Source organism: Vagococcus sp. WN80Y (genome assembly GCF_059621045.1).
Genome location: NZ_JCAQHY010000166.1, coordinates 1 through 57,671 on the forward strand (window position 1 = coordinate 1; position 57,671 = coordinate 57,671).

Consider the following 57,671-nt stretch of genomic DNA (forward strand, 5'->3'; position numbering starts at 1 on the left):
AATAAATCCTCAAGATTCTGTCGCTTAACTTTTTATTTTCCTTTGTTCGATTCGAGTCAGTTCGGGTTAATCTTTCATAATAACTTGAACGGGGAAGTTCAAGTAGCTGGCAGGCTCTAGAAATAGTCATATTTCTTGATAAATGATGAACCGTATCAAGCAATGTTTTATCATCTATTTTTTTGCGAATATGGTTAAGACCTTTTTTAGGATGTCATTGTCCTCCTTAAGTTGAGCTATTTCTTTTTTCAATTTAAGAAACTCGGCTTCCGTAACGCCAGAGGCGTCATTTGGTGTATAAAACTTAATCCATTTGTAAATGGTTTGTGACGCCATTCCATATTCACTTGCCAATTGTTCTACCGAGCTGCCTGCGTGATAGAGGTCAACAATCGTTTGTTTGAACTCTTCAGTAAATCGTTGTTTTGCCATTTGAGACACGTCCTTTTCTTCTTAGGTATAATTCTACCAAAACGTGTCCATGATTTCATCCTAGCATCAGTAAACTTAGCATGAAAATAGTGATTAAATGATAATATGGCAACTAAGTTAGTGACAAGTTCGAATGAGAATAAGTAAAATACCAGTGTTGTGGTAGATAAGAGTATTATCTAGAGTAAACAGATATGACCTAAGTGTGTTTGTTAGCTAAGGAATACCTGGCACAAGACATAGTCTAATTTAGAGTGCTTCTTTGGTAGGGGGAATCATAACCATTATGTTTGAAATATGTGCTTAATTAGGCAGGAAATGAAATAAGCTAATTGAATTCATGCCAGAAGTAATTAATATATGATATGAAACGATTGACTTTTAAATTCAATAAAAAAGTTTAAAGTCGTGATGAACAAAAAAAGTTTCATTTGTATTTAAAATTGCAAGAAAAAACTATTCACTGAGATAGTTTGTTCGATAATGATTTAAATTGAAAAAATTAATATAGTAATACCCTATTGACCTATAGATAAAAAGGAGCGTATAATGACAACTGTTACTATTTAGCAGCTAATGTGTTAAGTTGTTTGTTTGTTATTTATATTTTGAACTAAAAGAAGTAATACCCTATTTTTTTTTGAAGTAATGATGTCTTTAGGGCTATAAAGGCTAGTAAATAAACGTTTACATACATTGTAGCTAAAATGATCATTATACTCAGTAGTTGCTTTAATAGAAAAAAGATGTTATTATAGGTTCGAAAAACAAATATTAATGAAAAAGCTAGTTCAAATGTAGGGAATAGAAGTTGTAGAAGATAATTTCAAGTATTGTTCAAAATTGATCTGTTATTGAATTTATTTTCGTTAAATAACATATTTTGTTCATTAAGTTATTTATAACGAACGGGTCTTTTGAATTTGAAAGAAAAAATTATCACTATAATCTACTTTGAAAATAGAAAGGAGAAGAACTAACATAAAATGAAAATGAAACGTCTAATTCTTAGTGGAACATTAATTGGTTGTTTGGCAGTGGGAACAAGTATACTTTATATTAAACCAACTAGTAAACTAAAAGCAGATGACTCACTTATCAACCAGTTATCATCGCCTTTAGATCCAAATTTACGTTTGGGGCAAGAGAGTCGTGTAATAAGTGAAGAAAAATATATTCCAGCTACAGTAGAAGAAATAGCAGTTAGAAACGCTGCGGCAAATCAGCGCTCAAGTTTTAATCCGGAAGAAAAAGTTGTAGAAGTTATAGATTGGTCTGGTTTTCTTACAGCGTACAATGATTCTACCGTAACTAAAATTAAATTGAAGAACGATATAACTGCTGGAGCGGATGTTGCTGCAAGAAAAACAAGCATCGAAATTGATGGGAGTAAGTTCTCAAATTCAGCAGATATTCCAGCTGATGCAACTGATGCTGAAAAGTACTATAAACTTGATTTAGTAAATAGAAATTTAGGATTTGCAAAAATAACTGATGGAACGACGCCTCTTTTTCATGTACATGATATTATCATGAGAAATAATGGGACAGTTGCGGGTGAAAATCAACCTTCTTCCTTGATTGATGCAAGAACCTTCTCAGAAACAGGAAGTTCCAGAAATTCTGCATCTTGGTACTTTCGCTTTGGAAATGTAATTATCCCTTATGAATCTGTTACATCTGGGACTAAGAGGTTGGCAAGGGCGTCACTTGCTCAAATTACTTTTTATGGTGTTAACAACTTGAACACTAGAGGTGAGAATTTGTATGCAGGTGATGTTGTTATGGAAGATGGAACCAAGTATGAAGGATATATTTCAGAAGAAAACTATTCTTTATTCTGGTATAAAACGCCAAAAGAAGCAGGAGAGACTGGTGAAGCTGCACGCTTTGAAGTTGGCAATCATTCGTTGGTGAACTTGCGTCAAAATCCGGACAGACCAGGAAGTACTTATCCAGCGGTCTTTAGGTCTTATAAAGCCATCACGATCGGTGAAAATACAGTGTTCAATGCTTCGATGAATGGTACAACTGTCTCTTTTCTTGGAGATGGTCAAAGCTTTACAGCTAAAATTGGTTCCCGAGTAAACATAACTAGTAGTAAAGATTATGCCGCAGTTGCTACTACTGGTGGTCCTACTGATGGAAATACTCCCACACCAAATAACAACGCGACCAATGCCAAGTTTACTGTGGAAGAAGGCGCTGAGCTATATATGATTGGAAAAGCTACAAATCAGCTTATTAACTTTGGTGGCACAAGCAGTGGTAATACCTTCTTGTTGGACAAGCCAAAATATTATGATATTCGTAATATTCAAGTTGATACAGCCAATACCCGTTATAATCGTGCTATCTTTGGTAATTCAAACAACGAATTCATCATTAGAGGGACAGATATTGATTTATGGAAAAAAGCATCTGAACCATTAGGTCCATCTGACTTTACTTATAATCAGGTGTTGGATTTCAAGACAAATGCCAATTCGACATACAATAATAACAACAATTTAGTAGTGACGTCTTCAGAACAAACGTTAGCAGATGCTTATAAAGCCAACTTTGCTGGGTTTAGACGAATTAGTGGGATGAACCAAAAACCAACACCAATTTGGCAAAAGGAAATCACAGATGCTGATAAAACATTAAATAAAGCTATACAAGTAAAAATTGGGGATGTACCTGATAATAATGGATTACAACCAGATGGCTCTATCAATTATTTACCTGTCTACGCTTCTGCGGGTCAGGTACAGTTGAAAATCACTAACGATCATGATTCGAAAGTGATTGATGCAACAACAGATGCACAGGGCTATGTTAGTTTTGTCTTACCAGATTTCTATCCAGCGGGAACCAAATTTTATGTAGAGGCCCAGCGAGGGGCTTATATAAGTGAGCCAATAGAGCCCCTAGTAGTTATCGATGTTACACCTCCTGAACCAGCAGTTGTGACAGCGCCAGTTAGCCCCGTCTCGACAAAAATGACAGGGACAGGATTGGCAGGTGCTCATGTCACGGTTACGGTAAACGGTACAGAAAGAGCTGATATGGCAACGACTGTTGATGCCCAAGGAAATTGGGAAGTTCCGATTCCAGCAGGATTATTAAAACAGGATGATGTTTTACAAATCTTCCTTCGAGATAATGCTGGATTAGCAACAGGAGTAGTTAACCCACCTGTGACTAATAATGCGGTTGGTAATATTAATCCTGCCGCTGATATGACCTACCGTGAAGCCACCTTTAAAGCTGCAACAAAAGTAATTGTTAAAGGGATTTTGGAACTTAAAACCGCGCCAGATGAAGTTAACTTTGGAACTGCTAATGTGTTAAAGGCTAAAGACATGATCGGTGTGGATAAAACGAAAATGGCAACAGGGCTAGTGGTAAGTGATACTCGAGGTGATCGTACTGCTTGGACGATTACGGCTCAGATAGAAGAAGAGATGACGAGTCAAACACAATTGGATGTTCTTGATGGCGCATTAAAATATGTTTATTCAGGTACAACTTATGATTTGACTGCGACACCAAAAGTTATTTATAACCATGCAGCGAATGATCCGTCTTTGGCTTATACGATAACTGATTCTTGGGGAGCATCAACGACTCAGGATGGATTGAAGTTCCAATATACAGGAAATAAAATCCCTGTAGCAAATGAAGAATACCGAGGGAAAGTAAAATGGACCCTTCGAGATACCATTGAGTAGTTAGGAGGCAACTATGAAAAAAATAAAACACGCTATCGTAACTATTCTGCTTATGGTCTCGTTAATAACACTGACGCCAACAGCTGTTTTGGCTGCTGATGCTAATGGCGGTGCGATTAGTAATGACGCAGGGATTGGGTTCTACGATGATACGACGACATCATCATCAACCCCAGCTCCGAAACCGAAGCCAACTCCGAAGCCTGGTATTCTTCCACAAACGGGGGAAAAGGCGACTAATTCGGTTGGATTTGGAGGCATGCTTTTGTTAGTTAGTTGGGCCTGTCTTCTGATAGCGAGTAAGAGAAGAGAGGGAGCTGGAGAGTGATGAAGAAATTAACAACATTAGGCCTTAGCACCTGTCTATCTCTACTAGTATTGAGTTTCCCGAGTTCATTAACGAGTGCAAATGAACAGTTAACAAATGAAGGGTCAGTGGATTTTGAAGCAGTGGATACTACAACACCGCCGATTGACCCGGAGAATCCAGATGAAAACATCGATATTGAGGGGCCGATATTAGCAACAAAAGGTCCTTTAAGGTTCGACTACATCCCTGTGCTCTCCTTTGGTAATCAGAAAATATCTGATAAGGATCAAGAGTATCACGCTGATCCGATTGGGTTAGTTGGCAGTGACGAAGTACGAGCAAACTATCTACAAGTAACAGACAACAGAGGTAATAATGCTGGTTGGCGTGTGACGGTTAAGCAAGAAACGAATTTTCAATCAACTAAGGATAAGAGTCATGTTCTAAAAGGTGCTTATTTATCTTTTGATAATCAATGGGTGAATTCAACTAACCTTGAGTTAGGTGCCCCAACAATCTCAAAAGAAACCATTAAAATTAGCGAAATTGGCTCGAGTGTTCCAGTTGCTAACGCAGAAAAAGGTAAAGGGGCTGGCACTTGGACGATCAGTTTTGGTTCAGCGCATGAAAGTCCCTTAATGAAACGAACGTTAGTTGACCGAGCTGCAACAGAAAAGGACTTAGGTGATTTTTCAGTCAATAAGTCTAAATTAAAGAATTCTAGTATCCGCCTGTTTGTTCCAGGGAATGCTGAAAAGCGACAAGAGAACTATCAATCGATTTTAACTTGGACGATCTCTGAGTTATAATATAATATTTACATAAAATAGGAGGAATTTGTTTATGAAAGCAAATAAAGTATTGTCAGCATTATTAGTATCAGGAATTGTATTATCAGCAGGGGCTTCTACAAGTTTAGCGGCGGATACACTAACAGGTAAAGGTAGTGTGACATTTGAAAAGAGTCAGACTGTAACACCAACTGACCCAGAAACAGACAAAGAAGTTGAAGTGGATCCAGATGAAATTACTACTGGAAAAGCAGATGCAGATCTAAACATTGATTTAATTTCTAACTTCCGTTTTGGAACTATTTCAAATTATAAAGTGTCACCAACTAACCAAGTTTTGTACGCTGATCCGGTGAATCTTAAACAAGTAGACCCAGCTACTCCTGGTGTGACTACTCCAGTTACTCGTGGTAACTATGTTCAAGTAACTGACCAACGCCCTGGAGGTGCCTTAGGTTGGACATTGACTGCTCAACAAGAAACTGAATTCAAAACCGCTGGTGGCGCAACTTTACCGGGTGCTTATATTTCATTGGCGACTCAAAACATCGAATCTACTTTCTCTGGCACAGAGGCAACTGCGGCTAAACCTGTTGTAGATTTAATAGTTGGTCAAGCTGTACCCGTTACTAGTGCAGCTGCTGGAAAAGGTTTAGGAACTTCGAAAATCGAGTTTGGTAGATCTGATAAAGATGTAGTTGGAGCTCCATCAGGAACAAAGGAAATGGATCGTGGAGTGTCATTAACAATTTTACCAGGTACAGGGGTTGAAGCAGCAGAATATACAGCAAATGTTATTTGGACAATTGCTAAACTATAATAATTTATGTATGTAAACGAAAGAGGCTAGGATAGTTCTAGCCTCTTTCGTTTAGTAAGTAGTAAGCGATAGGAGTAGATAGCAACTCTTGTTGTAGAATAAGTTTGTAACACGGAGGAAATACCATGAAAGTCAAGCATCAATCAGTATTAATCGCTAGTTTACTAGTGATAATAATCAGTTTATTTTTTTGTGCATCAGTGATTCAAGCAGATGAAAAAGAAGAGATGGAAAAAAGTGCCGGCTATAATTATGAAATCAAATTTCCAGAAAATCAAATTCGAGCAAGCGGTGCCCTTTACCTACTAATGAAACCGGGGCAGGTTCAAGATATTCCTGTCGAATTTACGAACACGGGAACAGCAGATGTGACAGTAGATTTATCACTGAACACTGCTCGGACAAATCCAAGTGGCGTGATTGAATATGGGCCAAACAATTTCTTGCCAGATGATTCTTTAGCCTATGAACTAACGGATCTTATAACGGTACCGGAAACAGTCACGATTGCACCTGGAAAAAAGGAAATTGTTAATCTGAATATCCAAATGCCAGAGGTTGGCTTTAAGGGGGTCGTCTTAGGTGGGCTTCAGATGAGAAAACATGAGGACTCAAAGAAAAAAGAAAAAACAGCGGCCAATCAAATGGTGGTTAATAAAATTGCTTATTTATTTGGTATTACCTTGACGATGGAAGATGAGGAAGTCAAACCAAATCTAGAGTTGAAAAAAGTATACCCAGGGATACAAAACTACACGAGTGTCTTCTTTCTAGATGTGGCAAATGTGACACCAACAAAAATCTCGAAACTAACAAGTGAAGTTGAAATCGTCCATAAGAAAAATAAAACGTACACCTATAGTTCACGCAAGAATAATCTAGAGATGGCACCAAATAGTGTCATGAGCTATAATGTCCCTCTAAATGGTGAGCCGATGATTGCAGGTGATTACACTGCGACGGTCAAGATTTACAATGATAAGGATAAGTGGGAATGGACCGAAGAGTTTACAGTAAGTGATAAAGAGGCTGATAAATTTAATAAAGAGGATGTCAGCTTGATTCAGAAGAAACGTTTAGATTGGAAGTTAGTAGCGCTTGCTATTGGTGGTGGTGTCTTGGTGATTGTTTTGATTTATGTTGGGATCAGAGCTATTACTAAAAATAAAGCGGCTAAAAAGAAGAACAGAAAGAAGAGTTCTAAAAAGTAAAGGGTTTGATAAAAAATGGAGCTATTAGATTGGCTGATACTTGGTGGGATGATTGCAGCAGGAATCGCAGTAAGCTTGATTCTTTTGCAATTGATTCGTTCGATTCTATTAACGAACAGAATAAAAAAAATGACTGTTAAAATTGCTCGAATGAAGAGCAGGCGATCGAAGAAAAAGGAACAGCGAGCGATAAAAGAAGTTAAATTGCAGCGGACTAGTGCTATTAGAATCACTTTTTTATTATTAGTGGTGGGAATGATCGCAGGTGGCGTGTCAGGTTACTCTTATTATTATCAACAAACTAATCTGAGTTCAACGGATATGGATAATTTAACTGAAGGAACGCTATATGTGTCTAACACCAAAAGTATCTTAACATCGATCAATGGTGAGGGCGAAAGTAGTAAGAAAGAAGCGAATATAAGAGAATTAGCGGGTCATATGTCTAGTATGTCCTTACAACATGCCGATGCCAGAGCGCCTCAAGACGTCCAATTTTTACTTAACCGCTACTACAAACAAGTGGGGCAACTAGGAGTTAATATGGCAAATGAAACGGTTGAACACTTGCAAAATGATGAGGAGCTAGTCACGAGTTACTTGGCTAGTATCAAAAAATTAGAAGATTTGGCAGATCAAATCTATAAGTTTTATGGCATAACGAAAAAGTAAGGTTAGTTAAGGGATTTAAGGAGTCGAAATAGCTGATGGAGATGAAATCTCACAGAAAAAAACGCAGGAAAAAGAATAGATACTCTTCTTCGACCTCTGTAAAAAGTGGAAAGAGAAAAAAGAGACGCTTAAAAGAACGTTCGCGAAAAAGAATCAGGATGAGCGCTTTGAGCTATTTAAAGCTGTTGTTGGTCTCATTTATTGTGGCATCGATTGTTTTAATAAGTTCTTTTTTTATGATGTATCGTGTGATTAAGATCAGCGATCAATCGATGACTCCGACGATTACCCAAAACAGTCGGTTACTGGTGAATAAACTAGAAGGAAAGCGTCGAAATGAGCTAGTGGTTATTAATAATTCAGGTAAAAAGCGTGACTATATTGTGACACGTATTGTTGGACTTCCTGGTGATACAATCTCGTACAAAGATGGCGCGTTAATTGTTAATGGTGTGGAACGACTTCAGACAGCAGTTTCGAGTGATAATCAAATAGGTACCGAAGATTTTGTAGTAGCAGAGACGATTCCAGTAGGTAGTTATTATGTATTGGGAGATAATCGCAAGTTTGCTACAGATAGCCGTTATCTTGGGCTAATATCTGAGTCTGATATTATTGGGAGAGTAACATTGGCACTTTCTCCTTGGAAGGTTTATTATACGATTTAATTAAGGTGAGTAGATACATGAAGAAAAAATATTGGATGATAGTGTTAATATTAAGCTGTTTTATTGGGATAATACCAAGCGTCAAGGCAGAGAAAGTGAACAAGGGCTTAGGTTTTACCTATCGCAATCAACTACCTGACAATCAATTGAACGAGGGCGGCTTTTTCGATTTATTAGTTAAGCCTGGTGAGAAACAAACATTACATACGACCTTGACAAATGAAACGGCGAAAAAGATGACCATAGCTGTTAAGTTAGGAAATGCAGGGTCAGCGCCATCTGGTGTGATAGATTACAGTCCAGATGTTAAATTGGCGAAAGATGGAATTGCTTTTCGAGATATCGCTAAGGCACCAAGTAAAGTGGTGCTAGAGCCTAATGAAAGCAAAGATCTCTTAATTGAATTAACGTTGCCTAAAAAAGAATTCTCAGGAATTGTTTTAGGTGGAGTTGAGTTATCTAGCACGAACAAAACAGATGATAAGAAAAAAACGTCGGGTGTTGATAATGAATATAGTTACTTATATTCTGTGTCAGTGAGAATGTCAAAGGAGATGCCAGCCGCGAAGCTAGTAGCGAAAAAAAGTAGTTTTTTAGTTGATACCCATGAACTGGTGACGCCAATTGTTAATGAAAGTCAAGCTATTGTAAAAGAGTTAAAGCTTGAAAGTACCTTAACGATGAAGGGCAGTGAAAAGGTTTTGGCAACAGAATCACTGACTAACTATAAAATGGCGCCCGTTAGTGAATTGGCGTTGAGTCAAGATTTCGGCAAGTTACAAGATGGAGACTATGTCTTAAACTTGAAAGCGACTACTGATAAAGAGAGTTGGGAATGGCAAAATGAATTCAAGGTTGATAACTCTAAAAAGGCCTCAAAAGTATCTAATAAGAAAAAGAAAGAGTCTGAGCAACCAAAGCAGCTGGTATTTTCAGGGTTAATAGCTGGAATTATTTTGTTAACGATTGTCATCTTTGTGACAGTGTTACTAGTGAAAGAACTGAGAAGAAGGCGCCAAAGATAATGCGTAATAGATTCTTTCCAAGGTGTTTTCGGTCGTTTTGGAAAGAATCTATTATCAACTCATCGAGGGATTGGCACAACCATTAAGCGGTGATTTGTCATCGGTAAGAGTGAGACAGGTTTATCATAAAATGAATTTAAGGTTTCTGTATTCAGCAGGTCGGTTGTTTTTCCCTGTCGATAAATTTGTCCGTTTTTTAGTAACATCAATTGGTTAAAGCAGGGCAGTAGCTCTTCGGTATAGTGAGTTACAAATAATAAAGTGGGAGCGCTAGGCAGCGTTGAAATTAAGCTGATTTGTTCAAGTAGATGTTCTCGAGCAAATAGATCAAGGCCGGTGCAAGGCTCATCTAAAATCAAAAGCTGTGGTTTTGCCATCAGAGCGCGAACGATTAAGGTGATTTGACGCTGTCCCTGAGATAGCACATCAAAGCGTTTGCCAATTAAGTGAGCCCCTCCAAAACTGGTAAGGAGTTCTTTTGCTTCTTGATAGTCTTGTTGGTTGACAGCTTGATGGAGCCCAATTGTAGCAAATTTACCACTAAGAACGATATCTTCTACTAAAAAATGACCTTTCATTTGGTAACTAAGAGCAGAGCTAACCCACCCGATTTGCTTGCGCAGCTCTGGAATTGATGTTTGACCAAAGTGTTGACCAAGGACGGTTAGTTGACCGCTACTAGGCCATAGGTAACCTGTAATTAATTGTAATAAGGTGGTTTTCCCAGATCCATTTAACCCAAGAATTGCCCAGTTTTCTTTTGATGAGACGTGCCAATTGATGTTAGACAAGATGGGAGTGTTTTTTTCTCTGATAAATGAGACATGTTGAAAATGAATCAATCTAATGACCTCCATTTGTGAATAGTTGTTAGGTAAAGTTTATCAGTTAATGAGGAACGAGTAAATGTAAAATAGTGTTTATTTTTTTTAGAAAATCTATATATGAAGGAAGGAAAAAGAAAAATGAAGGTCGGATATACTACTAATGAAACATCTTTTAATAATTTAGATGAGGTTTGCCAAAAAGTAATTATACATCGAGCAGGAGACAGTAATGCTAAATTATTTTATGAATTTGTTGTTAATCACCATGAGGATGAGTTAATAATGTACTCTTTGAAGGATGCAAATATTCAATTGATTCAAATGTTACCAGCTTTAAAGGTTTTAAAAGAACAAAAAAAAGCAATTTATTTTTTGAAACAAGACGTTTTAGGAGAATTGAACAATGAAGAAGCACTGACTCTTCTTTATAGACTTGCTAGTTTAGAAGAGAGTATTATGCGAAAACGAACACTTGAAGGCATTGAAATAGCCAAGCAAAAGGGAATTTTTTCTGGTCGTCCGCAAATTGATACTCATGTGATCGAGCAAATTCAAACTCTTTATTTAACTAAAAAGAATACGATTAGAGAGATAGCTCAAATATGTGGAGTATCGATAGGAACAGCACACAAATATTCACAAAAAGTTAATTTAAACCGTTCGTAAAAATTATTTATGAACTTGATGAACAATAAAAATGTGAATTGTTATTGCTGAAATATTTAAGAAAAAAGATAAAAAAGTAAAAATAATTAAAAAAGTAGTAGGCAAAAGATAAAAAAGATGTTAAGATATTCTCAGGCAGTATTTTTAGTCAATTCGACGGTTCATTAAACGTTTAATTATGAAAAGACTGTTCTTAACATTGCAATCAAAGTCTTTATAACCAGCTTATATAATTAGATTGATTATTTTTGTCATTTTATCAACTGTTCATTTAATGATTGTTTTCGAATTAACGTCGTGTTAATATAAAGAGGTAGGCGTGGATTCAACTAGATAAAGTAACTATAGAAATAATCGAAATGGTGAGTAAGGTGGAAGATATGGGAGAAGAAGTTCAAAACAGGAGAAGAACCAGCAAGTCCAAAAAAAGAAGTTCTTCTGACTTAGAAAAGCATAGTTCAAAAAGTGTTAAAAAAAGAACAAGAGATGATAGTTCAGGAAAGAAGCGAAGAAAAGAATCTTCATCAGCTAATAGTAATCGTAAAAATTCGGCTGACAGTTCAAAAAGGGTGAAAAACGAACAGAAAAGAATGTCAGTTAGTGACAAACTATTATCTAATTTAGGAAATATTTTCTTCTACGGGTTATTATTGATAGTCTTTTTAGGCGCTGTTTTCTTCAATTTTAGTGATAGTCCAGATAAATCATTTTTTGGTTATCGATTTATGACGGTACTGAGTGATTCCATGAAAAAGGTAGAAGGTGTCAAATTTGAGGATGGTTTTTCAAGAGGAGCTATCATTTTTTTAGAGAAAGTACCTGATTTAAAGGATCTAAAAAAAGATGACATTATCACATTTTATCCTTCAAGAGATAATCAAGATGCTTACCTAACGCATAGGGTTTTTGAGGTCGATAAGGAAAAGATGGAGGATAAGGATGAGCCGTTTATCACAACAAAGGGAGATGCCAATACAGGGAAAGATATTCCAATCACTGGAGACCAGGTAGTAGGGCGTGTCGTCTATTCAATTTCAAATGTAGGAACAATTTTAGATTTCATTCGCGGCAATATTGTAATGGTTATTATATTTGTATCTATGTTAGTTGTCACTATTATGACAATCAAGTACTATGTAAGACTTTAAGGTAATGTCTACCAGCATCTAACCATGCAGGTTAACATAAATATGTATATCTATAGGAGGTACCCCAATGGGTAAAGGAAAAAACAATAAGCAAGATAAGAAGAAAAAAGTTGCGGTAGCCGTAACTGGTTTAGCTGCGCTAACCATGGTAATGGGAACATTTGCATGGACGTCTTATACTGAGTGGGTAAAAAACCACATGCAATCAAAAGGTTTTGAAAAAGGTAGAGTTACTATTGTCGAGGAATTCCCAGACAAAGAAATTCCTGATACAGACACTGTTACTGTATTAAAAAAGAAAGTTTCTGTATCTAATGCTTCACCAGACGCAGCATTAATCAGAATCTCATTTGAGGAAATGATTCAAAAACTTGGAGCAAATGCTACAGTTGGACAAGGATATGCAACAGCAGCAGAAGCTAAGTTCCCAGTTATTTTTGATGCTAAAGAGTACTTAAGTGGTAATGGTTGGGTTCCTAGCTCAGAGAGACTAACAATTGATGGCGTTGCTAATACAGATGCGGCCTTAAAGTTATATGTTAATGGTGACAAAGCAGTTATGTTTAGAGAAGTGGCTATGACGAAAGCTGATTGGCCTAAAAACTTTATTTTATCAGGTAGTACAGATCATACTTCTATTCCTGTAATTCGCGGAAGTTTTGATACTAATGATGCAGTTGTTGCTCAAAAAGTAACAGGGAATGTTGTATTAGATAACTCAACAACTATGTACAATGTTAAAACAACAGATCCTGTGGCAGAGAAAAACTTTGCAGTTTGGGGTTATGGTGCAGATTTAGAAGCTGTTAAAGAAGCTGATTGGGCTGGAGCTAACGTATTTGTAAGTCAAGCTGTAGCACCTGTTACTGATTACAAAAAATCACAAGTTGATAGCAGCATTGGTTTAGTAATTAATGATGCAACCACTACGCTTCCAACTGCTAAACCAGCTACTGGACAACCAATGTGGTATTTTGATCAACCTTCTGGTTATTTCTATTATTTAGATAAATTAGATCCAAGTGTAACGACTTCTTCAGCTGTATTAGAAGGGATTGAATATCCTGGAACAGCATCATTCAAAATTGCTTCATATGATTTATATGTAGGTCTAGAATCAATCCCAGCTTCTAAAGCTGCTTTAACAAGAGCTTCTAAAAGCGGAGCACTTGCTAGTTTAGTTCCAGATGCACAAGGTAAAATTTGGGAATCAAACGATTCAGGCTGGGGTCTTTCAGAATCATCACCAGTTTATAAATACTTTACAAGTGGTGATTTCTTAACAATTACAGAAAACTAAAACTGTCATAAATTTGCAAGTAAATGAGAGTATTGTACTAGAAGGAACGGGGAGCTAAAGAATGAAGAAGTATACAAGATGTCTGTTGAACATATTCATAATTTTCTGTGCTTTTGGATTTTATCAGACGGCCTTGGCTGAAACCCTTCCTTCTGGTTTTCTTATTGGAGATGAAACAGGCTTCACTGCAAAATCAGATGGAAAATACTTCATTGAGAAAAATGATATTGTTCCTGGAGCAACCTTCAGTAAAGATATTGTGATTAGTAACTATTCTCAAGAAGTGAAAGGGCCAATCACGATCAACATGCTAATGAATCCTGATAGCAAGGATTATGTAGCCGAAACTTCAGGTGATATTAATTTGTTTGAAGTAATTAGTGTGAAGCTTACGTTAGAGGATAAAGTAATTTACGATGGTCTGATTGACGGTAGTGGCAAAAATAACGACCGCAAAAAAACAACCCCACTTGAATTAGGTGACTATGAAATAGGAGATATTCGTCATTTGACAGCAGATTTTACAGTCTCTAATGAATTGCCAAAAGAAAAGTGGGAAAAAATCAGTACGATTGATTTCTATTGGTCGTTTTATGCCAACCGTGAGGCTGAAAAAAAATTACCAAATACTAAAACGCCACAAATTTGGTCTAAACTTCCGCCTGGGTTAGCAGGGAAGTTACCACAAACTGGCGAGGAATTTGCGTTAGTTTTACTAGGTATGATTATTGGTTTAGTGTTGATTTTGGTTTCTGTGAACTTTTACAAAAAAACAAAAAAGGCAACACATTGAAATTATGAAGAGCTTTATTATTAAAGCTCGGATTAATTTCATAAGTGAATTTCAGAAGAAATATCAAAAATTTTACTAAGGTTCTTTTATGAAATTAATCCACAAGTAATGAAATGGAGAAAGGGTGTGACGGGAAAACATGAAAAAAAATAATGTGAAAAAAGGAGTAACTAGAAAAGTTTTTTTAAAAAAAAATAGAAAAACTTTTGGAGCAATAGTTGTAGTTTTTTCTGCTTTCTTATTAATAAATGCTACATTGGCTTGGTCAAGTTATTCAGAGTGGGTAGCCAATCATATGCAATCAAGTCCAGAGACTATTGCTGTCTTAGTAGAAGAGAAATTTGAACAGGGAAGCACTGTGGAGTATTCAAGTGAGGTTCAAAAGGAAGTCAAAGTAAAGAATATTTCAACAAAACCAGCCATTGTTCGTGTTAAATTGAATGAAAGTTTTTTACCATTTGAAATTGATTTAGCAAATGGTGAGGGTAAAGGTAATGGTAGCTTAAAAACAAAGGTCAAAGAATCCTCGGATAAAGAAATTAATCGCCAGAATACTGATACTTGGGAAGCTGGGAATATCTATTCATCAGGTACCAAAAAAGGTAGCGATGATCTTTATTATGTGGCAACAACTCCTATTCATAAAAATGTAGATTATATTTTTGGGGATGATAGTGCTCGACCAACTGAGTTAAAAAACTTTGACCTGACTTTTCATCCTGATGTAAAGAATATTTCACTTGCGCCAAATAGCCCAACGACTGCTTGGTACTATGAGGATGGCTATTTCTATTATTCGAAAGTCTTAGCAGGTGGTGAGGTAACCGCTATTGATCTAGTTAAAAGTATTACGACTCTTAACAGCTCACTAGGTAATCAATTGAAGAATAGTTTATACAATCTTGAAGTGGAAGCTTATGGTATGACACCATCTGAGGCTGGTTTAGCCAAATGGACAAATAGCATTCCGCTATTCAATATGTACTCATATGATTCAAAATTTGTTCTTAATGATAACTAGAAGGGAGTCACGTAAAAATGAAAAAAATACTTAAGAAGTATCGTCAACTTCCATTTGTTATCGGGGCTTTACTTTTATCGTTAGTGTTGGGCGTGGTAGTATATGGGGCTATAAAGAGAGATGACAATACGATTAATAATTTACAATTAGCTAATTTAAAGGGTGAACTCAATGAAGGTAAAAATGGATTTGACACCACTCAAGTACCTGAAAAAGGAAAAACATATGAAAAAGAAATAATGGTAGAAAACACTGGCAATACTAAATTATTTGTTCGTGTGATGGTTTTTCCAGAAATTATTGGAACAGGGGACTTGTCTTTACCTGCTAATATCGGTGTGGTTGACCCTGCAAATCCAACTGCGGTTTTGACTGAGGAAATCATCGTGACCCTGAACGATCAATGGCGTGATGGGGGAGATGGCTACTATTATTATTTAGATGCATTGCCTCCTCAAACAGGTGGGACGGCTTCTATGACCCCGCCTATCTTTACAACGGCTAAATTGTCTGACAGTTTATTGGATGCTTATCAGGATGCTAAGTTAACTATTCAAGTGAAAAGTGAGACAGTCGCTGTTAATGGGTCACATTACCGAACTGCTTTTTGGAATTTAGCAGAGAACGTGGCACCAACAGATGCTAATTTAAAATTAATTGATGATAAACTTCAGCAAAAGAATGTTAAAAAGAATTAAGGAGGGTGAGAAATGAATAAGAACAAACGCAGAAAGCTAAATAAAAAAGGCAAACTATTCGTTTTTTCAGTCCTTTCGATTTTTATGGTGTTTGCTGGGATTATACTAAATCAAAATTGGGAAAAAATTATGGCTGCATTGCCGCCTGTAAGTGATTATATTGTTGAGTATGACGATACGAAGCCAGATCATGGCTTACTTGTAGATGCGACTCATTTGGGCACGATGCCACCAGTCTCTAATCCTGCATTGCCCTACCACATGACGTTGATGCCAAAGGATATTAATGGTGAGTCTGGTACAGCTCTTGATCCAGAACAGATAAAAAATGAATTTATTATTCCTGGTGAGTATGGTTTTTCACCAGCTTGGAATGATGCGCCGTTAACAGAGGGTGGTTCAGAAGCGATTGTAACCATAGAAGGTAAACGACAAACTCGTGCATCGATGTCTGGTGTAGATAAGCAAAATTTTACTCCAGCTAATGTTGAGACTGGTAAAGAAAATTCGATTATCTTTACCAATATGGGAACCTATCGTGGGAAACAAATTGATGTTAAGATGACGGTTAAAGAAATTGAGCCCATAATGAAAAATGGTAGCAATGTTGCTAAAGGCGTGACAATTGGGATTTCTAAAAAAAGAGCGACGGAGTCGGATAATGAGGATGTTTCTAGGGAATCTGCCATGACAGTTTCTGATACAGGGACAGGAAACTTTGAGAATCAAAAACCAAGTTACGTTGAGATCGAATATACGTTTTATGAGCATCCTAGTTCACAGGAATATAATCCGAGTATAGCAGATAGCTATCCAAACAGTAATCTTTTAACGCCTATTAATATACGTGGTTTTTTAACCTTTGTCGATTTTGACTTTAATGAAAGTATTGGGATTAGTAAAGAAGCAAACATCCAGCGTTTGTATACGTTGAAAACACAAGAGGGAGATGCTGATTGGAATCCTGCGTGGGCGACTATGGATCCTTTTACACCGCCTATTATGGCAACAGCTACTCCAACTGAGAAACAAGCTTATTATGATTATATGAACTATCGTTTTCCACCTTATGATGAGATAAATACATATGATCAGCTTAGAAGTAATATGAATTTTAATGAGTTAACTTATAAAATTACTTCTGATGACTATTTGTACGTGAATCGTTTCAATCACTTTAACACAACTGCCAAGTCAAGAGGGAATTGGTTCTCATTTACTTATGGTGATACAAAAGGATTCAGTATAAATTTCAATGCTAGCGTCTTTACTACACAGGATGTTGAGAATTGGTCAACGGATTGGCAATATAATCCTAAGTCATTTACAGATGTTTTTACTAAATTATTTAATGATTCGTCGAATAAGATTGATTTCCCTGATAAGGAAAACTATTTAAAACCTTCTAGTTATGTAGGAAATGGATCATCTGAGGAAGGTAGTGCAGTTGGTTTCTTTCCGGTTACATTAGGACCAATTCGTTTTACTAACCCAATTAAGCAAGCGGATCAAGATACGTCAGATAAAGATATTACTTGGACGATTCGTCAAGATGTTCCACCAAGGTATGTCAAGAATGGTGACCCGCAGTTTGAAATCTCAGATGAATTTGATGAGTTTTTAAGAATTCAAAATACAGCAACAAAACCAATCACAATTGAGGATGCCTATCATCGTGATGTGACTAATAGTACCTTTTCATTAAAGGGCAAGCAAACTAAAATTTGGTCAATTACAGTAACTAATGACCCAGTGACAGGTAAAGATAAGTTAGTGGTATCTGCTCATCCAGAATACCTTAAACTAGATAGTTTTTATCAAAATGCATATACCGTATCAGTAACGACAACACTCGATACGACTAAGAAAGAGTATATAGATCGATTAGTTGTAAACGATCAAACAGGAAAAATACAACTAAAATTCTTAAATAGTGCTTCTGTTGAATTGGCTAATGTTGATTTTTCAACCTCTAAGTACTCAAGTAGGCCAGACTATGATGAGCCAGTTGGTGATACAGTAGGTCTGATCGATTTAAGTGGTAAATTATTGATTGAAAAAAGAGCATTAACTGCAGATGGTGCGCTATTAAATGGTGCTAAGTTTAATGTTCTAGATGGCAAAGATAAAGTAGTCGCTACTGGGGTAACCGGTAGTGGAGGAAATAGTACAGGATATTGGTTGACAGATGAATTACCTGGTGGAATAGACTACAAGGTTGTTGAGATTGAAGCACCGGCTGGTTACGATGCAGATGCTTCTAAAGAAAATGTCGTGGTTAGCTTTACCTCTGAAAAAGAGCCGCTAGTTTTTGTTAACCAGAAGATACGACCTGTTGGTAAGTTGGCGGTAACCAAAGATGTCTTCAATGAAGCAGGAGAAAAAATTAATGATGATCGGGTAAGTACAGGGCAAACGTTGACGTATAAAATGACGATTGCCAATACTGATCCAGATGCTAATACTCTTCTAAGAGAGCTTGAATTCGATGATAAGCTGGCTTCTTATCTTGATTTAGTTGATGCTAGTACAAGTGTTAGTGGTAATGCCACTGCTAGCGATATTGAATGGGATAAAACGGGTGCAACACCTATTCTTAAGGCTAATAAGAAATTGGAGTTGTCTGGAGGACAGGCAATCACAATTACATTTAAGGCAATCGTAAATGCGACAGCATCAGGCGAAGTTGCCAATACCATAAATGCCAAAGCCATAGGAAGAATCGAAGGACAAGTAGCGCCGAAAGAATTGACTGCTACAGCCACTGTTACGAACAAATTGTCGGCAACGTTGAATTTACGACAAGTAATACAAGGCACAAATAGTTTCCTTGTTAGTCCTGTTGGGATAGCAAATGGCTACTTCAACTTGAAGAACATCAATGATAGCGGTGAAGCTAAAACAACGATCAATAAACAAGTCCTATCGACCGCTCAGCTAACTGAGCAGGATTATACGACTGCTAAATTGATGCCTGCTGCTGGTTATGGTGGCTATGAAGTTCGTGCTGTTATGCCAGAGATGTATGAGTATGTTGGCTATGTTATTAGCAATAAAAAAGCCCAATTAGAAACAGAGATTGTTAAGGATGGGAAATGGCCGAGCTTTATTTTGGCGCCTGATACGGATTATTTTATTACTCTGGTCATACGTCCAAGTGAAGTCTATAAAGATAAAGCAATTCCTTTCTATAATTGGGATTATAAAGCGAACGTATTTGAGCAAGCAATTAAAACAAAATAATGAGTGAAGTTAACGGAAGTGACTAGTCTTTATAGTCATGACTGCTTCCGTTTTCTATAAAAAAAGAATGGGAGATGTCTTTTATGACAAACATCTTAAGAAACAAACTTGTCAAAGCAACAGTTACAGCTGCTTTGACTGTAGGAATTGTTGGAGGAGTTTCAGTTCCAGGAATTACCAATTTAATCTCGCCAGCAATTGTTGCTGAAGCTAAAACACCAGGAATTCCTGCTAATGCAACAGAAGTGCGCACAATTCAGGAGTTTGAAACTGCTTTACAAGATGCTACAGTAACAGATATTAGCATTGAAGCAAGTATGACTTTCCGTAAGAATATCACTAATATTCCTGCTAGAAATGTGACAATCTGGGGAAATAAGGACGAAGGGCATGTAATTGATTCTAAAGCATACTCTATTTACGGAAAACAAAGCTCATTGAAGCAAGCTAACGCTGGTGAGAATAATTTATTCTCAATTGTTGATGCTAAGATTACAGCAGCACAAGTAGCAGGTCGCTTCTTTACAGGTGGTTCTGGTAACGGTCCTTCAAGCTATGGTTGGGATGTTTATGCCAAAGGTGTTGAATATGATGGTGATCGTTTCGTTCACTTATCAGAAGGTAAATTAACCTTTGATGGAACTAACACTATCTCTACTCGCGCAGAAAATGCTTGGGTACATGATTTAGAGTTCAAGGCTGGCTCTGTTTATAACGGAAAAGCTGCTCAAAAAGACCATGGTCAATTCTCAGCGTTCTATTTCAATGGACGTTTAGTTGATGGTTATGCAACGGGTGAAGTTAACATTGGTGATAAGGCAGAAGTGAATATTGAAGTGTCACCTCAAAGCGATGTTAACTATTACTATCCAGCATTTTACGATAAAGTTTATCAAGTAAATGTAGGGAAAAACGCTAAGTTAGCGATTGATGCTGCTGGGGTTGGTTTCCAATTTATTCCTCGTGCAGACTATCTAAATGTTCCATCATTAAACTTAGATCGAGCAAGTAAAATGACTGTTAATGGTCGTGGTGGCGGAAACTACGCAACTATGAAGATTCAAGAATACGGTTCTCAAATTAACATGAACAAAACGTCTGAATTAATTATTGATGGTAATTCAAAAAAAGGTGTAGTTGAAAGTATCTATGAGTTTGCAAGCTTTAACTTGGATGCAGCTAAAAACCTTGAAATTACTAACCACATGGCTGGACAAAATGTCTTCTTTGCAGATCGTCATTTTGTAAGAGGGACAACATTAAATAGAATTGAAACATGGGAACAAAGAGGTGGCGACTATCCTGCTGTAGCGGATCGTGTATTCAGTCCACAAGGTCAATTCTCTACTTATGTTGGATTAAGAGGTAATACGAAGGATGCTAGTAATGATTGGGAAGATTATTCATTAGAAAATAGCAATCGTAGTGCCCAAGTCTTTTCACCAAATGCTGAAACAGCTAATGATTTCCAAATGGCTAATTATGGTAAAGTAAGATTCCTAAGCGGTGGCGGCGGAGCGTAACCATTTAGTTGGATGTTAACTTTATACTTTAAGGAGTGGTAGGGACGAGTCTATTGACTTATCCCTGCACTCTTTTGGTTTTAAAAAATGAGAAAAAAGGTGTATGGATGAAATTTTTTAAAGCAATACTGATAATGATGGTCAGTCTTTCATTAGTTGCCTGTTCTGAAAAAAAAGATAATGGCACCAAAAAGGGTTCGAGCTCAATTGATACGGTAGAAAGTAGTATCTCAGAGCATTCTGCTGATTACAATTATGACGAAAAGTCTAAGCTATTTACATCTAAAGAATTTGACATTAAATTTTTAAGCTTTGAAAAAAAGTTAGATATTGAGGATCAATCTGCTTTATTCGTCTATGCTGAAGTAACTAATAAGGGGAAAGAAGCGCTTTACCCAGAAAGTATCTGGAGCACATTTGTATCCTTTGCTAGTGCTGATAAAGGCGCGGTAGATAGCTTCTATCCGACTGTTTTAAAAAAGAAGGACTTAGACGGTTCGGATTATAAAACGGCTGTGGATCAGATGAGTCGTCCTATTAAAGCAGATGAAACATCTAAAGTTGGTTTCTTTTGTGCGACAGATGGTGGCGATATTAACATGCTTCTTTTTGATGATGAGCATCGAGTTGTTTATAGTGAGAAAATCAAATTATAGGAGACTGAGCAAGTGAGCATACAACCATTAACAATTGTTTTAGTTATTTTAGCTTTAATTAGTATTAGTACGTTAGTAGGATTGGTTATCCTGACTCGCCAAAGACTCTTTATTCAAGAACAGATTGATGAATTGAAAAAAGGGCTAAGGACTACTAAAGGATCGAAGAAAAAAGGGAAACGAAAATCGAAGAAGTCAAAAAAGAAAAGTCGTGATTAATGATGGAAGTGTACATTTACATTCTTGCGGGGCTTTTCGGGCTTGTTTCTTTGGCATATCTAGCTTTATTAATTACTATAAATAAATTACTTAACAAGACTAAATGGTTATATTTGACTTTAGATCAGAGAATTTTGAAACGTAAAAGGAAGCAAAAAGTCACAGTAGTTTTAGGAAGTCTAATGATTGTTGTAGCTGTATCTTTAGTAACTAGTAGCTATTATTATTTATATACTCAAGAGAATGAGGAGAAACTGGAAAAAAAGCAGGCAATAAAAAAGGCAAAAGACTCTTCTAATTCATCTACTAATGATACAGGTGAGACAAAGAAATCCAGTGATTCTCAGAATAGTACTGAGAAGAAATTGGTTGAATCTACTAATAGTTCATCAAAAAAGACAACGGCTTCTTCAAAAGAAGCTCCTAAGACGAAAGAAAGTTTAGAAAAGGAACTTTTAATTAAGTTAGCAGATACCTTTGAGACGAATGCTCAAGGGATGGTAACTGTTACAGGAAAAGCTGAAGGTGGAACAAAAAAATTAAGTGTAACTAACTCATTTAATGAAGAAGAGTTACAAGTCGAGGTTCTCAATGATCAGACCTTTAAGTTTGACTTTCAATTGTTGGATGGGTTAACCCCTGTTTTACTTTATATTTGTGATGTCACTCAGGTGGGAACGATTGAGAAGGAAGATCGAACGACGACAGTCATTGTAGCGAGTAATGAGTTCGCTGATGCTTATCAGACGTCGCAAGAAGCTTCTAGAATTGAGGCTCATCGCCAAGAGGAAGAGAATAAGGAAGCAGAACAACAGCAACGAATGGCTGAAGTTCAACGTCCCGAAGAGCCTCAGCAGCCAGAAGAACCTGAATAATTGGGGGATTACTGAGGGGGATAAGTTATTTTTACTTATTTAGCCCTTGTTTATCTAATAAAAAATAGGAAATGGAGTTGGAAATTTAGTGAATGAAAAAATTACAAAGAAAGTGTTAAAAGCTGTCACTGTTGGTGCGCTTAGTTTGAGTATTATTGGAGGTGTTTCAGTACCAGGGATAACAGGATTGGTTTCTCCTGCGATTGTGGTAGAAGCAGCGACACCAGGCATTCCTGCTAATGCGGTAGAAGTACGCACGATTCAAGAGTTTGAATCAGCGTTAGGTAATGCTAGTGTGACTGATATTAGTATTAAAGGCAGTTTTACATTCCGTAAAAATATCGGAAATGTTCCTGCTAGAGATGTTACTATTTATGGAAATAGTGATGAAGGTCATGTAATTAATTCAAAGGCTTATGCTATTAATGGGAAGCAAAGTACCTTGAAAAAAGCTAATGCAGGTGAAAATAATTTATTCTCAATTATTGACACTAAAATTACTGCTGCTCAAGTAGCTGGTCGCTTCTTTACAGGTGGTTCAGGTAATGGCCCATCAAGCTATGGTTGGGATGTCTACGCGAAAGATGTAACCTATGATGGGGATCGTTTTGTTCACTTGTCAGAAGGGAAATTGACGTTTGATGGAACAAATAATATTTCAACGCGTGCTGAAAATGCTTGGGTTCATGAGTTAGAATTCCGTCCAGGTAGTATCTACAACGGAAAAGCGGCACAAAAAGATCACGGACAATTTTCTGCGTTCTATTTTAATGGCCGTTTAGTTGACGGTTTTGCTACAGGTGAAGTAAACATCGGGGATAAGGCTGAAGTAAACATTGAAGTTTCTCCACAAAGTGATGTTAACTATTACTATCCTGCTTTTTACGACAAAGTCTACCAAGTGAATGTAGGTAAAAATGCTAAGTTAGATATCAATGCTGCTGGTGTTGGTTTCCAATTTATTCCTCGTGCGGATTACCTAAATATTCCGTCATTAAACTTAGATAGAGGAAGTAAAATGACAGTGAATGGTCGTGGTGGTGGTAATTATGCGACTATGAAGATCCAAGAATATGGCACTCAAATTAACATGAACAAAACATCTGAATTAATTATTGATGGAAACTCTAAAAAAGGTGTTGTTGAAAGCATCTATGAGTTTGCTAGCTTTAACTTAGATGCGGCTAAAAACTTGGAGATTACTAACCATATGGCTGGACAGAATGTCTTTTATGCTGACCGTCATTTTGTTAGAGGGACTACTCTAAATAGAATTGAAACTTGGAGCCAACGTGGCGGCGACTATCCAGCAGTTGCTGATCGTGTATTCAGTCCACAAGGTCAATTTTCAACCTATGTTGGTCTAAGAGGCGATGCTAAGAATAACAATGTTAATGGACAAGTTTTCTCTCCAAATGCGGAAACAGTTAATGATTTCCAAATAGCTAACTACGGTAAAGTGAGATTCTTAAGCGGTGGCGGTGGCGCTTAAACGCTTATATAAGCTTTGCTTAGATAGAAAATAAACTATTAGAGATGGTTACATTCCCTACTTTTGTATGGCTGAAAGTTAAGTGAGCGATTTGTAGAGGTGTAATTATACGAAAGCACAACTAGTGTCAATATGGCATTAGTTGTGCTTTTTTGTGTCACCTATTAATTGTGATTAGGTAAGATCAATTAGAAAGTGGATGGCCAAACAAAAATAGTTCTATTAATCATTTTTTTGTGAAATGGTTCCAACATCAATGGCTAGATGACCAGATCTATTTGTTGCGAAATTATTAGTAAACGCGTATTTTTGAATAATTGTTTGATTATCGTTTGATTGATAAATGAAAGAGCTAATATCTGTGACATCTGACCAGAAGGGAATAATTCCAGTTCGGGCATTAGTTATTGCGCCATCTACTTTGATTACGACTGAAAATTTGTCTCCTATCAATGGGACGGGTTCTTTTAAAGTTATGACATCCCCAGAATTAGCTGATTGGACGTTAGGAGATACGTTTCCAACTAAGCTTAGTTTTGAAAAATCTGTCGTATTATCGTCGATGGGGTTAACATAGACTTGATAGTTCTTCTTTAGACCAAGTTTCATTGTTAAAGAGGTAAGTTTTTCAACGTTAGTTTTTTTTGAGTAAGTATTTGTTAAGAGAGTGTATTTGGCTCCAGATGTATTAGTATTAGGGATTGTTTTAAAGTTATTCACGAAAAGGTCATCTTCTTGAACGAAATTAGTTTGGTAATATAGCGAATGTTGAGAGATAGGCTGGACACCGGTGATCGCATAAGGTGAGTTGGATAGTGCATAGTCTTCGTATGAGACGTAAAAATATCCGTTATCGCCATAATCTGTTCCCCAGCTATTTCTCATAAGAAATGCTCCAGGTTTATTTGGAACATCGGAATAATATCTCCCATCGTCATAACTAAACTTATCGTAATTGTCATCCCACCCGACTAGTACGGCAGCGTGAGCTTCACCAAAACCGTTAAAAATATTTGGTGTTACTGCTCCAACTTCTCGTCCTTCAGTTTCGTATTCATAAGAAACCGCTCCGTAATTATAGATAGCATTTTTCATATTTTGAATAAATTCTAGCCGTTCATTTTCGTTACTATAGTATTGTTTGTCGATTAAAGAGACATTAGTGATGTCAATATCTGCTTTTTTTTGAATGCTATCGGAAGAAATAGTTTCTCCTTGGGCTGTGAATTTTTCAGCTAATACAGGACCTCGCTTATTTAGATAAACGGAGAGGACATCATGTATGTAACCACCACCTCCGAGAGAATAGACGCCATTCCTCACCGTTTGATCGTAGTGATTTATTCCATCTATCCCATCGTTTGTAAGAAGGTAGGCGAGGTAGGTTTCAGAGAAGCTGTGTGACTCATCCAGTAAGTTGTATGCGGCTGCCTCTGCCATTGCAGTGCCAGCAAACGCCCAGCAAATACCATTTCCATCATTGATTGTTTGCTGCGTTTTAATTGGCCAATCTTTTTCATTACGGGGAAAATGCTTTTCAGGTAAGGTATCAGTTGTAGAGTGGTAGTTCCCTATTTGTAACGACTGTTCTGCTGCTTGGGTGATATGGGCGCCAGTGGGCCAGCTTAAAATTATTAATGTGAAGAGTGTCAAATGGATCCATTTTTTCATAATTAAACCTCCTAATATAATAAGTTAATTTTAACATAAAGAAGGTTAAATGAACAGAGTTGTAAGTCTTTTTATCTAAAAACGTTTCATTTTTAACTTTTTTTAGTATTTTATATAACTTTTAAAAAAAGTGTCGGTTTAGTTGTGATAATTTGAAGTATATTAACCTATATTTTTTCTTTTGAAGGCTAAAATTGAAATAGTAGTAGTTTAAAATAAACAAATTGGTCATTGAAATATATATAATGGGTGATTATTTAACTCTATTAGAGATAGATTTTGATCACTCTCATACTCCATACTCTTAGTTTAGAATCAATGTACTAATTTACATAAATAATGAAGTGAACATCCAACGAAAATAAGGCTACTTAATTTCAACTAACTAGTGAAATTAAGTAGCCGCGCAGATATTTTATTATTTACTAGATTTCCTACTTAATCGCTCTAACGTATTGGTTAAAGTGACTAATTCTTGTAGGGTTTTGTATTGTTTAGTCGTTAATTTGACTGTGTTTGTGATTTTAGAACGAGGAATTAAGGCATATTCTTCTTCGAGTTTACGATTGTTAAATTTGCGCATAAGTCGTTTAAATTTCTTGTTGATTTTTCGGTGGTCTTTGCCAAAAAATTCCCAATAATAATCCAAATAAGAGATGATATCTCTCGCTTTTCTAAATTCTTTATATTTAACTCTCACCATGGGCATGTACACTCACGGTGAAAACTAGTTTCTGTCATTAGGCTGTTTTTTTCTTTTTGGGGAATACAGTAATATATGCGTTTGTTCATAATCTTTTTGTCGAACACCTCGGAGTTAGCTTTCTATTTTAATTAATAGGGTCATAATGTTGTAATGAAGGTGGATCTATTGATTTGAATTCTATAGGAAGAGTCTTCTTTTTCGAAAAATAACCCTTTAATCTAATTGTATCATAAAAATGTGTTAGTGAACAATTAGCTTATTTTTTTTCATAAGAAAAAGAGAGCGAGACAGTTGTCTCACTCCCGTAATAGGCTGATCTAGCGGTGTTTTAAGTTTTGTTGTCTAAAAATTTGACAAAAAATCTGTTAGATCATCCTTCTTTTTATCATAAGTAATAATGGTCTGGCCAGAATCTTTAATTTTTAAAAGTGCAGGGACGTATTCCAAATCTAAGTCTGTCATTAGCTTTTTGATCTCAGGTGTTGTGTCAGCTTCAGTCACATTAAAGTAGTAGATGGTTTGCGGATTGTCGACTAAGCTTGCTTTGAGTTTTGGAACAAAGGCCTGACAGTATACGCATGTCGGCTTTCCTAGATAAACTAAAAAAGGGTCTGAAGAATTTAGTTTTGCTTTAAAGTCGCTAAGAGAAAGCTCGGTTAAGGTTTTGACGTCTTCTTGGTAAGCTAGGACTGCTGGTTCTTCTTGTGTACTACTAGTTACTGTTGTGGTGCTTTCCTTGGTAGGTATTTGTGCGGTTGGTTTAGTACAGCCGCCTAGTAGTAAAATCGCCACTAGGCTCAGTACAGGGAGCAGTTTTTTATTCATAGGTGTCTCCTTCCGTTTAGTTAAACATCATATTCTAGTTCTTTAATTGCTGATTTCAGGTAGGTATAAGGTGTCGGCATTTCTTCGGAATCAAAATGAACGTAAGCAATTTTAGTCTCGAGCTTGATACGATGATGACTCGAAAATTCTTGGGTACTGATGTTGTAAATCGTCCGGAAGTTTTGAATTAATTCCTCGATCATTGCTTCTTCTTCTTTGAAAATTAGTACACCAAAGGTTAGTTCAACTTCGTCTAATAAATAGACGATACCTGAGTCACCACGGCTACGATTGATGGCGTCAACAGTCATATGAATGACTTCTTGTCTTTCTTCAGTAGAAAGCATCTTTTTGACTTCTTTCCAAAATTTCATTTGAAAGACGATTAGGTAGTTATCTATATCTAGACGGCGAGAAGCGTCCATAAAGACTTGGGCATCGTCATTAAAAGCTGTTAGGTTCCGAAGTTTGCTCTCAGCATCAATAATGCCTAGTTTAAGTGACTGGGCTTGTAACATGACATTTTCTTTTTGTAGCTGTCGAGAATAGTGGCTTAGTGCGTATATTAAACTTGAAAAAATTGGTGTAATTACAAGCCAGAAGTAGATTGGCAAAATGAATATCTGATCCTTATTGGCTAAAACCTGATAGAGGGCGTAGCTTCCTTGGAAAAAAATATATGCTAGATTAATCGTAAGCCCTGTAGTAATGGTGGTGAAGTAAGTAATGAGAGCCAAGATCAAGGCGATATTCATAAATATCACATTTTGTAAGAGATGATCACTGGTTAGACCAACAAAAACCACGATAATAAACGTTAATAAGAGGAAGCCTAAGAGTGAAAGATCTGCGAGTAATTGCGTATTTTTTTTCATGTTAGGCTCCTTTCTTTTTATTTTTCAAGATGATAAAGACTAATCCCACAACTAATGTTCCTCCGACAAATATGAAGATAGCGATATAGGTCAATAAGGAAGCGTTATTGGTCAATTTAGTTGCAGTAGAAGAGGTTTCTTTAGAAAGCTCTTTTTTGAAGCGGAAGCTGCTTAAATTACCATCTTTATCGATGATAAAGGCGTCACCTGGATGTTGCCCGATTTTTTCTTGGCTACTTAACTCACGTGCAGCTAAGTACGTACCGCGTGAATTAGCACTTGTTAGAACTAAGATTCCTTTGCCTTCTTCATAAGGAGAGAAAACGAGTTGACCTGAACCAATTTCTGTCCCATATTGACTTTCGATACTAATTTTCTCGTTGGAGATGAGTCGTTCTCCTTTATCATCGTAGCGGAAGAACAGCTCCTTATTCAAATTTTTTACGACGCTGTTTTCTTGATAACTACCAAGGACTATCAGGTTATTTGCTTTAAGTGTTTCGTCAGCAACTACTTTCTCACCGCTAACAAAGATGACATCGCCAGTGTTATCTTGCGCGTAGCGGCCTAGTAAATTAAATAAGCTAGTAAGTGAGCGGTAGATGTTTTCATCCACTGTTTTTGGTAAAACAACGGCCACTTGGTTGTAGCTTCCTTCACGTAAAAATGGATAAGGATAATTGGCAAAGTCTAAATCTTGACGGTCCTTTGTATGGATTGTCATGGCTGATTCAGGGGCAATATAAGCCCATGGCATTTGAGCTTGTCGCGGTGTACATGGTAAATCTTGAATTTCTAATTCAAAGGCGACAGTTAAGGTAAAGTCACCTGCGACATCTAAGTCTTTTGGAACAGTCAGTCTAAGCTCGTCATTGCCTGCTTTATCTTTTGTTAGCTTTTGGCTACCAATAGGAATGTCGTTGATTGAAATAGTGACGAGTGATCGATTAAAATCTAAGTTTTCAGCGTAACGAAATTTCAGATAAATTTCACTATTCGAAGCAATTGAGCGATTAGATGGCAAGGAGACAAAAAATTGTTTTTCTTGGTGGAACGCACCGACGAGTTTGTCTCCTTGCTCATTTAAGCGAAATAATTTTTCTGATTCAATGACTGGCGTATCTGTTAAGGTATCTTTGTCCACCACTTTTTCATTTTGAGCGACTTCTGACATAAGTTGTGAGTTAGCGATAAAGCGGCTCCCTTTAATCAATGCCGCTTCTTTTTTTGCTATTAGTAATAAGATATGCTGCTGATCCTTGTTGATTCGCTTGATATGAGCATCGTCGCCTAATTCTTTTTCTGAGACTTCTTTTTTTAAGTCTGCTGGTAAGTGATCGTATAGCCCGATAATAATTTGGTAAGGAGCTTGATTGTGTTCGTCATCAGTTAGTTGAGCGATTGGAATGACTTGATCCTCTTTATTTTCAATTTTAGCGTAGCTTGATAGCACGTAGGTGGCACTCTCTAATTCAGCTGGATCAGCTTTTCCAGCGACTAGCAGGGCAACCTGCTTATGAGCAATGGAATCGATACCGCTAAATCGGGTATGAAAATCCTGAATGCTGTCGCTCATTTCTTGGTTATGATAGAGAACGCCGACATTGGAGCTTTTAAAAATATGTAACCAATCAGCAGGCGTTGTCGTAATGCGGCAGACATCTTCATCGTCAATGGTTGTGACATTTCCTTGAATGACCAGTGTATTTACCCCTACTTTTAATAATTCTTTAGGAATTGAAACGGCCACATTCTGTTTATCGGTCTTACTAGCTGCAAGCTCCAGTGAGTGAAATTTGGCACCATTGATGGTAAAGGTCAAGTTTGAGCGTTCACGCTTCGTCAGCTGAGAGACTTGGTAATCTAAGGCGATTTTTGCTTGATCCACATCCCAATAATCTAAGACTTGGAAATAAATAGTTTGACTAGATGTTGGACCAGTTAAGGATTGCTCGGCTTGTTCAAATTCAGTAATAAAGGTTTGCTGGGCTTTTAAAGAGCCTTCCTGATTAGCAGCTAAGGAAATAATCGGGCATAGTAATAGGATGCCGGTAGTTAATAGCAGACTGAAGAGATACTTAAAATGATTCATAATGACTCCTCCAATTGATAAGATAATGCTTATGCGAGTTTATCGCTTAGATTTAACTAAGAAGACTGTCGCAAAGCTAGATGATTGTTTATTTAAAGCGCTCTGTTTTATACCATTTGGCTTCTCGTTTTAGAACTGATTCACGGATATACATGACTAGACCGTAACCTGCGACGACCATCCACATCTGTGAATAAGTGACGTACATCAACGCAATAATTCCAATATTTTCTAAGCTCATTTCACCTTTCTCGGTGGTGATGGTTATGAAAGTACCAACGATAAACAGGACAATCGCGAGTAACCACAAGAGTCCGCTAAAGCCTGCGAGTGTGGTATGGATGTAGCCAAAAATATTCAGTGTTAAGACTGTATCGGAGACTACGAGTGAGGTCAGCAGTAAAAAGTAAATAGCCAGAAAGTAAAGTAAATCAAACCGAATTTTGCGAGCTTTTGGATCAAATAGTAAAGGGATATTCTTGATGATGACGTAGACATTTCCCTTGACCCATCTAGTTCGTTGACGGAACCAGACGTTGAGTGTTTGAGGCTCTTGTTCCCAAGTGACTGCTTTGGGTTGAAATTTGATTCGATAGCCCATCGTATAAATCCGAAAACTAATTTCAGTGTCTTCAGCTAAGGCTTTGACATCCCAGCCACCAATCGCTTCGACAATTGATCGTCTCAGAATGAAGTTAGTGCCAGGAATCGTGCAAAGTTTAAAGAGCTGCCAGCGCCCCGCTTGTGCCATCCATTGAAAGGAAAGTGTCTCAATGTTTATAAAGCGAGTCAAGAGACTAGCGTCACGATTACGTGTCCGAAACTTTCCAATTACGGCACCTAAGGTCGGATCCAGCGTTAATTCCGCTACTAGATAGCGTAAAGCATTTTTTTCAGGCGTATTGTCAGCGTCGTAAATGGCAATCAGCTCACCTTTTGCATCCTTGAAGCCTAAGTTCAAGGCATTGGATTTTCCTTTTCCGCCTGTTACAGCGTCTGTATTGATAATTTTTAGTTGTCGTGTCGGATTTTTTTGTTGAATTGCTTTAAGTAAGTCTGCGCTATTGTCAGATGAATTATCGTTAATGACGATAATCTCGTAACGATCATGGGGGTAGTCAAGTCGAAGGAGCGCTTCGACGGTTTTGACAATCACGATTCCTTCATTGTGAGCGGGCACCATGATACTAACAAAGGGGGGCTCACCTTGAATTTCTGGTGGTGGCGCGCCTTCTATTTTCATGTAATAAACATAGCCTGCGATAATGAGAATAACATTAATTAGCAACAGGCTCCAAATTGACAATGTGGCAATTAGCAGTAAGTAATCAGCCCAAGTCATGTAATCACCTCTCGTATTTTCGTCTATATAGGATATAACTGATAATCAGGAAGACACTTAAGACGATCAGTGTTCCAGTGATAAAGACTGTTAAAATGGTATTTTGTGTGGCAAAAAAGCTAGTTAAGCTCGTTTGGGGTTTAGCTTCTTTCTTTTGTTTATACGGAATAGCTGTTTCAATCCACTTTCGTTGCCCATTAAGAAAGAATTGTTGATTATTTACCTCTAAGGTATTATCTGAGGTCACCACTTTATGATTGGTATATAGCGTATTTTCAAAGAGATACGTTTTTTTTGTCAGTCCCTTTAAGATAGCTGAGAGAGCTTCTTCAGTTTCGGGAAAAGGAATTACAATCGCAGTGGGCGAGAAAAAGACCTTTTCGCCAACATCCCATAGGTCAATGTTGTCAAAGCTATCAGGCTTAAAGCCGACGTAGGTTGTTTGGTAAAGTTGGTTAGTAGTTGATATTCTCCGCTCTTGGCGCTTGAGATTAGGCAGTAGCAGAACGGTCTCAGAAAAACCTAAGGCATTTTTTTGATAGTCGATATCATGGTTCCAGTAGGCAGGCGTTGCAACACCTATTGGATAAACTTTATTGTTAAAAAAGTAGTTTAAACTAGTATTCATAGTGGTATTTAACTGTTCTTGATTACTGCTTTTAGCGTTTTTTATGAAAGGCGTCTGTAAAAATAAGCTACTGTTTTGAGTGGAGATTTCAGTGAGAGCCTTCAAATAATTATTGGCTGCTTTAATGTCCAAATTATCCCAAATGCCAGTTGCGCTAATAGTAAAAGGTAAGCCTGCTGCTTGAAGTTCTTTTTGTAATTCTTTCAAAAGATTAAAATCAGAAATAGGTGTAAAGTCGTCAAAGACAAGTAATGGATACTGGCGTTCGGCTTGATTAATCCCTAGCCATTCAACGATTAGCCGACTGCTAATGAGATAGGGAAGGCCAGTTGTTTGCCAGAAAGGAAGATAAGCAACCTTATCTTTAATACTTCCGAAAGAATAGAGACCTAACTCGTTATCATAGTCAAGGCTTCCGTAGGTCTTACTATGACTGGTATCAGTCAACAGATCAACGACCTCAGTTCTATTGAGTGTTTCGCTAGCTCGAAAGGTCAAGCTATTAAGGGTGGCGCTGTCACCATAAATTGTTTTGAGTGGTGAATCTAAAACGGTACGCCATGATTCTGGTAAGTTCTGTCCAATATGAAGGCGAAGCTTTTGATAACTGTCACGATCTTCTATAAAAGCTGGATTGGCAATAGGTAAGTCTGGTTCTTGAATGACTTCAATTAATCCACTAAAGTCTTCAAGTTGTCCTTTTTGATACTCATCCATAGAAACAGTTGTGACACTCACTTTTAAACTGGTTAAGAGACTTTGTAGTAGATTGATATTTTGGTCACCATTATCTTTGACAGGGTCACCATTGTCTTTAGCATCCAAGCTATCATACACAAGCAGTAGTCGGTCATGGGGCTGCACGTTATTGATGGTTTCTGCTGCTAATACGGTAGAATGACTAAAAAATAGTAAGAGTAAACCTAAAGAGAGTAGCCAATTGGTCTTAGTGGTCATTGTGCTTCCCTCCTCGTTCGATGACTAGAGGATCAATTGGTCGCCAGAGATTTCGATGAAGTAGCTCTGCGATAGTAAAAATGATAATTAAATCTAAAATTAACGGAATAATAAAGAGCCGTGATGCTATTCCTGTAATGCCGTAATTGATAATAGTTGAAATAAAGTTTAGATAGGTCATTGCTAGAAAGGACAAGACAAGCAGTGCCGGTATCATGCGCCAAGGGTTATGTTTTCGAATAGATTTAACGATTAGAGGCACGTAAAGAATCAAAATGACTAAGCTAAAGACCAGATAAAAACCGAATGTCTTAGGAAAGTAAGCGAGACGTAGCTGTTGATACCCATTAAAAAAGTTACTTTTAGTCCCCTTAGCAACTCCTTTTCCTCGTTCAAGGTTTCCTAAGTTAGGATCTTGAATCTGAGACACTTGAGGCATCGTCTTTTTCATGAGTTCAATCAGTTGTGACGGGTGTCGCAGGTAGTGCTTCATGAGCCAAAATTGATTAAGCGGGTCATAGAAGTCTTTAAAAATATCATTGCCATCCACATCAATAGGAAGAAACTCAGTAAAGTAATCTTCGCCAGCTATTATGGCGTATTGGCTATTCATCTCATCTTGGTTTAAATCAGCTTCAGTTTGATCGATTTTCATAACGCCTTGAGAAAAGGCTTGAAAATGCTGATAGTTACGATTTCCTAAATTAATAAACGAGAAGGTGATGATAGTTCCTAAAATGATGGTAAAGGTACCAAATAAGGCAAACAGTTTTGTGCTATAAAGCCGACTGGTAATCGTGACAAGGGCCAACCAAGCTAGTAAGAATAGCAATACGTAAGTAAACTGCTGATGGAGTGTAATCAGTAAAAAGGCATTAAGTAGAAATAAACTGATGAGTAACTTGGTAGAGTACAGGCGTCGATAAAGGGCGATTGAGAGTGCAAATAAGTAAACAATGGTAATTAGAACGAGCGATAGTAGGTAAAAGGAACGAAAATAGAGTGTATAGCTAGTGTCTCCTAAAATAAAAGCGACTAATAATGCTAAAAGGTAATCGACTCGTTGGCGTCCTTTACCAGTGAGGCCATTTGTTAACAAATAAATCGCTCCAAGATAGCAAATTAAATAGAGTGCTCCTAAGAATCTCATATCAAAGATGACGGTGCTGTAGAGTAGTTTATTTAGAAACAGTGCGATGGCTAAAAATGCTGATTGAGATGACAGCCATTGGGTTGCTGAAGGGTTATAGTATTGTAAAATCCCGTATTGTCGCGTAAAATAGCCAGCTCCGTCTTCGGTGAAACCTTTTAAGGGATAGAGGCCTGCTGCCTCAAACCATTTATTAAAATCGCCATTATTAGCCATACCATGGGAAGGGGTGATAAATAGAACCCAGCTCGTGATTGCTCCTATGAGGAGAACGCTGAGCCAGGCAGGCGACAAGTAAGTTTTCATAAGTTGTTCTATTTTTAGTAGTGGTTGTTTAAGTTGTTGGATCGAACTCAATCGATTCACCTCCAAAATGATGACATCCAAAGCGCTGTTTAAGTTTGTTAACTAAGCAGCTGGATTTGCTTGATAAGCGAGTAAGGCAAGTAGATTATCAAAGGAATAAAATTCTTGAGTACTTGGATTGCCAAAAGCACCGTAAAAAGGGGATTGATTATCTGTTACTTGGAATTTTTCCATTTGTTTAATGGCACTTTCGTAAAAATGACTATCCCCTAAACGAGCTGCAATGATAGCTACTAAGGCATAGGTTGCTGTAGATTGATTATTATCTAGGACCTCTCCTCGATGAGAGTAACGATTGAAAATTTGTCCGTTAGTTGTTTGTTTCTTTAAGAAGTCAACACTTTCCGAACGCTGCTTACCTTGACGTACTAAGTGTAGAATAGAAATTAGTGATTCGACACTGTTGATTGGTTGGGAGGTATCATACGCTTTTTTTTGATAATTGTAGCGTGACTCATAGAAAGGAAATTGATCAGAGATGTATCCTTGTGTTAGAATTTTTTCCTGAGTTGCCAATAATTTAGTGTGCTTTTTTTCACTAAGAGGTAACAAGTTTAGTGCGGCTAAGTCAATGTAGCACAAGGTAATTTCTTGGCCTTTTTTTGCCAAATCACTGTCGTAAAAATCGATTAAATGATCATCAATTAGATTAGTTTGGCTGAATCGTTTAGCATATTTTTGAGATAAAGTGTGCCACTCTGGTTTGTTAAAGGTCTCTGATGCTGTCTCAGTAACACGAATGAGGCGTAAATCATCGATTGCAGCATTGATAGGATAAAGCTTTTGCTTTAAAGGTGAGTAGCGGTAACTAAAAATTTTATCATTATCAAAGGTTCGTTCCATTTGACTTAGGCTTGCTGTAAATAGTTCTTCCATCTTGGCGCTGACACCAAAAGCCATTATAAAGCCCGCAGATTCACTCAGAATTTCATGACCAGTTGCGACATCTTGGTTTTGTTTAGTTTCCTTGTAATTGGTGTAAATCCCGTATTGATTGCTCATTTTTTCGGTAATAAACGTCAGTAAGCGATCAATTTTTTCGTCCCCTGGGTTAACATCAAGAGGAGGTGGTTGACTGCTAGTTGTATTCTTAGATTCCTGCTCATCGGGAGTGGGCAAGCTGATAGGTGCTTTTGTTGAGCTGTTTGTCTGTTTTTTGACACTATACACTACTAGAAAAAGTGCGATTAATCCGATGATTATCATGAGTGTCATTCCTTTAGCCGATTTTTTCATGAAGGACTCCAATTTTATGCTGATTTTTTTTGAATATTAAGTCGCATTTATCCCTATATTATAGTATAAAATAAACAAATAAGTAAGGTAGTTGCTTTTGGTGAAAAGGCGATGAATCGTGGGTGAGTGTTCTTTAATAATAAGGTGTTTATCAGTTAGGTATTGAAATAACGGCGATTATGACTATAGTGTTTTAAGTGGACAGCTTTTTGAATAGTTATTGAATGGTTACTATTAACTATAATGAAGGAATAATTTTGTTTAAAGGTACCTATTTTAATCCGAATTTAATAGTTTATTATAGGAAAGTAGTTTGTTTTGTCCGTTAAATTCCCCTTGACCTGAAACCCATCCCAGAGATTATACTGAATTTAAGAGAGAAAGGGTGGAGAGAATATGAATTTAATCGTTGAAATGATAGATGCAATTGGTTTAGATTATTACTATGTGACTTTATCTTATGAAGAGGCATCATTAATCATTGAAACACCTATTCGAATGATGAAGCAGTTGAATCGCCGAATGCCGATTAGTTTATTAGAAGAGGTTCATTGGCAGAAAAGTGGTTCTATGAGATGTTTGCGATTCAGCTATAATGCTGAGAGCTACCGAATTGTTGACTCTGGCAATGAATTTGCAACAAACATCGTGGCAAAACTTATCTCGACGAGTCTGGTATAATAGGTGTTGGAACAAATTCTTGAAGTGGAGTGTACGTAAATGAACCCGAAGTTAATTGTATTTGATATTGATGGTACTTTGTTAAATTCTCAGAAGGAGATTGCCCAGAGTACTCTTGAAAGCATCGATTCATTGAAGATGGCTGGCCATCAGCTAGCTATCGCAACTGGTCGGAATTTTGCTTTAGCCAAAGAAGTAATAGAGGCGGTAGATTTTGATCACTACATTTGTTGTAATGGCTCTGCTGCATTTTTAAACCATGAGCTGGTGCATAGCTCTCCTTTAGATCCTGATGGAGTCGAGCAATTGGTTCAGATCGCGGATCAGGCACAGTTGGATTTGATTTTTCAAGGCCTATATGGCATGCGTCGTTATAAAGAAAAGGTCGGTAGCAATCAACTTGCGGCAATGACAAGCTTTGGGTCTGGTGTACCAGATTATGAGGCGGATTTTTATCGTAATGAGCCAGTTTATCAAGCACTGACGTTTCATGCTGTAGAACAAGATGATATTTATGCTGATTTTAACATGTTTGATTTTGTTCGTTGGCATGAAGTTGGGGTAGACGCGATTCCATTAGGAGGCTCTAAAGCGAAAACAATTGAAATATTAGCAGCAAAATTGGGCTTATCACTGGCTGATACGATTGCATTTGGCGACGGTGATAATGATCGGGAAATGTTAACATTAGTTGGTCATGGAGTTGCTATGGGAAATGCTAGTCAAGCAGTTCAAGCTTGTGCCAATGAAGTGACGGCGAGTAACGATGAGGATGGTATTCAATTAGCATTAAAAGGGTTGAATCTTATTTAATAAAGAAAACAATCGCGACTGACTGAATCTAGTTAGCGGGATTGTTTTTTTGTTGAGAAAAATATCGATAAATTGACCTTCTATCGCTTTCTTGTCATTTGGGGGGCTAATGAGGATAATCATGAATAATACCGATAGTTTCGACAGTAGCTTTCCGATATGATAACAGTAGTTGAACGCACTTATTTCGGCCGAAATGAAAGCGATGACAGTTTAGTTCTATATAACCTATTAAGGGGGAACATTTAATGAAGAAATTGACAGTATTAGGGCTCATTTTTAGTGTAGCATTAGTGACGGTATTAGCAGGCTGTTCTAATAATAAGGACAAAGAGGCTACCAAAGCATCAGGCAAGACAGAGATAAAAGTTACGTGGCGTGATACGGGAGAAGTCGATACATTACGAACCTATTTAGAAGAGTTTGCGAAAAAATTTGAAAAGGATAATTCAGATATAAAATTAGTCTTATCGCCAATTACGGCAAGTGAAGGGGATTACTTCTCTAAGGTTGCGTTATCGATGCAGTCAGAAAGTACGGCACCAGATGTAGTAGCGGAAGACACCTTTATGCTAAATTCGGATGCGAATGCAGGCTATTTACTCCCACTCGATGACAAGGTAAAAGAGTGGTCAGAATGGTCAGAGTATACAGAAAACTTGAAAGCTGGGTCAACTGGTGAGGACGGGGTTCTTTATGCGGTACCAGGGGTGACAGATTCTCGTGGCTTATGGTACAACAAAAATGTGTTTAAAGAGGTTGGTTTACCTGTTGATTGGCAGCCAGAGAGTTGGCAAGACATCATGGATGCAGCAAAAACAGTGAAGGAAAAAGCACCAAAAGTTATTCCATTTTCAATGGGCGTAGCAAAAGCCAACGGGGAGTCTGTTTCAATGCAGACCTTTGAAATGTTGTTATATGGTACTAAAGATACCTTGTTTGACACGGAAACCAAAAAGTGGAATGTTAATACCGCTGGAATCGAAGATTCTTTAACTTTTATTGATGATGTTTACAATAAAGAAAAAGTAGGACCGTCACTTTCAGTTGCGATGAACAGTAATTATGGCTCCGTTTTATTTCAAGAGAAATTTCCAAATGATGAGGCGGCCATTATTTTAGATGGCATTTGGAATATCGGTAACTACAAGAGTGATGGTGTGGTACCGATTGACAATGCAACAGAACGTTTTGGCTTCGCAGCTATGCCGACGCAAAAGGGAGAAGCGCCTGGTACGACAACTATGGCTGGTGGCTGGTCATGGTCTATTCCCAAGAAGAGTAAAAATCATGATGAATCTTGGCGTGTCATCCAAGCTTTAGGAACAAAAGATGAACAAGCAGCTCGTGCTCTAGCCCAAGGAAATCTGACTGTTCGTGGAGATGCGGCTGAGGTGCCGGAATACAAAGAAGTTCCATTTATGGCTGAAGCGACAGAAATGTTGGAAAATGCGTATTTTCGTCCAGCGAACGACAAATACCCAAATGTCTCAACTGAAATTCAAAATATGGTAGAAGCTGTCGCCAGTGGTAGTAAGACGCCAAAAGAGGCGGCTAAACAATATGCAGATAATGTGAGTCGAATTGTTGGAAAAGAAAATGTAAACGAGAAATAACAGAATACGATAATAAGTGAAGGAGGTAAGATAAAAGCAACTGCCAGATAAGCATCATTTCTAAGGATGATTATTTTACGGGATGTATATAGTGGCTTTTATCTTACCTATAAACGTTTAAGTAGGTGGAAAAATGGATGGAACTGCAGTAAAAAATCAACTATCAAATGCGAAGAAGTCACTGATGTTTCTTTCGCCATCATTAATTTTACTTTTAATCTTTTTTATTAGTCCAATGGTCTTAACTGTCCTGTTTTCGTTTACCAATCTTTCATTAACAGGGGCAGATGCAAGTAATTTGCACTTTATCGGCTTTGATAACTTTGTCAGAATGTTCCAAGATCCAGAGTTTCGTATCAGTGTCTGGAATACTGTTGTGTTTGTTTTATTCTCGGCCGTTTTAGGCCAATGCTTTTTTGGTTTTCTAATCGCGTTTTTGATGAAAGAAAAAAATCGCCATTTCCGCAAAATCGTCGGGCTGATTATCATTGCGGCATGGGTGACGCCAGAGGTCGTGGTCTCCTTTTGCTGGGTCGCTTTTTTAGGAGACAGTGGAACCGCTAATTCGTTGGTTGGGTTATTTAATATAGAACCCATTGCTTGGTTGTTTACCTTTCCGATGATTAGTGTCGTGATTGCTAATATTTGGCGTGGAACCGCATTTTCAATGATGGTTTTCCAATCAGCATTAGATGATATTCCTAAGGAGGTTGAAGAGGCCGCGTATATGGATGGTGCGACTCGCTGGGAGGTGGTTCGCTATATCACGATTCCGATGGTTCGCGGAACAATTGCGACAAATGTCATGCTCGTCACGCTACAAACATTGGGCGTCTTTACGTTAATTTATACAATGACAGGCGGTGGTCCAGGTTCGACGACGTCTACATTGCCAGTCTTCATGTATAAACAAGCATTTGTTAGCTATCAACTTGGATACGGAACCGCAATTTCTCTTGTATTACTAGTTTTAGGTGCAGGTGCGAGTCTCTTATATATGAAAACATTAAAAGTGAAAGTGTAGGTGAGCAGCATGGTGAAAAGAAGTCATCAACTAGAAAAGTGGGTACATTATATTATTCTGAGTTTTTTAGCTTTGTTGTTCTTATTGCCGTTATTATGGATGATTTTTGCTTCAGTTGACACAGGCGCGATTCAATCATTAAAGGTACCTGAAAAGCTTACTTTTGCAAATTTTACGTCAATTTTGACGGACCCGTCAATTATTCGCTCATTCTTCATTGGGTTAGGTATGTCTGGGACACAGGCCATTTTAGTCGTTGCTCTGTCAGTCTTAGCAGCGTATCCATTGTCTCGTTATCAATTGAAATTTAAAAAAAGCTTTATGATGACTATTTTATTTTTAACCTCATTACCAATGACGGCGGTCATGGTACCTGTTTATCAGTTGTTTCTTTATTTAAAATTTCAAGATTCGATCGTGGCAGTGACCTTCTTCCTAACCGCTTCTTCTTTACCATATGGCATTTGGATGATGAAGAACTTTATGGATTCAGTCCCGATTGAGTTAGAGGAATCCGCCTGGGTGGATGGTGCTTCTTCGTGGCAAGGGGTTTATAAGATTGTGGCGCCGTTGATTGTGCCGGGAATTTTTACAGTGGCAATCTTCACTTTTTCAGGGAGCTGGGGTAACTTTTTTGTCCCTTATATCTTGATTCAATCACCAGAAAAAATGCCGGCTTCAGTGACAATTTTTCAATTTTTTGGTAATTTCGGCATGGTAAATTATGGGCGCTTAGCCGCTTTTTCAGTTATTTATACAATACCAGTGGTTGCTTTATATGCGTTATCACAAAATTTCATGTCTAAGGGATTTAGCTTAGGCGGAGCTACGAAAGGATAGAAAAGAATGAGTTTACAGATGCGTAAGTTTCAAGCTCGGGTAGCAGAAATCGCGCCATATCGTTACCGTCAGCGGCAAGCTATTGAGGGCTGGCAAGTGGTGGAGGATTTAACGAAACAGGATAAATACCCAGCAGAGCGAGTGGTAGCAGAAGAGCGGTCCTTTAAAGTTGGGGATCGTTGGGAAGGACGGGATTATTATTTATGGATTAGCACAGAATTAGTCATTCCTGATACCATGACAGATGGTTGTCTCTTATTATTTGATTTTGGTAGAACGGGTGGCGGGCATAATTCTGGTTTTGAGTCGTTATTGTTTATTAATAATGAGCCTTATCAAGGGGTAGACTCGAATCATCAGGAAGTCTTTTTACCTGCTGAGATGGCGGGGAAAACGTTGCAACTTAGTCTAAAGCTTTGGTCAGGACTAGAAGGTGGCGGACCAAAAACGATCCAAGAGCACCGTTTTGTATGTGCTGATTTAGCTGAATTAGATTTGGCAGTGGATGATTTTTACTATACAACGGATACCTTGGTTAAGACAATTGCGCTGTTAGATGATAATGATCCGACACGTGTGAGCTTAGTGAAAGTAGTAGAAAAAGCACTAAAAATCATTGATTGGTCTCAGGTAGGTAAGGCAGGATTTTATGAGTCTGTTGCCATTTCTAATCAAGAGCTACAAGCTCAGATTGACGAACTACCGAAGAATACTGACGTAAAGATTACGGCTATCGGGCATACCCATATCGATGTTGCATGGCTGTGGCGCTTGAAGCATACTAGAGAGAAAGCCAGTCGTTCTTTTTCGACTGTTCTACGTCTAATGGAGAAATATCCAGATTATGTATTTTTACAAACTCAACCCCAGCTTTACGCGTATATTAAAGAAGATTATCCTGAGATTTATGCGAAGATTAAGGAGCGAGTAGCCGAAGGTCGATGGGAAATCGATGGTGGAATGTGGCTGGAGGCGGATTGTAATATTCCGTCAGGGGAATCCTTTGTCCGTCAATTTCTATACGGCTCTCAGTTTATTAAGCAAGAATTTAACAAACAGACAGAGTATTTGTGGTTACCAGATGTTTTCGGTTACTCTTGGGCGTTGCCTCAAATTTTACTGAAAAGTGGCATAAAAACATTTATGACCACAAAAATCAGTTGGAATCAGTTTAATCGAATGCCACATGATACCTTTATTTGGAAGGGGATTGACGGCAGTGAGATTTTAACACACTTTGTGACGACGCCAGAAATTTCTGAGGAGGTTGGCTCTGATTGGCGCTATACATATAATGGATTAATAGAACCTGCCACAGTGAAAGGCATTTACGATAGTTATCGCGACAAGGAGATTAATGAGCAGCTGTTGTTGTCATATGGGTACGGTGATGGCGGTGGCGGAGTCAATCGCGATATGTTAGAAAAGCGTCGACGGATTAACAAAATTCCAGGCTTACCTCAAATAGAAACAGGACGAGCAGATGAGTTTTTTAGAGAACTTCATGAAACAGTGGAAAACACTGACGGCTATGTTCATAAGTGGGATGGTGAGTTGTATTTAGAGTATCACCGAGGAACTTATACGTCTCAGGCTTATGTGAAAAAGATGAACCGTTTATTGGAACTTCGATACCGAGAATTGGAAATTCTAGTGTCGTTGCTAGTAGATAAACCTGAACACGAAGGGCTTATGGAGTTGTTTAAGCAAGGCTGGACGATTATCTTGCGTAATCAATTTCATGATATTATTCCGGGGTCATCTATCGAAGAGGTTTATCAGGATAATAAAATTGAGTACGAAACTGCCTTAAAGATTGCGGATAAGATTGAAGAGGCCATGGTCCAGTTTAGCCATGACCCAATAGCAGGCGTTTGGACGGTCTATAATACAGCGACATGGCCTCGAAGAGAATTAGTCTTGATTGAAGAAGCTGAGGAAGGGTATTTCTTAAGCGAAGTGGGTGAGACCTTAAACGCTGAACGAACGGCGAATGGCTATAGAATTGAGACACCAGAAATTAGTCCCATGGGGAGTCAACAGATACGCTTTGTGGCGGGCAAACCGAAAGAGACATGTGACGAACTGTCTGCTGAGATTGACCTAGCTACTGGAGAATTAAATAGTCACTACTATCTGTTGAAGTGGAATCCCAAGGGGCAACTGGTTTCAATTTATGACAAGCTTAATAAGCGTCAGGTCATAGCCGATGGGGGCTTAGGCAATTACTTGAAGCTTTACGAAGATAAGCCAATTGATTATGACGCGTGGGATATTGACTTGTTCTATACTGAGAAAAGTCATGTGTTAACAGCCGAGAAGGTTTGTGTAGTGGAACAGACAGCTTTTCTAACAACGGTTGCCTTTCACTATGAGTTTGGTGAATCGAAGATGGTTCAATATCTGACCGTCTACAGAGACTTTCGTCGAATAGATTTTAGAACAGAGGTTGATTGGCGAGAACGTCAACAACTGTTGAAAACTCACTTTGATGTGGCAATTCGTCAGACAGAAGCGACTTACGATATCCAGTACGGTAGTGTTAAGCGTCCGACTCATTGGAATACTAGTTGGGATACGGCACGTTTTGAGAGTGTTGCTCATCAATGGGTTGATTTTTCAGAGCGCAGCTATGGGGTTAGTTTACTGAATGATTCGAAATACGGTCATTCAGTTAAGGAACAAACGATGACACTTTCGCTACTAAAAGGAGGGATTTATCCTGATCCTCAAGCGGATGTGGGACATCATGTCTTTACATACAGTTTATTACCTCATACAGGCGATTTTATTGCAGGACAGACTGTTGAAGAGGCTTGGCAGTTGAATAATCCGCTAACTATTTTAAAAGGGGCTGCGAAAATTGCAGCAGAATTTGTAATTAGGAGTGAGCAATGTGTTATAATTGATGCTATAAAAGTAGCGGAAGAAGGGCAAGGCTTAGTGCTTCGTCTACACGATCATACAGGTGATACCCGTCAAATAGACTTGCAGCCAAATGTGACTTTTTCTAATTGGTCTGAGTGTAATTTGATGGAGGATACGACTGGCTTTGAGAGCCATAGTAGTCAGGAGATCAGCTTTACGTTACATCCATTTGAAATAAAAACCTTTATTTTAAGCTAAATGTTTGCAAATAGAGAGGGGGAGAGAATGTTTAAGAGGAACTTGCTTTTGAGAACATTTCTAACCTTCTCTATTGTTGTTTTTTTATACAGTGGTTTATTGATGTGGACGACGATTGCTAAGCATTATGAACGCTTGGATTATCAGAATAAAAGCTTGAACGAACAGTTTCTAGAGAAAACCAGTTTATCAATTGATAATCGTTTAGAGGTTTTATTTACGTATATTAATTTTTTATCTGAAAAAGAGAGTATCGATCAGTATTTACGTGAAGAGGGCAATCAGTTTTCATCTTTTTCAACGCTTTATGATGATATCGTTAACAATTTATTTTCTATTAGTCAGCTTGGGTTTAATATCGGCGTTGCCAAGGATATTAATGGCTACATTGTATCAGCTGATGGTTATTTTCTTTTTGATGATTATATCAAACACTTGGAGCTAGAAAAAGAGTTATACCGAATCAAAAATATTCTGTCAAACAAAACTAATTCTAAGTATGAATATATCGCTGGAAAAGATAAATCAATCATGATTATCAAGCAAACTCAAGAGAGTACGTACAAAAGCATTTATTATTTTATTGTTTTCGATAACAGTGTCGTGCTGCCTGATAGCTTGCCTAATAATACTGGAACCTTTGTTTTTGGCAATCAAGATAGTCGACTCTTTGAAATAGGTCGCTCTGAGGCACTCAATCAGGGCTTGCCTAAAGGGAGTGATAGTAACGGTCACGTCTCATTAGCAGAATTAGGTAGCCAGTCTTTTTATATGAAGCGTTCAAGTGTGATTCAGTCTTTAACCTATTATTACGGGTTACCTAAAAAGCAAACAAGGTCATTAACAAAAGAATCTATCAGCAGCTTAATTTGGATGTTATCTTCCTTAACTATTATGGGAATAGGGATTGTCTTTTTTACTAGTCGCAAGAATTATATGCCGATAAAAAAAATCTTACAAAATCTGGACGATGGTCAAGAGGAAGTCGATCGTAAGGATTTATTGTCTGATCAAAATGAACTTGATTTTATTTTAGAAAATATTAAACGGATTAATGCTGCTAATCAGGAGTTGGAGTTAGAGTACTCTAAGTCGCTGTATGCGATGCAGGAAGAGTTTTTGAAAGAAGTTATTTTTGGTGCCGCAGACAAGCTGGACAGTCAGCTAACGGATTTGCAACTAACTGCTTACCGTAACGGTGGAACACTGGTCGTATTGTCGCTCGAAGGAATTTCAGAGCTGGAGGCTAATTTAAGTGAATTTAATGTCCTGACTTTACGAAAACGGATCATTCAAACCTATCAAGCTTCGACTAATAGTCAGCTTTTTATGCCAGTAGCGATTGATTATCGTCGTTTTTGTTTGTTTTTCTTAGAGAAGAATCAGCGAGAAGTTACGTCAGTTCTTGAGGCATTAAAGAATCTGATTGAGAAAGAAAATGCTGTTGATATTACCTTTACGATTGCTAATCCCATTGCGGATATTTCTCGTCTGCCACATGCTTACAACGAAGCGTTGAGCCTGTTGGCTGTTAAGTATTCTTTTGTGGAAACTAAGATTATTTCAACTAAGAGTCCTGCTATAAAAAATCGCGAAGACTACAATTATAGCTTAGAGTCTGAGCAGTTGTTTTTAAACACATTAAAAACTAAACACTATGGAGAAGGAATTAAGTATATTGTTGAGTTAACTCATGAGAATTTTAGTAAACGGCAGATGAATATTCACAGTATAATCGAATTTAAATATGCCTTGATTAATACTATTAAGCGCAGTTTAAATTATGTAAATAAATCTTTTCTAGAGTTTTCCAAGGCTCACTACTTACTGTTTGAAAAGATTACTAGTAACGATCCGATCGTGTTAGAGGATGCCTTTGTCCATATTTTTACACGACTGATTCAGGAAGTAAAGGCAGTCTATGAAGGAACTGACAAGACGACACCAGAGCGAATTGTTGAGTATTTACGGGAAAACTATCAAGGGGACATTTCTTTAACGGATATTGCCTCTCGTTTTAATTTGTCAGAATCGTATGTTAGTCGTGTAATCAAAGAGGCAACGGGGGACAAGCTTTAAGAATTATATCAATGCTTTAAAGGTGGATAAGGCGAAGGAGCTATTGTCGACTGGGAAGTACAAGGTCAACGAGGTGTCAGAGTTGGTCGGCTGTAACAATGTTAATACCTTTATTCGTATTTTTAAGCAGTTTGAGGGGCAATCACCAGGGCAATTTATGCGAGATTGTTAATAGTCTAGTAAATTACGAATGAAACAACCAAAAGAAGGTGAAAAAAAGTACTTCATATTTTTTCGCCTTTTTTTGGTTGTTTTGAGTATGAAATGAGTGGGAGCAATCGATATGAGGGAACAAACTCTACCACCAGCATAGTTATGGCATGATAGACCTTTTTGAGGTATACTTAGCTGTAAATGTGACTAACTAAAAAGGACTGACTGCTATGGAAAGAATCTATTTGGATCATGGGGCAACGACACCGATGCACCCACTTGTAATTGAAAAAATGACCGAAATTATGACGACTGTTTTCGGTAATCCTTCTAGTATTCACCAGCAGGGACGACAAGCTCATGGATTGTTAGAAGAAGCGCGTAGCACGATTGCTAAAAGCTTGAATGCGAACGACCATGAAATAATTTTTACGAGTGGTGGCACCGAGAGCGATAATAGCGCGATTATTCAAACCGCTTATGCGCGTCAGGCTGAAGGGAAACATATCATTACCTCGGCTGTTGAGCATCCAGCTGTTTTAAACATGATGAAAGAGCTTGCTCATCAAGGGTTTGAAATTACTTATTTACCAGTGACGGAGCAAGGTGAATTGGAAGTAGAAACAGTCGCCAAAGCGCTGAGGGAAGACACAATTTTGGTATCTCTGATGTTAACTAATAATGAAACAGGTCATCGATTTCCAATTAGAGAAATTGGTCAGCTGTTGAAAGAACATTCGGCTTATTTTCACACAGATGCCGTTCAAGCCTTTGGGTTAGATGAATTAGATGTTAAAGCTCTGGGAGTGGATTTTCTTAGTGCGACGGCTCATAAAATTAATGGACCTAAAGGGATTGGCTTTTTATACAGCCGAGATGGAATCAGCTTGCCCACTCTTTTACATGGAGGCGAGCAAGAGGAGAAACGACGTCCAGGAACAGAAAATCTTGCGGGAATTATGGGATTAGCGACAGCGGTTGAACTGCTGACACCTGTGGAGAAGGCTAAAAGAATAGCTTTGTATGAACGTTTTACCTGGATGATTACAGAGGCCTTAACTGAAGCCGATATACCATTTATAGTAAATGGTGGTCAGGCATCTAGATCGCCGCATCTATTAAATATCTGGCTAAAGGGTATCCCTAATGATCTTTTATTAATGCATCTTGATCTTCAAGGCGTGTCAGTGTCCATTGGATCAGCTTGCACAGCGGGCAATGTTGAGCCGTCCCACGTGCTAGAAGCGATGTACGGAAAAGGTCATGAAAGTACCAAGGAATCCTTACGCATAAGCTTTGGCTTGGGAAATACGGTTGAAAAGATTGACGAGTTTATTGAAAAGCTGATTGCAGTAGTGGATCGCTTGAGGAATTAGTAAATGTCATGGACGAGTCATGATTTTATTAGTATAATGTAGATATAATAATGAGATAGAGGTGAATTAAATGGCATTTGAAAAACAAGCAACAGTATTAGGCTGTCCAGTGTCTTATAAAATCGGCAAGGACGCTAAGAAATATACATTGAGAGATAATGGCTTTACTGAAACAAATTCAGGGAATTTACAATTAATTCGTCCATTGGATGCAACGCCTCAGAGCAATCAAGGATTCAAATTAAAAATCACCGTGGCTGAGGATTTGAACTCATTAAAAATGTCGGTGACGACTGCTAATGGGATGAAAGCAATGAATATTTTTAGTAATGAAAAATTTGAGATGAACCAAGAAAAATTCTATTTCTTAATGGATGGAATGATTGATCGCGGTTGTTTTGAAAAAGTAACCCAATAGTAACAACAGATTGCGCTTTATGCTTTTCTTCCTATTAGAAGAAAGACGCACAAAAGATGCAATCTTTTTTTATTCTACATATCTTTCAAGAGAACTAAATTTCAGATAAGAATGATAGATAAGTGTGAGCGATCTTGTGAAATTAGTAGTTAATGAAATGGTTACATACTTTTACGTAATAGTGTTAGTTTTTACGTAAAAGTATGTTATAATAAAATTAACTTCAAAAGGAGGAAATCTTTATTATGCCTATGACAGGAAGAGATTTGCTCAAATTAGCTAAGAAAAACGGTTGGGAACTACTGAGAGTGACGGGATCTCATCACAGATTACAACATAAAGTAACAAAACAAAAAGTAACCGTTGTTGTTCACGCTAATAAGGACCTACCAAAAGGGACAGAGCAGAAGATTCTAAAAGATTTGGGGCTAAAGTGATTAGTCCTAGGTCTTAGTATATGGCACTTGTAAAGATGGTATAAGTAAAAATCGAAAGGAGGAATTAATGTATGGGTAATAATAACGTCGTGTTAGCTATGAAAATTACTAAACTAGCCGAGGATGATTATTATTTTGAGTATCCTGGAGAAAAGTTATCTATTTATGGAAATGCTGAGAGCTTGTCAGAAGCAATCGAGCTCGCAAAAAGTAGTCTGGAATTCACGTTATATGATTTGTACAAGGATGGCGACTCTTTTCCAGAGCTGAGTTTAGAAGAGTATAACCAACTCGAATCAACTAAAAAAGAAAATGAATTATTTTCGTTAATTTCAGTCACTTTAAGAGAGATTTTTGATAAATTTGGAAGTGAAGCTGTTAAGAAAACTATTTCAATTCCAAAGTATCAAGAACATTATATAGAGTTGAAGGGTATTAGCCTTTCTAAGTATGTGCAAAGTAAAATAGAAAAAGATTTGTCAATTAGTAATTAATTAGCTATGAGAAGGCGCGCAAACGCTTTGAAAGGATGCGTGCTTTTTCGTTTGTCGTTAAAATCAGCAAGCGAGGTCTGACGGCTCTCGTTACAATTTTAGTCTTTCTAAAGGAAGAATGGTCAAAAAAGTCAGGCAATCCGTTCAGAAAGCCTGACCATCTGCTATCTTTTAGAATGGGGAATGTCAGCATAAATAAGAGGAAATTAGTGTATTCTTGATAGCAACTATAGCTTATCATAAGCCAGGGCGACGATTTATTAATTTTCATATATGAAAAAATGATAGAGAATGATTTGTTAGAATTAGTTTGTTTGTCTTTAAGCTAGTTTATCTGATAGCTAGATGCTATGTAGAATAAGAAGCGTCTTGATAGTTAGTAACAATCTACTATTTAAATCGGAGGTAGTTAGTATCTTTGGATGGATTAGTTCTAAGAGTTTGATAGAAAGTTGGTTCAAAAGGATGTAATTTATCAAAAAAAAGACTATAATAGAAAATACTGAAATCCGACCTTCAAATCGTAGATTTTTCAGAATTCAACAGAAATGATGGTGATAGTATGACAGACAACAGCAAGACACGCGTTGTCGTCGGCATGAGTGGTGGCGTTGATTCATCTGTAACGGCCTTACTCTTGAAAGAACAAGGATATGATGTTGTGGGTATCTTTATGAAAAATTGGGATGATACCGATGATAATGGTGTATGTACAGCAACAGAGGATTATAAGGATGTAGCGAAAGTTGCCAACCAAATTGGTATTCCTTATTATTCGGTTAATTTCGAAAAGGAGTATTGGGACCGTGTGTTTGAATATTTCTTAGAGGAGTATCGTCGTGGCCGTACGCCAAATCCAGATGTGATGTGTAATAAAGAAATTAAATTTAAAGCATTTCTTGATTATGCCTTACAGCTTGGTGCAGATTATGTAGCGACTGGTCATTATGCTCAAGTAGTTCGTGATGAGCAAGGTGTCTCTCATATGCTACGTGGTGTGGATAATAATAAAGATCAAACGTATTTTTTAAGTCAATTATCACAAGCTCAATTAGCTAAAACAATGTTTCCTTTAGGTCACTTACAAAAGCCTGAAGTGCGAGAAATTGCTGAAAAAGCCGGACTGGCAACAGCTAAGAAAAAAGATTCAACTGGGGTTTGTTTTATTGGTGAAAAGAATTTTAAAGAGTTTCTAGGAAAGTATCTACCAGCTAAGCCTGGCAATATGGTGGCAGAAAATGGCGAGGTCAAAGGTCAACATGCAGGCTTGATGTACTATACAATTGGTCAGCGGCAAGGGCTAGGAATTGGTGGCGGTGGGGAAAATCCTGATCCGTGGTTTGTAATTGGTAAAGACCTATCCACTAATACCTTGTATGTTGGACAAGGGTTTCATCACCCAACACTGTATTCAACTCATCTAAAAGCCAGTGAGATTCATTTTACAACGGAAGAGGAGCATCCAGCTGAATTCCGCTGTACGGCTAAATTTCGCTATCGCCAACAGGATACGGGGGTAACCGTTACGTTAGATCCGAGTGATTCAACAAAAGCAACGGTCGTGTTTGATGAGCCAGTCAGGGCTATTACACCTGGGCAAGCTGTGGTTTTTTATGAAGGTGATGAATGCTTAGGCGGCGGTATGATAGATTTGGCTTTCAATGGAGCAAAAGAATTACAATATATTTAATAGATACATACATTCCATAAAATAAGTCGGAAATATATATCCTCTCTAAAGATCGGAATAATTGAGAGTGCTTGTGGGACTTTCAGCTTGGGTTAGCTGGAAGTGAAACGGGCACTTTCGATTATATAACAGGATACATAGAGAAAGAGTGAGGTAGGCGTGTTTTAACGCTTACCTCACTCTTTTATTGGGATTAAGCCATGGATGACACCTAAAACGAATGACCTCATTTTTGTTCTTTTTTACGATTCTGTCTATAGTTAGAGATAACTTCATAGGCGTCATAGCAAAGGAAAATGACGGCAGCAATTGCTAAGATAACCACCAAAGGACCTTTAGCAAAGCCAAGGATTTGATTGGCAATCAAAACAAGATAGGTCAGAATTCTAACAAGGGTGAATAATTTAGACATGTCTCTCTCCTTCTTTCTATTAGGCTAAGTATAGCATAAATAGAAAGAAGAGAGCCGAATTTATTCAGCTTACTAGTTGTGATGAAGGTAGTAATTGTTCCAGAAATAATTAATTATCTAAGCCATTTTTCTTATAAGCTTGTCTAAAAATAATAGCGGCTAGAGTGAACCAGACAACTAAAACAATGACATCTTTGAGGCGCCAGTCATATGTGGTACCGACTAACGTAGTTTGAACAAATCTAGTGAGAACACCAGGATAAGTATAGCTAGCAATAGTGGCTAATGTGTCATTAAAAGAGGCAAACATTGGTAACATTGTGAGTGCCAACATAATCGGCATTCCGGAAATTCCTGCTTGCATTTGATCCCGCGCAGAAAGACCAATAATAAAGCCAATCATTAGGCTGATAATGCAGCAAATGGTGGTAACCAAGAAATAAGTGACAAGTGGTATGTCTGAAAATGATGACTTTGATACAGGGATTAATAAGATATTAACGATAATCATAATCAGCAGTGATGGGAGTAGGCTTCCTAAAAAGAATTCCAAACTCGAAACCGAAGAGGTCATTAGAACTCTTAAGGTTTTTTTCTCTTTTTCTTCAGCTAAAGGATAAGACCCCATCATGATTCCACCCATGATAATATTGAAACCAAGTCCAAAGCTCATAAGGAAACCAGGCACATTCATTCCACCTTGCTCCCCAAGGTCATTAGGCATAATAAAGCCCATTAAAAGGACAAAGCCAAGTGCCATGATTGGGGCAACAATAATATTACGATTTTTTAAGATGGCGGCTAGTTTCATTTGAAAGATAGCGGTAAATTTTTGCATTGAAAAGATCATACTAATTTCCTCCCGGTTACTTGAATAAATATTTCTCCTAATGTTGGTTCACATGAATGAATGGTTTCAATTTCTCCTGTTTGTAACCACTCTTGAAGTGTCGAGATCGTTTCTGGATTATCGATGAGAACCACTTTTTGACCCGATTTTTTAGTAATTCGGTAGCGTTTCTCTTGGTTAAATTTGATTTTTAACTCCTCTGGCGTGCCACGTTCAACAATGTAGCCATCATTAAGTAACGCGATATTGTCGCATAAGTAAGTCGCTTCTTCCATATTATGAGTCGTTAAAAGAATGGAAGTTCCGTTATTTTTTAATTCGAGCAAAAGGTCATGAATAGCTGATGCAGTTGAGGGGTCTAACCCGCTAGTTGGTTCATCTAAAAACAGTAATTCCGGTTGATGTAACACAGCTCTTGCTAAAATGAGTCGTTGTGTCATCCCTTTTGAAAGCTTATTTGCTAATTTCTTTTTATGCTCAGCTAAGCCGACTTGTTCAAGTAGCTTATCGACCCGTGATTTAGGAACATTTAGTAATCGAGCGAAAAACGCTAAATTTTGATAAACAGTCATACGTTCATAGAGGCCACTATTATCTGTCATAATCCCAATACGTTGATAAAGATCAGTCGAAAAGTTTGCGATATTTTCTCCAAGAATATCAATCTGACCTGAGGTTTGTTTTAATTGTCCAGTCAGTATTTTTATTGTTGTGGTTTTACCGGCACCAGAAGGTCCTAAAAAACCAAATATTTCTCCCTTTGCCACCGAAAAGCTGATGTCTTTAATGGCGAATGTGTCATTGAACTGTTTCTTAAGTCCAACGACATTGATGCTAAATTGTTTGTCCATGTTCCATTTCTCCTTCTTCTATATGTGGCAACATTATAGTAATTAAATAACATGTGATAAGTGTCAATTAGTTATTTGGTTGGCCACAGCACTTTTTCTTGCTAACTTAAGTTTAGGAGAATAATCTCAAAATGTCGTAAAAATTCCTTGAAAAGAACAGGAAAAAGGGTGAATGGTACCTTTTTTACGCTAAAGTGATGCTATTTAGGGCTGAAATGTGGTCTAAAAATTCATTATTTCCTTAAAATCATCTAAACGGGATCGAGACAAAGGAATTTTAGTAGCATCATTTCCTTTTAAAATTAAGGTGAAACTATTTTTAGAATAACTAATTAATTCTGAGACACGTTGTAAATTAACTAAATAAGACCGATGTGATCGAAAGAATCCAAAGGCCATTAATTTGGTTTCTAGCTCTGTCATTGTGAGGCTAGTTGGAAATTGTTCTCCACTAACACTGATGTGACTAATACTATTTATACTCTCCACAAAATCTACTTCTATTGGATCAAAGAAGATGGTTTTATCAGCTACTTTACAGGTGATTTTAAAAATAGACGGCATCTGAGTTTCATCGTTCGTGCTGAGAACAGGTTCATCGAGGCTCAAATCGGTTTGCTCTAACCCGACTAATTTATTGTACTGATAGACATTTTGACTTAATAAAATTAGTTCCTCCAAGTAGCTTGCAGTGAAAAGAATCGCTGTTTGCTGATTATTAAACGTCGCGATAGCGCGCAAATAAAGCTCGATCCCTTCATTTGTTAAATCAGTCAAAGGACTTTCGATTAATAATAATTGTGGTTCAAAGAGAAAAACTCTAGCGAGGTGAATCCGTTGGACTTGATCAATTGAAAGAGATTTAATAGGTCTATCTAGAATGTCAATCAATGAAAAAGCTTCAGCTACTTGATCAATTGTTAAGGGGCTGTTGGCAATTTTTTTGAAATTGCTTAAATAACGGCGAATGGTTTGATTATTATAAAGCTGATCTTCTTTTCGGATAGACAAAATTTGAGTCGCTTCAATTTTTAAGCTGCCACTTGAAGGGGATTCTTTTCCTTCTATTAAATCAAATAGAACGTTGGCTTCATTGCGAGTGAGCTTGATGCCAATTCGGTCATTAAGTAAAATATCTAGGTCAATGTTTTTAAGAATCGTTTGAAGATTCTGTTCTTTAGTTAATGTTTTAGTTGTTAACAGTGCCATCTAATTCCTCTTTCTTTCCCAAAGTGGGGGGTAATCATTTATCGTTAGTTTATAATAACATAGTTAAAACCATCCGTTAACAGAAAAAAAAAGAGGAGACAAGTGTCTCTCTCTTCTTTTCTCATGATAGTTTGCCACTAAACTTGGTTAAACATGACTTGTCCTTTTACATTAAGGGGGCAAAGACATTGAGAACGGCGCGACCAAGATGTTTTAGCCAGCTGACATTTTTTATGTCAGCATCTGTGATTTCTTGGCACAAGGATTCGGTTGTTAAAAAATCCTCAAGCATAACTGGAATAACACTCGTCTTATACATCCAGACGCCACATTCAAGATGAAGGAACAGGCTTCGATAGTCGAGATTGATCGTCCCAACGGTAGCAAAAAGTCCATCAACAATAAAGGTTTTAGAATGAATGAAGCCAGGTGTGTATTCAAAAATTCGTACCCCTGCTTCGATTAATTGCTCGTAGTTAGAACGAGTGACTGAATGGACATACCATTTATCAGGAATATGAGGAGTTTGTATCCGCACATCAATGCCGCTTTTTGCTGCAGTGCAGAGAGCCTCCATCAGTAAATTATCAATAACGAGGTATGGCGTTGTGATGTAAACCGTGGATGTTGCTCGACCAATTAAATTAAGATAGACATTTTCTCCAATTGTTTCATCATCAAAAGGAGTATCAGTATATGGCTGAAAATAGCCGCTCTCTTGCGGTGTTTGGGCAAAGCCTTCAGTTGGATAATACTCACAATAATCTCGTGTTTCCTCTCGTTGAAAATCCCAAAGACTGAGAAACATCAAAGTAAAGCCCCAAGCCGCTTCACCTTTTAGCATAATGCCAGTGTCTTTCCAATGCCCATGTTTTTCATAGGCATTAATGTATTCATCAGCTAAATTATTACCACCTGTGAAGGCTACTTTTCCATCAATGACCGTGATTTTACGGTGATTACGATTGTTAAAGATGGACGATAAGACGGGAACAAAAGGATTGAAGATGCTGCATTTGATGCCCATGGCTTCTAATTGTCGATCGTAGTTTTGTGGCAGAGTGAAGATACAGCCCATATCGTCGTAGATTAGGCGAACATCCACTCCTTCTTTAGCCTTTCGAACCATTATTTCCAAGAGTGTGTCCCACATCTCACCTTTTTCAATGATGAAATATTCCATAAAAATGTATCTTTCGGCTTTCTCCATTTCGACTTTCATCGCTTCGAAGACCTCTTCCCCCATCGGTAAATAGGTTCCAATTGTCTTCTTGAAAGCAGGAAGCGTGCCGTAGTTTGTAATGTAATCAGATTGAACTCTAGCGTCTCCATCCTCATGAATTTTTGGTGGATTTGGTAGAGTATGTGTGAGAGCAAGGGCCTCTTTCTTTTGGATTTCCGTCATTTTACGTTGTAAATTGAGCTGAATAGTGTGTCTACCAAAAATCAAATAAGTGACAGAACCAAAAATTGGCAAGAGCATAATGGGAATGAGCCAAGCTATTTTATAAGCCGGATTACTACGATTATTGATGATTTCAAGGACAAGAATGACAGAAATAACGATACCGAACGCGTAGAAGTAAACGAGATATTCTTGGAAACGCAGAATAATACCGAATAAAATCGTGAGTTGTAAAATTAATAGAAGTGCTACGAATGCGGCACGATGTGTCAGTAACTTTAAGAATTTCATCGCAGTAATAACTCTCCTTCCCCAAAATAGTTCGCTAAGTAACTGAACGTTTGTTTCTTTGATTATACCTTAAATGATTGGCGTAGTATAATTAAAAAAGAAGTAACTAGGAAAAAACGATGAAACGAGTGGGGGAATGAAATGACTATTATGACGTGTTTTTTGGCGAAAGAAGGATTTACTGAAGGTGAGAAAGTTTTAGCAGAGTATGTCATTAATAATCCAGAGCAGGTTCTAAATTATTCTATTCGGGAGCTATCTCAGGCGACATATACATCGACTTCGACTATCTTTCGTTTATGCAAAAAATTAGGGTTGTCTGGATATAAGGAGTTTGTGATTAAACTGTCACGAGAATTGGAAAATCATTACAATAGTTTAGCAGGGATTGACGCTAACTTTCCCTTTAGTCGGGTGGATTCAGATTTACTCGTGGCAAAGAAGATAGCCACCTTATCAAATGAAACCATTACTCAGACGCATTTATTATTGACTGAATCAGCGCTAAATAAAGCTGTATCATTGATTGTTCAAGCTAAAAGTATTTTTGGATTTGGTGTGAGTCACTCGTTTAATCGGGCTCTGGATTTTCAGACTAAGATGCTGAGAATCGACTACTATGTTAAGTTGATGGGGTTGCAGTCAGATCAATTTCATTTAGCCAATCATGCGACAGAGAGCGATGTTGCGATAATTATCTCATATGGTGGAACAACAGCAGAAATTCTAAGTGATGCAAGCTTGTTGAAACGAAAGAAGTGTAAACTTATTGCGGTGACCTCAAATCTGGATGGGGAGTTGGCGACACTGTCAGATGTTGTACTGCCTTTACCTAAAAATGAAAATGCTGATTTGAATATTTCAACCTTTGCGTCGCAGATAGCAACAGAATTCGTTTTAAATACACTCTATTCATGTGTGTATAAGTGCAATTATACAGAAAATATAAAGAAAAATAAAAGTGCTCCGACCTCATATTTATTACGTTAGCGAAACAATGTTTCATTGTTTCGTTCTTTTTTTGGTTGAAAGCTGAAACGTTGTCTCTAAATTCAGAGAGAGGATTTACAAATGAAATAAGATGGGTGAGAATGAAAAAGTGTAGACAGCGACTAGTAGGAGTGATTGCTGTGTGAAAAATAAATAGGTAAAAAATGGAGGAGATAGTTATGAATGGTTTGATGCGTTTTTTAGAAGAAAAAGTTCAACCAATCGGGGTTAAAATTGGTGGACAACGGCATTTATTAGCAGTTCGGGATGGATTAGTGTTGTCAATGCCGCTAATTATTGTGGGATCAATTTTTTTAGTATTAGCTAGTTTACCGATTCCAGGTTATCAAGAGCTTATCGCGTCTGTTTTTGGAGAAGAATGGACCAGTACGATGGGATTTGTAGTAAATTCAACCTTTGGTGTCATGGCATTGATTTCTTCTTTTGGGATTGCCAATTCTTTAGTGAAAAGCTACAGTATTGATGGAACGACAGCAGGCATTATTTCATTATGTTCGCTTTTGCTTGTGACCCCGTTGACCAAAGATAATGGAATCGATATGACCTATATGGGCAGTAAAGGGCTGTTTGTTTCGTTATTGATTGGTTTGGTTGTAGGAGAAATTTATCGGCGAATGGTTCAAGCTGAGATTGTCATCAAATTGCCAGAAAGTGTTCCACCAGCGGTCAGCAAGTCTTTTGTAGCCTTGATTCCTGCCGCAGCGTGCTTAACCTTGTTTTGGATTCTGCGTTTAGTGATTGCGAGCGTTGGTCTAGTGAACTTACATGAGGTTATTGGGAAAGTTGTGGGCGTTCCGCTTTCTTATGTTGGAGGTGGCTTTGTTGGTGGGTTAGTGGCTGTTCTAGTTACTGGTATTTTTTGGTCCGTTGGGATTTTAGGCTGGGATTTGGTTCAGAGTGTCTTGAATCCACTGTGGTTGCAAATGCTGGATGAAAATCGT

At 37.6% G+C, this 57,671-nt stretch carries 51 protein-coding genes (1 of these 51 running past the window's edge); 35 read left to right on the forward strand and 16 right to left on the reverse strand.

Features of this window, described 5'->3' with window-relative positions; translation table 11 throughout:
* Positions 1-174: 174 nt before the first annotated feature.
* Positions 175-432, reverse strand: a complete 258-nt coding sequence (locus AC5KOD_RS15920; protein ID WP_496915563.1) for a transposase — start codon at positions 430-432, stop codon at positions 175-177.
* 986 nt (positions 433-1,418) lie between these two features.
* Between AC5KOD_RS15920 and AC5KOD_RS15925 the strand changes: the two genes are divergently transcribed.
* The 8 genes from AC5KOD_RS15925 (at position 1,419) to AC5KOD_RS15960 (ending at position 9,645) form a co-directional block, all read left to right on the forward strand.
* Positions 1,419-4,148 (forward strand): pectate lyase-like adhesive domain-containing protein, encoded by a 2,730-nt coding sequence (locus AC5KOD_RS15925; protein ID WP_496915564.1) that lies wholly within the window; start codon positions 1,419-1,421, stop codon positions 4,146-4,148.
* 13 nt (positions 4,149-4,161) lie between these two features.
* Positions 4,162-4,476: an EF2685/EF0750 family sortase-dependent surface protein gene (locus AC5KOD_RS15930; RefSeq protein ID WP_496915565.1), complete on the forward strand. Its 315-nt coding sequence runs from the start codon at positions 4,162-4,164 to the stop codon at positions 4,474-4,476.
* Complete coding sequence (locus AC5KOD_RS15935; protein WP_496915566.1) at positions 4,476-5,267, forward strand: WxL domain-containing protein; 792 nt, start codon at positions 4,476-4,478, stop codon at positions 5,265-5,267. The genes AC5KOD_RS15930 and AC5KOD_RS15935 overlap by 1 nt, the downstream gene beginning before the upstream one ends.
* A gap of 34 nt (positions 5,268-5,301) precedes the next feature.
* Positions 5,302-6,069 carry a WxL domain-containing protein gene (locus tag AC5KOD_RS15940; RefSeq protein ID WP_496915567.1) on the forward strand — a complete coding sequence of 256 codons (768 nt, stop codon included), beginning with the start codon at positions 5,302-5,304 and terminating at the stop codon, positions 6,067-6,069.
* A gap of 125 nt (positions 6,070-6,194) precedes the next feature.
* Complete coding sequence (locus AC5KOD_RS15945) at positions 6,195-7,280, forward strand: WxLIP family cell surface protein (protein WP_496915568.1); 1,086 nt, start codon at positions 6,195-6,197, stop codon at positions 7,278-7,280.
* 15 nt (positions 7,281-7,295) lie between these two features.
* Positions 7,296-7,952, forward strand: a complete 657-nt coding sequence (locus AC5KOD_RS15950) for a hypothetical protein (protein ID WP_496915569.1) — start codon at positions 7,296-7,298, stop codon at positions 7,950-7,952.
* 167 nt (positions 7,953-8,119) lie between these two features.
* A complete protein-coding gene (lepB, locus tag AC5KOD_RS15955; protein ID WP_496915570.1) occupies positions 8,120-8,620 on the forward strand; it encodes a signal peptidase I in 501 nt (166 codons plus the stop codon).
* Between the two features lie 17 nt (positions 8,621-8,637).
* Positions 8,638-9,645, forward strand: coding sequence for a DUF916 domain-containing protein (locus AC5KOD_RS15960; RefSeq protein WP_496915571.1), 1,008 nt, complete (start codon positions 8,638-8,640; stop codon positions 9,643-9,645).
* A 59-nt stretch (positions 9,646-9,704) separates the two neighbouring features.
* On the opposite strand, the gene AC5KOD_RS15965 is transcribed toward AC5KOD_RS15960, so the two are convergent.
* The gene (locus tag AC5KOD_RS15965; RefSeq protein ID WP_496915640.1) at positions 9,705-10,493 is read right to left on the reverse strand and encodes an ABC transporter ATP-binding protein; all 789 of its coding nucleotides are present in this window, start codon (positions 10,491-10,493) and stop codon (positions 9,705-9,707) included.
* Between the two features lie 96 nt (positions 10,494-10,589).
* Between AC5KOD_RS15965 and AC5KOD_RS15970 the strand changes: the two genes are divergently transcribed.
* From AC5KOD_RS15970 to AC5KOD_RS16025, 12 genes are all read left to right on the forward strand, one after another.
* Positions 10,590-11,138 (forward strand): hypothetical protein, encoded by a 549-nt coding sequence (locus AC5KOD_RS15970; protein ID WP_496915572.1) that lies wholly within the window; start codon positions 10,590-10,592, stop codon positions 11,136-11,138.
* 380 nt (positions 11,139-11,518) lie between these two features.
* Positions 11,519-12,286 (forward strand): signal peptidase I, encoded by a 768-nt coding sequence (locus AC5KOD_RS15975; protein ID WP_496915573.1) that lies wholly within the window; start codon positions 11,519-11,521, stop codon positions 12,284-12,286.
* A gap of 67 nt (positions 12,287-12,353) precedes the next feature.
* Positions 12,354-13,586, forward strand: coding sequence for a hypothetical protein (locus AC5KOD_RS15980; protein ID WP_496915574.1), 1,233 nt, complete (start codon positions 12,354-12,356; stop codon positions 13,584-13,586).
* Positions 13,587-13,647: 61 nt separating this feature from the next.
* The gene (locus AC5KOD_RS15985) at positions 13,648-14,379 is read left to right on the forward strand and encodes an LPXTG cell wall anchor domain-containing protein (protein ID WP_496915575.1); all 732 of its coding nucleotides are present in this window, start codon (positions 13,648-13,650) and stop codon (positions 14,377-14,379) included.
* A 139-nt stretch (positions 14,380-14,518) separates the two neighbouring features.
* Positions 14,519-15,400, forward strand: coding sequence for a hypothetical protein (locus AC5KOD_RS15990; protein WP_496915576.1), 882 nt, complete (start codon positions 14,519-14,521; stop codon positions 15,398-15,400).
* Positions 15,401-15,417: 17 nt separating this feature from the next.
* A complete protein-coding gene (locus AC5KOD_RS15995) occupies positions 15,418-16,098 on the forward strand; it encodes a hypothetical protein (RefSeq protein WP_496915577.1) in 681 nt (226 codons plus the stop codon).
* Between the two features lie 12 nt (positions 16,099-16,110).
* Positions 16,111-19,341 (forward strand): isopeptide-forming domain-containing fimbrial protein, encoded by a 3,231-nt coding sequence (locus tag AC5KOD_RS16000; protein ID WP_496915578.1) that lies wholly within the window; start codon positions 16,111-16,113, stop codon positions 19,339-19,341.
* An 83-nt stretch (positions 19,342-19,424) separates the two neighbouring features.
* On the forward strand, positions 19,425-20,864 hold the full coding sequence (locus tag AC5KOD_RS16005) for a pectate lyase-like adhesive domain-containing protein (protein ID WP_496915579.1): 1,440 nt from the start codon (positions 19,425-19,427) through the stop codon (positions 20,862-20,864).
* Between the two features lie 107 nt (positions 20,865-20,971).
* Complete coding sequence (locus AC5KOD_RS16010; RefSeq protein ID WP_496915580.1) at positions 20,972-21,520, forward strand: DUF5067 domain-containing protein; 549 nt, start codon at positions 20,972-20,974, stop codon at positions 21,518-21,520.
* Between the two features lie 12 nt (positions 21,521-21,532).
* Entirely contained in the window at positions 21,533-21,739 is a 207-nt protein-coding gene (locus AC5KOD_RS16015) for a hypothetical protein (RefSeq protein WP_496915581.1), read from the forward strand.
* Positions 21,739-22,614: a hypothetical protein gene (locus AC5KOD_RS16020; RefSeq protein WP_496915582.1), complete on the forward strand. Its 876-nt coding sequence runs from the start codon at positions 21,739-21,741 to the stop codon at positions 22,612-22,614. The genes AC5KOD_RS16015 and AC5KOD_RS16020 overlap by 1 nt, the downstream gene beginning before the upstream one ends.
* An 88-nt stretch (positions 22,615-22,702) precedes the next feature.
* On the forward strand, positions 22,703-24,106 hold the full coding sequence (locus AC5KOD_RS16025; RefSeq protein WP_496915583.1) for a pectate lyase-like adhesive domain-containing protein: 1,404 nt from the start codon (positions 22,703-22,705) through the stop codon (positions 24,104-24,106).
* Between the two features lie 222 nt (positions 24,107-24,328).
* Here the strand turns inward: AC5KOD_RS16025 and AC5KOD_RS16030 are convergent, their stop codons facing one another.
* The 9 genes from AC5KOD_RS16030 to AC5KOD_RS16070 form a co-directional block, all read right to left on the reverse strand.
* Complete coding sequence (locus tag AC5KOD_RS16030; RefSeq protein WP_496915584.1) at positions 24,329-25,777, reverse strand: C1 family peptidase; 1,449 nt, start codon at positions 25,775-25,777, stop codon at positions 24,329-24,331.
* A gap of 418 nt (positions 25,778-26,195) precedes the next feature.
* Entirely contained in the window at positions 26,196-26,480 is a 285-nt protein-coding gene (locus AC5KOD_RS16035) for a hypothetical protein (protein WP_496915585.1), read from the reverse strand.
* A 345-nt stretch (positions 26,481-26,825) separates the two neighbouring features.
* Positions 26,826-27,308 carry a thioredoxin family protein gene (locus tag AC5KOD_RS16040; RefSeq protein WP_496915586.1) on the reverse strand — a complete coding sequence of 161 codons (483 nt, stop codon included), beginning with the start codon at positions 27,306-27,308 and terminating at the stop codon, positions 26,826-26,828.
* A 20-nt stretch (positions 27,309-27,328) separates the two neighbouring features.
* Complete coding sequence (locus tag AC5KOD_RS16045) at positions 27,329-28,183, reverse strand: diguanylate cyclase domain-containing protein (RefSeq protein ID WP_496915587.1); 855 nt, start codon at positions 28,181-28,183, stop codon at positions 27,329-27,331.
* A 1-nt stretch (position 28,184) separates the two neighbouring features.
* Positions 28,185-30,275: a cellulose biosynthesis cyclic di-GMP-binding regulatory protein BcsB gene (locus tag AC5KOD_RS16050; protein ID WP_496915588.1), complete on the reverse strand. Its 2,091-nt coding sequence runs from the start codon at positions 30,273-30,275 to the stop codon at positions 28,185-28,187.
* A gap of 88 nt (positions 30,276-30,363) precedes the next feature.
* Positions 30,364-31,617, reverse strand: a complete 1,254-nt coding sequence (locus AC5KOD_RS16055; protein WP_496915589.1) for a glycosyltransferase family 2 protein — start codon at positions 31,615-31,617, stop codon at positions 30,364-30,366.
* Between the two features lie 4 nt (positions 31,618-31,621).
* Positions 31,622-33,202, reverse strand: coding sequence for a hypothetical protein (locus AC5KOD_RS16060; protein WP_496915590.1), 1,581 nt, complete (start codon positions 33,200-33,202; stop codon positions 31,622-31,624).
* Positions 33,192-34,709 (reverse strand): glycan biosynthesis hexose transferase WsfD, encoded by a 1,518-nt coding sequence (wsfD, locus tag AC5KOD_RS16065; protein WP_496915591.1) that lies wholly within the window; start codon positions 34,707-34,709, stop codon positions 33,192-33,194. The genes AC5KOD_RS16060 and wsfD overlap by 11 nt, the downstream gene beginning before the upstream one ends.
* 51 nt (positions 34,710-34,760) lie before the next feature.
* On the reverse strand, positions 34,761-35,954 hold the full coding sequence (locus AC5KOD_RS16070) for a hypothetical protein (protein WP_496915592.1): 1,194 nt from the start codon (positions 35,952-35,954) through the stop codon (positions 34,761-34,763).
* A gap of 396 nt (positions 35,955-36,350) precedes the next feature.
* On the opposite strand from AC5KOD_RS16070, the gene AC5KOD_RS16075 reads away from it, so the two are divergent.
* The 13 genes from AC5KOD_RS16075 to mnmA all read left to right on the forward strand — a co-directional run bounded on the left by AC5KOD_RS16075 (position 36,351) and on the right by mnmA (position 50,701).
* Positions 36,351-36,635 carry a hypothetical protein gene (locus tag AC5KOD_RS16075; RefSeq protein WP_496915593.1) on the forward strand — a complete coding sequence of 95 codons (285 nt, stop codon included), beginning with the start codon at positions 36,351-36,353 and terminating at the stop codon, positions 36,633-36,635.
* Between the two features lie 39 nt (positions 36,636-36,674).
* Positions 36,675-37,448, forward strand: a complete 774-nt coding sequence (locus AC5KOD_RS16080) for an HAD family hydrolase (protein ID WP_496915594.1) — start codon at positions 36,675-36,677, stop codon at positions 37,446-37,448.
* A gap of 248 nt (positions 37,449-37,696) precedes the next feature.
* On the forward strand, positions 37,697-39,064 hold the full coding sequence (locus AC5KOD_RS16085) for an extracellular solute-binding protein (protein ID WP_496915595.1): 1,368 nt from the start codon (positions 37,697-37,699) through the stop codon (positions 39,062-39,064).
* Positions 39,065-39,197: 133 nt separating this feature from the next.
* Positions 39,198-40,088, forward strand: coding sequence for a carbohydrate ABC transporter permease (locus AC5KOD_RS16090; RefSeq protein WP_496915596.1), 891 nt, complete (start codon positions 39,198-39,200; stop codon positions 40,086-40,088).
* Positions 40,089-40,097: 9 nt separating this feature from the next.
* Positions 40,098-40,928 carry a carbohydrate ABC transporter permease gene (locus AC5KOD_RS16095; protein WP_496915597.1) on the forward strand — a complete coding sequence of 277 codons (831 nt, stop codon included), beginning with the start codon at positions 40,098-40,100 and terminating at the stop codon, positions 40,926-40,928.
* Positions 40,929-40,934: 6 nt separating this feature from the next.
* Positions 40,935-44,054: an alpha-mannosidase gene (locus AC5KOD_RS16100; RefSeq protein WP_496915598.1), complete on the forward strand. Its 3,120-nt coding sequence runs from the start codon at positions 40,935-40,937 to the stop codon at positions 44,052-44,054.
* 48 nt (positions 44,055-44,102) lie between these two features.
* Positions 44,103-46,133 carry a hypothetical protein gene (locus AC5KOD_RS16105; protein ID WP_496915599.1) on the forward strand — a complete coding sequence of 677 codons (2,031 nt, stop codon included), beginning with the start codon at positions 44,103-44,105 and terminating at the stop codon, positions 46,131-46,133.
* Positions 46,134-46,155: 22 nt separating this feature from the next.
* Positions 46,156-46,305 carry an AraC family transcriptional regulator gene (locus AC5KOD_RS16110; RefSeq protein ID WP_496915600.1) on the forward strand — a complete coding sequence of 50 codons (150 nt, stop codon included), beginning with the start codon at positions 46,156-46,158 and terminating at the stop codon, positions 46,303-46,305.
* 211 nt (positions 46,306-46,516) lie between these two features.
* A complete protein-coding gene (locus AC5KOD_RS16115) occupies positions 46,517-47,662 on the forward strand; it encodes a cysteine desulfurase family protein (RefSeq protein ID WP_496915601.1) in 1,146 nt (381 codons plus the stop codon).
* 70 nt (positions 47,663-47,732) lie between these two features.
* On the forward strand, positions 47,733-48,080 hold the full coding sequence (locus AC5KOD_RS16120) for a DUF1831 domain-containing protein (RefSeq protein ID WP_496915602.1): 348 nt from the start codon (positions 47,733-47,735) through the stop codon (positions 48,078-48,080).
* Positions 48,081-48,325: 245 nt separating this feature from the next.
* The gene (locus AC5KOD_RS16125; RefSeq protein ID WP_496915603.1) at positions 48,326-48,517 is read left to right on the forward strand and encodes a type II toxin-antitoxin system HicA family toxin; all 192 of its coding nucleotides are present in this window, start codon (positions 48,326-48,328) and stop codon (positions 48,515-48,517) included.
* A 71-nt stretch (positions 48,518-48,588) separates the two neighbouring features.
* Positions 48,589-49,011 (forward strand): hypothetical protein, encoded by a 423-nt coding sequence (locus AC5KOD_RS16130; RefSeq protein WP_496915604.1) that lies wholly within the window; start codon positions 48,589-48,591, stop codon positions 49,009-49,011.
* A gap of 562 nt (positions 49,012-49,573) precedes the next feature.
* Positions 49,574-50,701 carry a tRNA 2-thiouridine(34) synthase MnmA gene (gene mnmA, locus AC5KOD_RS16135; protein ID WP_496915605.1) on the forward strand — a complete coding sequence of 376 codons (1,128 nt, stop codon included), beginning with the start codon at positions 49,574-49,576 and terminating at the stop codon, positions 50,699-50,701.
* Between the two features lie 226 nt (positions 50,702-50,927).
* On the opposite strand, the gene AC5KOD_RS16140 is transcribed toward mnmA, so the two are convergent.
* The 5 genes from AC5KOD_RS16140 to cls form a co-directional block, all read right to left on the reverse strand.
* Entirely contained in the window at positions 50,928-51,113 is a 186-nt protein-coding gene (locus AC5KOD_RS16140) for a hypothetical protein (protein ID WP_496915606.1), read from the reverse strand.
* Between the two features lie 109 nt (positions 51,114-51,222).
* Positions 51,223-51,963 carry an ABC transporter permease gene (locus tag AC5KOD_RS16145; protein WP_496915607.1) on the reverse strand — a complete coding sequence of 247 codons (741 nt, stop codon included), beginning with the start codon at positions 51,961-51,963 and terminating at the stop codon, positions 51,223-51,225.
* Positions 51,960-52,814, reverse strand: a complete 855-nt coding sequence (locus AC5KOD_RS16150; protein WP_496915608.1) for an ABC transporter ATP-binding protein — start codon at positions 52,812-52,814, stop codon at positions 51,960-51,962. The genes AC5KOD_RS16145 and AC5KOD_RS16150 overlap by 4 nt, the downstream gene beginning before the upstream one ends.
* Positions 52,815-53,036: 222 nt before the next feature.
* Positions 53,037-54,023, reverse strand: coding sequence for a LytTR family transcriptional regulator DNA-binding domain-containing protein (locus tag AC5KOD_RS16155; protein ID WP_496915609.1), 987 nt, complete (start codon positions 54,021-54,023; stop codon positions 53,037-53,039).
* Positions 54,024-54,189: 166 nt separating this feature from the next.
* Positions 54,190-55,719, reverse strand: coding sequence for a cardiolipin synthase (cls, locus tag AC5KOD_RS16160; RefSeq protein WP_496915610.1), 1,530 nt, complete (start codon positions 55,717-55,719; stop codon positions 54,190-54,192).
* A gap of 141 nt (positions 55,720-55,860) precedes the next feature.
* On the opposite strand from cls, the gene AC5KOD_RS16165 reads away from it, so the two are divergent.
* Entirely contained in the window at positions 55,861-56,709 is an 849-nt protein-coding gene (locus tag AC5KOD_RS16165; protein ID WP_496915611.1) for a MurR/RpiR family transcriptional regulator, read from the forward strand.
* Between the two features lie 179 nt (positions 56,710-56,888).
* Positions 56,889-57,671: the 5' portion of a PTS cellobiose transporter subunit IIC gene (gene celB / locus AC5KOD_RS16170; protein WP_496915612.1), read on the forward strand. It continues 489 nt past the right edge of the window; the window shows 783 of its 1,272 coding nt (coding positions 1-783); it begins with the start codon at positions 56,889-56,891; its stop codon lies beyond the right edge, outside the window.

Bases quoted from the DNA above. Each gene is read 5' to 3' on its own strand.
- AC5KOD_RS16095 (WP_496915597.1), top strand. From the start codon at position 40,098: ATGGTGAAAAGAAGTCATCAACTAGAAAAGTGGGTACATTATATTATT.
- AC5KOD_RS15985 (WP_496915575.1), top strand. From the start codon at position 13,648: ATGAAGAAGTATACAAGATGTCTGTTGAACATATTCATAATTTTCTGT.
- AC5KOD_RS16000 (WP_496915578.1), top strand. From the start codon at position 16,111: ATGAATAAGAACAAACGCAGAAAGCTAAATAAAAAAGGCAAACTATTC.
- AC5KOD_RS16020 (WP_496915582.1), top strand. From the start codon at position 21,739: ATGATGGAAGTGTACATTTACATTCTTGCGGGGCTTTTCGGGCTTGTT.
- AC5KOD_RS16030 (WP_496915584.1), bottom strand. From the start codon at position 25,777: ATGAAAAAATGGATCCATTTGACACTCTTCACATTAATAATTTTAAGC.
- AC5KOD_RS16090 (WP_496915596.1), top strand. From the start codon at position 39,198: ATGGATGGAACTGCAGTAAAAAATCAACTATCAAATGCGAAGAAGTCA.
- AC5KOD_RS16100 (WP_496915598.1), top strand. From the start codon at position 40,935: ATGAGTTTACAGATGCGTAAGTTTCAAGCTCGGGTAGCAGAAATCGCG.
- AC5KOD_RS15945 (WP_496915568.1), top strand. From the start codon at position 6,195: ATGAAAGTCAAGCATCAATCAGTATTAATCGCTAGTTTACTAGTGATA.
- AC5KOD_RS16080 (WP_496915594.1), top strand. From the start codon at position 36,675: ATGAACCCGAAGTTAATTGTATTTGATATTGATGGTACTTTGTTAAAT.
- AC5KOD_RS16130 (WP_496915604.1), top strand. From the start codon at position 48,589: ATGGGTAATAATAACGTCGTGTTAGCTATGAAAATTACTAAACTAGCC.
- AC5KOD_RS16115 (WP_496915601.1), top strand. From the start codon at position 46,517: ATGGAAAGAATCTATTTGGATCATGGGGCAACGACACCGATGCACCCA.
- AC5KOD_RS16155 (WP_496915609.1), bottom strand. From the start codon at position 54,023: ATGGCACTGTTAACAACTAAAACATTAACTAAAGAACAGAATCTTCAA.
- AC5KOD_RS15950 (WP_496915569.1), top strand. From the start codon at position 7,296: ATGGAGCTATTAGATTGGCTGATACTTGGTGGGATGATTGCAGCAGGA.
- AC5KOD_RS16045 (WP_496915587.1), bottom strand. From the start codon at position 28,183: ATGAAAAAAAATACGCAATTACTCGCAGATCTTTCACTCTTAGGCTTC.
- AC5KOD_RS15940 (WP_496915567.1), top strand. From the start codon at position 5,302: ATGAAAGCAAATAAAGTATTGTCAGCATTATTAGTATCAGGAATTGTA.
- AC5KOD_RS16055 (WP_496915589.1), bottom strand. From the start codon at position 31,617: ATGACTTGGGCTGATTACTTACTGCTAATTGCCACATTGTCAATTTGG.
- AC5KOD_RS16035 (WP_496915585.1), bottom strand. From the start codon at position 26,480: ATGGTGAGAGTTAAATATAAAGAATTTAGAAAAGCGAGAGATATCATC.
- AC5KOD_RS16150 (WP_496915608.1), bottom strand. From the start codon at position 52,814: ATGGACAAACAATTTAGCATCAATGTCGTTGGACTTAAGAAACAGTTC.
- AC5KOD_RS15925 (WP_496915564.1), top strand. From the start codon at position 1,419: ATGAAAATGAAACGTCTAATTCTTAGTGGAACATTAATTGGTTGTTTG.
- AC5KOD_RS16085 (WP_496915595.1), top strand. From the start codon at position 37,697: ATGAAGAAATTGACAGTATTAGGGCTCATTTTTAGTGTAGCATTAGTG.
- AC5KOD_RS16165 (WP_496915611.1), top strand. From the start codon at position 55,861: ATGACTATTATGACGTGTTTTTTGGCGAAAGAAGGATTTACTGAAGGT.
- AC5KOD_RS15995 (WP_496915577.1), top strand. From the start codon at position 15,418: ATGAAAAAAATACTTAAGAAGTATCGTCAACTTCCATTTGTTATCGGG.
- AC5KOD_RS16075 (WP_496915593.1), top strand. From the start codon at position 36,351: ATGAATTTAATCGTTGAAATGATAGATGCAATTGGTTTAGATTATTAC.
- AC5KOD_RS16125 (WP_496915603.1), top strand. From the start codon at position 48,326: ATGCCTATGACAGGAAGAGATTTGCTCAAATTAGCTAAGAAAAACGGT.
- AC5KOD_RS15980 (WP_496915574.1), top strand. From the start codon at position 12,354: ATGGGTAAAGGAAAAAACAATAAGCAAGATAAGAAGAAAAAAGTTGCG.
- AC5KOD_RS16040 (WP_496915586.1), bottom strand. From the start codon at position 27,308: ATGAATAAAAAACTGCTCCCTGTACTGAGCCTAGTGGCGATTTTACTA.
- AC5KOD_RS16050 (WP_496915588.1), bottom strand. From the start codon at position 30,275: ATGAATCATTTTAAGTATCTCTTCAGTCTGCTATTAACTACCGGCATC.
- AC5KOD_RS15970 (WP_496915572.1), top strand. From the start codon at position 10,590: ATGAAGGAAGGAAAAAGAAAAATGAAGGTCGGATATACTACTAATGAA.
- cls (WP_496915610.1), bottom strand. From the start codon at position 55,719: ATGAAATTCTTAAAGTTACTGACACATCGTGCCGCATTCGTAGCACTT.
- AC5KOD_RS16010 (WP_496915580.1), top strand. From the start codon at position 20,972: ATGAAATTTTTTAAAGCAATACTGATAATGATGGTCAGTCTTTCATTA.
- AC5KOD_RS15975 (WP_496915573.1), top strand. From the start codon at position 11,519: ATGGGAGAAGAAGTTCAAAACAGGAGAAGAACCAGCAAGTCCAAAAAA.
- AC5KOD_RS16005 (WP_496915579.1), top strand. From the start codon at position 19,425: ATGACAAACATCTTAAGAAACAAACTTGTCAAAGCAACAGTTACAGCT.
- AC5KOD_RS16120 (WP_496915602.1), top strand. From the start codon at position 47,733: ATGGCATTTGAAAAACAAGCAACAGTATTAGGCTGTCCAGTGTCTTAT.
- AC5KOD_RS15990 (WP_496915576.1), top strand. From the start codon at position 14,519: ATGAAAAAAAATAATGTGAAAAAAGGAGTAACTAGAAAAGTTTTTTTA.
- AC5KOD_RS16145 (WP_496915607.1), bottom strand. From the start codon at position 51,963: ATGATCTTTTCAATGCAAAAATTTACCGCTATCTTTCAAATGAAACTA.
- AC5KOD_RS15930 (WP_496915565.1), top strand. From the start codon at position 4,162: ATGAAAAAAATAAAACACGCTATCGTAACTATTCTGCTTATGGTCTCG.
- AC5KOD_RS15935 (WP_496915566.1), top strand. From the start codon at position 4,476: ATGAAGAAATTAACAACATTAGGCCTTAGCACCTGTCTATCTCTACTA.
- AC5KOD_RS16070 (WP_496915592.1), bottom strand. From the start codon at position 35,954: ATGAAAAAATCGGCTAAAGGAATGACACTCATGATAATCATCGGATTA.
- mnmA (WP_496915605.1), top strand. From the start codon at position 49,574: ATGACAGACAACAGCAAGACACGCGTTGTCGTCGGCATGAGTGGTGGC.
- AC5KOD_RS16140 (WP_496915606.1), bottom strand. From the start codon at position 51,113: ATGTCTAAATTATTCACCCTTGTTAGAATTCTGACCTATCTTGTTTTG.
- AC5KOD_RS15960 (WP_496915571.1), top strand. From the start codon at position 8,638: ATGAAGAAAAAATATTGGATGATAGTGTTAATATTAAGCTGTTTTATT.
- AC5KOD_RS16060 (WP_496915590.1), bottom strand. From the start codon at position 33,202: ATGACCACTAAGACCAATTGGCTACTCTCTTTAGGTTTACTCTTACTA.
- AC5KOD_RS15920 (WP_496915563.1), bottom strand. From the start codon at position 432: ATGGCAAAACAACGATTTACTGAAGAGTTCAAACAAACGATTGTTGAC.